The sequence below is a fragment of the Kitasatospora sp. NE20-6 genome, assembly GCF_045862635.1.
In genome coordinates, this window is the sequence record NZ_BPRL01000059.1 from 1 (window position 1) to 57,671 (window position 57,671).

47 protein-coding genes and 1 pseudogene are annotated in these 57,671 nt (G+C 74.2%); 26 read left to right on the forward strand and 22 right to left on the reverse strand.

What is annotated here, in order from left to right; genetic code table 11:
- The first annotated feature begins 389 nt into the window (after positions 1-389).
- Positions 390-1,619: a C40 family peptidase gene (locus SNE206_RS31020; RefSeq protein ID WP_407916864.1), complete on the forward strand. Its 1,230-nt coding sequence runs from the start codon at positions 390-392 to the stop codon at positions 1,617-1,619.
- 110 nt (positions 1,620-1,729) lie between these two features.
- Here the strand turns inward: SNE206_RS31020 and SNE206_RS31025 are convergent, their stop codons facing one another.
- Complete coding sequence (locus SNE206_RS31025) at positions 1,730-2,290, reverse strand: GNAT family N-acetyltransferase (RefSeq protein WP_407916865.1); 561 nt, start codon at positions 2,288-2,290, stop codon at positions 1,730-1,732.
- A 429-nt stretch (positions 2,291-2,719) separates the two neighbouring features.
- Here SNE206_RS31025 and SNE206_RS31030 point away from each other — a divergent pair, with 429 nt between their 5' ends.
- Positions 2,720-3,310, forward strand: coding sequence for a HutD family protein (locus tag SNE206_RS31030; RefSeq protein WP_407916866.1), 591 nt, complete (start codon positions 2,720-2,722; stop codon positions 3,308-3,310).
- Positions 3,311-3,338: 28 nt separating this feature from the next.
- Here the strand turns inward: SNE206_RS31030 and SNE206_RS31035 are convergent, their stop codons facing one another.
- Positions 3,339-3,644: a YkvA family protein gene (locus SNE206_RS31035; RefSeq protein ID WP_407916867.1), complete on the reverse strand. Its 306-nt coding sequence runs from the start codon at positions 3,642-3,644 to the stop codon at positions 3,339-3,341.
- A gap of 340 nt (positions 3,645-3,984) precedes the next feature.
- Here SNE206_RS31035 and SNE206_RS31040 point away from each other — a divergent pair, with 340 nt between their 5' ends.
- Entirely contained in the window at positions 3,985-4,581 is a 597-nt protein-coding gene (locus tag SNE206_RS31040; RefSeq protein WP_407916868.1) for a dihydrofolate reductase family protein, read from the forward strand.
- Positions 4,582-5,088: 507 nt separating this feature from the next.
- Here the strand turns inward: SNE206_RS31040 and SNE206_RS31045 are convergent.
- Positions 5,089-5,292, reverse strand: a complete 204-nt coding sequence (locus SNE206_RS31045; protein WP_187217814.1) for a cold-shock protein — start codon at positions 5,290-5,292, stop codon at positions 5,089-5,091.
- 613 nt (positions 5,293-5,905) lie between these two features.
- On the opposite strand from SNE206_RS31045, the gene SNE206_RS31050 reads away from it, so the two are divergent.
- Entirely contained in the window at positions 5,906-6,667 is a 762-nt protein-coding gene (locus SNE206_RS31050) for a polysaccharide deacetylase family protein (RefSeq protein WP_407916869.1), read from the forward strand.
- 171 nt (positions 6,668-6,838) lie between these two features.
- The gene (locus SNE206_RS31055) at positions 6,839-7,786 is read left to right on the forward strand and encodes an alpha/beta hydrolase (RefSeq protein ID WP_407916870.1); all 948 of its coding nucleotides are present in this window, start codon (positions 6,839-6,841) and stop codon (positions 7,784-7,786) included.
- A 58-nt stretch (positions 7,787-7,844) separates the two neighbouring features.
- On the opposite strand, the gene SNE206_RS31060 is transcribed toward SNE206_RS31055, so the two are convergent.
- The gene (locus SNE206_RS31060; RefSeq protein ID WP_407916871.1) at positions 7,845-9,011 is read right to left on the reverse strand and encodes a PucR family transcriptional regulator; all 1,167 of its coding nucleotides are present in this window, start codon (positions 9,009-9,011) and stop codon (positions 7,845-7,847) included.
- 26 nt (positions 9,012-9,037) lie between these two features.
- Between SNE206_RS31060 and SNE206_RS31065 the strand changes: the two genes are divergently transcribed.
- Positions 9,038-10,435 (forward strand): PHB depolymerase family esterase, encoded by a 1,398-nt coding sequence (locus tag SNE206_RS31065; RefSeq protein ID WP_407916872.1) that lies wholly within the window; start codon positions 9,038-9,040, stop codon positions 10,433-10,435.
- Between the two features lie 289 nt (positions 10,436-10,724).
- On the opposite strand, the pseudogene SNE206_RS31070 reads toward SNE206_RS31065, so the two are convergent.
- A pseudogene (locus SNE206_RS31070) lies at positions 10,725-10,844 on the reverse strand (TetR family transcriptional regulator); the annotation flags it as partial.
- Between the two features lie 89 nt (positions 10,845-10,933).
- On the opposite strand from SNE206_RS31070, the gene SNE206_RS31075 reads away from it, so the two are divergent.
- On the forward strand, positions 10,934-11,317 hold the full coding sequence (locus tag SNE206_RS31075) for a DUF4267 domain-containing protein (RefSeq protein WP_407916873.1): 384 nt from the start codon (positions 10,934-10,936) through the stop codon (positions 11,315-11,317).
- Positions 11,318-11,718: 401 nt separating this feature from the next.
- Here SNE206_RS31075 and SNE206_RS31080 read toward each other — a convergent pair whose 3' ends face one another.
- Entirely contained in the window at positions 11,719-12,636 is a 918-nt protein-coding gene (locus SNE206_RS31080) for a helix-turn-helix domain-containing protein (protein WP_407916874.1), read from the reverse strand.
- A 98-nt stretch (positions 12,637-12,734) separates the two neighbouring features.
- Here SNE206_RS31080 and SNE206_RS31085 point away from each other — a divergent pair, with 98 nt between their 5' ends.
- The 5 genes from SNE206_RS31085 to SNE206_RS31105 all read left to right on the forward strand — a co-directional run bounded on the left by SNE206_RS31085 (position 12,735) and on the right by SNE206_RS31105 (position 17,680).
- Positions 12,735-13,526, forward strand: a complete 792-nt coding sequence (locus SNE206_RS31085) for an NAD(P)H-dependent oxidoreductase (RefSeq protein ID WP_407916875.1) — start codon at positions 12,735-12,737, stop codon at positions 13,524-13,526.
- A 310-nt stretch (positions 13,527-13,836) separates the two neighbouring features.
- The gene (locus tag SNE206_RS31090; protein WP_407916876.1) at positions 13,837-14,121 is read left to right on the forward strand and encodes a phosphopantetheine-binding protein; all 285 of its coding nucleotides are present in this window, start codon (positions 13,837-13,839) and stop codon (positions 14,119-14,121) included.
- A gap of 19 nt (positions 14,122-14,140) precedes the next feature.
- Complete coding sequence (locus SNE206_RS31095) at positions 14,141-15,667, forward strand: tryptophan 7-halogenase (RefSeq protein ID WP_407916877.1); 1,527 nt, start codon at positions 14,141-14,143, stop codon at positions 15,665-15,667.
- Between the two features lie 167 nt (positions 15,668-15,834).
- Complete coding sequence (locus tag SNE206_RS31100; RefSeq protein WP_407916878.1) at positions 15,835-17,451, forward strand: cation:proton antiporter; 1,617 nt, start codon at positions 15,835-15,837, stop codon at positions 17,449-17,451.
- 28 nt (positions 17,452-17,479) lie between these two features.
- Positions 17,480-17,680 carry a DNA-binding protein gene (locus tag SNE206_RS31105; RefSeq protein WP_407916879.1) on the forward strand — a complete coding sequence of 67 codons (201 nt, stop codon included), beginning with the start codon at positions 17,480-17,482 and terminating at the stop codon, positions 17,678-17,680.
- A gap of 120 nt (positions 17,681-17,800) precedes the next feature.
- Here the strand turns inward: SNE206_RS31105 and SNE206_RS31110 are convergent, their stop codons facing one another.
- Entirely contained in the window at positions 17,801-19,216 is a 1,416-nt protein-coding gene (locus SNE206_RS31110) for a lamin tail domain-containing protein (protein WP_407916880.1), read from the reverse strand.
- Positions 19,217-19,842: 626 nt separating this feature from the next.
- Between SNE206_RS31110 and SNE206_RS31115 the strand changes: the two genes are divergently transcribed.
- On the forward strand, positions 19,843-20,562 hold the full coding sequence (locus SNE206_RS31115) for a leucine-rich repeat domain-containing protein (RefSeq protein WP_407916881.1): 720 nt from the start codon (positions 19,843-19,845) through the stop codon (positions 20,560-20,562).
- A gap of 140 nt (positions 20,563-20,702) precedes the next feature.
- On the opposite strand, the gene SNE206_RS31120 is transcribed toward SNE206_RS31115, so the two are convergent.
- The 3 genes from SNE206_RS31120 to SNE206_RS31130 all read right to left on the reverse strand — a co-directional run bounded on the left by SNE206_RS31120 (position 20,703) and on the right by SNE206_RS31130 (position 24,955).
- The gene (locus SNE206_RS31120; RefSeq protein WP_407916882.1) at positions 20,703-21,929 is read right to left on the reverse strand and encodes an acyltransferase family protein; all 1,227 of its coding nucleotides are present in this window, start codon (positions 21,927-21,929) and stop codon (positions 20,703-20,705) included.
- 182 nt (positions 21,930-22,111) lie between these two features.
- Positions 22,112-24,256: a bifunctional polysaccharide deacetylase/glycosyltransferase family 2 protein gene (locus tag SNE206_RS31125; protein ID WP_407916883.1), complete on the reverse strand. Its 2,145-nt coding sequence runs from the start codon at positions 24,254-24,256 to the stop codon at positions 22,112-22,114.
- Between the two features lie 21 nt (positions 24,257-24,277).
- The gene (locus SNE206_RS31130) at positions 24,278-24,955 is read right to left on the reverse strand and encodes a hypothetical protein (protein ID WP_407916884.1); all 678 of its coding nucleotides are present in this window, start codon (positions 24,953-24,955) and stop codon (positions 24,278-24,280) included.
- Positions 24,956-25,975: 1,020 nt separating this feature from the next.
- Between SNE206_RS31130 and SNE206_RS31135 the strand changes: the two genes are divergently transcribed.
- The 4 genes from SNE206_RS31135 (at position 25,976) to SNE206_RS31150 (ending at position 28,841) form a co-directional block, all read left to right on the forward strand.
- Complete coding sequence (locus SNE206_RS31135; RefSeq protein ID WP_407916885.1) at positions 25,976-26,995, forward strand: MDR family NADP-dependent oxidoreductase; 1,020 nt, start codon at positions 25,976-25,978, stop codon at positions 26,993-26,995.
- Positions 26,996-27,068: 73 nt separating this feature from the next.
- Complete coding sequence (locus tag SNE206_RS31140; protein WP_407916886.1) at positions 27,069-27,611, forward strand: MerR family transcriptional regulator; 543 nt, start codon at positions 27,069-27,071, stop codon at positions 27,609-27,611.
- Positions 27,612-27,669: 58 nt separating this feature from the next.
- Entirely contained in the window at positions 27,670-27,870 is a 201-nt protein-coding gene (locus SNE206_RS31145; RefSeq protein WP_407916887.1) for a hypothetical protein, read from the forward strand.
- A gap of 131 nt (positions 27,871-28,001) precedes the next feature.
- Complete coding sequence (locus tag SNE206_RS31150; RefSeq protein ID WP_407916888.1) at positions 28,002-28,841, forward strand: hypothetical protein; 840 nt, start codon at positions 28,002-28,004, stop codon at positions 28,839-28,841.
- 177 nt (positions 28,842-29,018) lie between these two features.
- On the opposite strand, the gene metG is transcribed toward SNE206_RS31150, so the two are convergent.
- Positions 29,019-30,758, reverse strand: a complete 1,740-nt coding sequence (metG, locus tag SNE206_RS31155) for a methionine--tRNA ligase (RefSeq protein ID WP_407916889.1) — start codon at positions 30,756-30,758, stop codon at positions 29,019-29,021.
- A 557-nt stretch (positions 30,759-31,315) separates the two neighbouring features.
- On the opposite strand from metG, the gene SNE206_RS31160 reads away from it, so the two are divergent.
- Complete coding sequence (locus tag SNE206_RS31160) at positions 31,316-32,053, forward strand: SOS response-associated peptidase (protein ID WP_407916890.1); 738 nt, start codon at positions 31,316-31,318, stop codon at positions 32,051-32,053.
- A gap of 59 nt (positions 32,054-32,112) precedes the next feature.
- On the opposite strand, the gene SNE206_RS31165 is transcribed toward SNE206_RS31160, so the two are convergent.
- From SNE206_RS31165 to SNE206_RS31175, 3 genes are all read right to left on the reverse strand, one after another.
- Complete coding sequence (locus tag SNE206_RS31165; protein WP_407916891.1) at positions 32,113-33,024, reverse strand: hypothetical protein; 912 nt, start codon at positions 33,022-33,024, stop codon at positions 32,113-32,115.
- A gap of 197 nt (positions 33,025-33,221) precedes the next feature.
- On the reverse strand, positions 33,222-34,925 hold the full coding sequence (locus tag SNE206_RS31170; RefSeq protein WP_407916892.1) for a glycoside hydrolase family 64 protein: 1,704 nt from the start codon (positions 34,923-34,925) through the stop codon (positions 33,222-33,224).
- Between the two features lie 191 nt (positions 34,926-35,116).
- A complete protein-coding gene (locus tag SNE206_RS31175; protein WP_407916893.1) occupies positions 35,117-36,376 on the reverse strand; it encodes a family 16 glycosylhydrolase in 1,260 nt (419 codons plus the stop codon).
- A gap of 566 nt (positions 36,377-36,942) precedes the next feature.
- On the opposite strand from SNE206_RS31175, the gene SNE206_RS31180 reads away from it, so the two are divergent.
- Positions 36,943-37,314 (forward strand): hypothetical protein, encoded by a 372-nt coding sequence (locus SNE206_RS31180; RefSeq protein ID WP_407916894.1) that lies wholly within the window; start codon positions 36,943-36,945, stop codon positions 37,312-37,314.
- A 161-nt stretch (positions 37,315-37,475) separates the two neighbouring features.
- Here SNE206_RS31180 and SNE206_RS31185 read toward each other — a convergent pair whose 3' ends face one another.
- From SNE206_RS31185 to SNE206_RS31200, 4 genes are all read right to left on the reverse strand, one after another.
- Entirely contained in the window at positions 37,476-38,807 is a 1,332-nt protein-coding gene (locus SNE206_RS31185) for an RNA polymerase sigma factor (protein WP_407916895.1), read from the reverse strand.
- Positions 38,780-39,199, reverse strand: coding sequence for a YciI family protein (locus SNE206_RS31190; protein WP_407916896.1), 420 nt, complete (start codon positions 39,197-39,199; stop codon positions 38,780-38,782). The genes SNE206_RS31185 and SNE206_RS31190 overlap by 28 nt, the downstream gene beginning before the upstream one ends.
- A gap of 197 nt (positions 39,200-39,396) precedes the next feature.
- Positions 39,397-40,524, reverse strand: a complete 1,128-nt coding sequence (locus SNE206_RS31195; protein WP_407916897.1) for a hypothetical protein — start codon at positions 40,522-40,524, stop codon at positions 39,397-39,399.
- Between the two features lie 556 nt (positions 40,525-41,080).
- On the reverse strand, positions 41,081-41,458 hold the full coding sequence (locus SNE206_RS31200; RefSeq protein WP_407916898.1) for a winged helix-turn-helix transcriptional regulator: 378 nt from the start codon (positions 41,456-41,458) through the stop codon (positions 41,081-41,083).
- Between the two features lie 107 nt (positions 41,459-41,565).
- Between SNE206_RS31200 and SNE206_RS31205 the strand changes: the two genes are divergently transcribed.
- Positions 41,566-41,931: a DoxX family protein gene (locus tag SNE206_RS31205; RefSeq protein ID WP_407916899.1), complete on the forward strand. Its 366-nt coding sequence runs from the start codon at positions 41,566-41,568 to the stop codon at positions 41,929-41,931.
- Positions 41,932-42,234: 303 nt separating this feature from the next.
- A complete protein-coding gene (locus tag SNE206_RS31210) occupies positions 42,235-43,461 on the forward strand; it encodes a Ku protein (RefSeq protein WP_407916900.1) in 1,227 nt (408 codons plus the stop codon).
- Positions 43,462-43,493: 32 nt separating this feature from the next.
- On the opposite strand, the gene SNE206_RS31215 is transcribed toward SNE206_RS31210, so the two are convergent.
- The gene (locus SNE206_RS31215; protein ID WP_407916901.1) at positions 43,494-44,291 is read right to left on the reverse strand and encodes an aminoglycoside adenylyltransferase domain-containing protein; all 798 of its coding nucleotides are present in this window, start codon (positions 44,289-44,291) and stop codon (positions 43,494-43,496) included.
- A gap of 41 nt (positions 44,292-44,332) precedes the next feature.
- Positions 44,333-47,251, reverse strand: a complete 2,919-nt coding sequence (locus SNE206_RS31220) for a hypothetical protein (protein ID WP_407916902.1) — start codon at positions 47,249-47,251, stop codon at positions 44,333-44,335.
- Positions 47,252-47,758: 507 nt separating this feature from the next.
- On the opposite strand from SNE206_RS31220, the gene SNE206_RS31225 reads away from it, so the two are divergent.
- The 5 genes from SNE206_RS31225 (at position 47,759) to SNE206_RS31245 (ending at position 54,934) form a co-directional block, all read left to right on the forward strand.
- Positions 47,759-49,927 (forward strand): SpoIIE family protein phosphatase, encoded by a 2,169-nt coding sequence (locus SNE206_RS31225; RefSeq protein ID WP_407916915.1) that lies wholly within the window; start codon positions 47,759-47,761, stop codon positions 49,925-49,927.
- 200 nt (positions 49,928-50,127) lie between these two features.
- Complete coding sequence (locus tag SNE206_RS31230) at positions 50,128-51,606, forward strand: hypothetical protein (RefSeq protein ID WP_407916903.1); 1,479 nt, start codon at positions 50,128-50,130, stop codon at positions 51,604-51,606.
- 251 nt (positions 51,607-51,857) lie between these two features.
- A complete protein-coding gene (locus SNE206_RS31235; RefSeq protein WP_407916916.1) occupies positions 51,858-53,048 on the forward strand; it encodes an AAA family ATPase in 1,191 nt (396 codons plus the stop codon).
- Between the two features lie 23 nt (positions 53,049-53,071).
- On the forward strand, positions 53,072-54,322 hold the full coding sequence (locus tag SNE206_RS31240; RefSeq protein ID WP_407916917.1) for a DUF2201 family putative metallopeptidase: 1,251 nt from the start codon (positions 53,072-53,074) through the stop codon (positions 54,320-54,322).
- Between the two features lie 147 nt (positions 54,323-54,469).
- Positions 54,470-54,934 carry an N-acetyltransferase family protein gene (locus SNE206_RS31245; RefSeq protein ID WP_407916904.1) on the forward strand — a complete coding sequence of 155 codons (465 nt, stop codon included), beginning with the start codon at positions 54,470-54,472 and terminating at the stop codon, positions 54,932-54,934.
- Between the two features lie 67 nt (positions 54,935-55,001).
- Here SNE206_RS31245 and SNE206_RS31250 read toward each other — a convergent pair whose 3' ends face one another.
- Positions 55,002-56,522, reverse strand: a complete 1,521-nt coding sequence (locus SNE206_RS31250) for a sodium:solute symporter family protein (protein WP_407916905.1) — start codon at positions 56,520-56,522, stop codon at positions 55,002-55,004.
- 442 nt (positions 56,523-56,964) lie between these two features.
- Positions 56,965-57,570, reverse strand: coding sequence for a disulfide bond formation protein DsbA (locus SNE206_RS31255; protein ID WP_407916906.1), 606 nt, complete (start codon positions 57,568-57,570; stop codon positions 56,965-56,967).
- Positions 57,571-57,671 lie beyond the last annotated feature (101 nt).

The window sequence follows — 57,671 nt, forward strand, 5'->3', positions numbered from 1 at the left end:
TCGTGATCGACGACACCGCGATCCAGACCAGCTGATCCGGCCCGACGGCCCCCCGGGGGCCTGAAAGCCACCCAGGGCCCGGCGGCACCAGCCGCCGGGCCCCTCGGCGTACCCGCACACGACCGACAGCCGGCGGCCAGCAGCCAGCAGTCGACGGCCGAGCGGGCGGCACGCGGCGGACGGCCCGCACCCGCCGCGCCATGGGGCCGGGCACCCGGTGCCGGGGGCCGACGGTGCGGGTTCCGCACGGGGCCGCGCGGCCCGGGTGCGGCACGGTCGTGATCGCCCCGTCCGGGGCCTATCGGCGGCCCTTGCACGGTGCTTGAATGGCCGCCATCAACTCCCCCTCCCCTCCTGCCTCCTGTGGCAGAGGAGTTAAGGACACCCTCATGACTACGCGCGTCGACCCCTTACCCCGCCGGGCCCTCCCGGCCCTCCGCTACGCCGCACTCCTGGCCGTGCTCGCCTCCCTCGTGGTCTTCTTCGCCGGTGCCGCCCAGCAGCAGGCCCAGGCCGCGCCCGCCTGCGGGGTACTCTCCTCGGGCGCCGCGCCGCAGGCCAACTCCGCTGTCAACGCCGCCTGCAGCCTGATCGGCACGCCCTACTCGTGGGGCGGCGGCCACGGCGGCCAGCCCGGCCCTTCGTACGGCATCTGCGACGCCTCCAACGGGGCCCCGAACGACTGCCACGTGAAGGGGCTCGACTGCTCCGGCATGGTCCGCTACGCGTACTACCTCGCGGTGGGCACGGACGTCATCAACGGCGTGACCACCACGCAGTGGCCGTCCTCGCGGGCGGTCGCCAGGTTCTACCGCGCCGACGGGACGGGCCCGTTGCTCCCCGGAGACCTGGTGTTCTTCGGCAACACGCCGTCCACCATCCACCACGTGGCGATCTACCTCGGCCAGGGGTACATCGCCGAGGCGCCGTACTCCGGCGGCCACGTGCAGGTGTCGGCCCTGTCCTCGCACGGCGACTACTACGGCGCCATCCGCCTGTACGGCCCGGGCGGCGGCTCCACGCCGCCCCCGCCGCCCGCAGGGACGTACTGGGTGGACACGTTCGCGAACGCCCCGGTGTTCGGGTCGCCGACGAGTACGGTGAGCACGGGGACGCTGTACCAGGGCACCAACTACGTGTTCTGCAAGGCGTGGGGGCGTGAGATCCGTAGTGGCAGCAGTTTCAACCACTGGTGGCTGAAGACGGATCCGGATGTCGGTCCGGGGGGTCAGTGGGTGTCGGCGTACTACCTGTCCCGCTGGGGCAACGACGTCGCGAAGGACAACAACGGCACGGTCGTCCCCGACTGCCCGGGCGGCGGTTCGACCCCGCCCCCGCCCAGCACCACCAAGTACTGGGTGGACACGTTCGCGAACGCCCCGGTGTTCGGGTCGCCGACGAGTACGGCGAGCACGGGGACGCTGTACCAGGGCACCAACTACGTGTTTTGCAAGGTGTGGGGGCGTGAGATCCGTAGTGGCAGCAGTTTCAACCACTGGTGGCTGAAGACGGATCCGGATGTCGGTCCGGGGGGTCAGTGGGTGTCGGCGTACTACCTGTCCCGCTGGGGCAACGACGTGGCCAAGGACAACAACGGCACGGTCGTCCCCGACTGCTGACCGCACCCCGGGCGACCCGGCCCCGGCGGACGCCGTCCGGCGGGCCGGGTCGCCCGGGGCACCGCCGCCGGGGTGCCCGGCCTGTCAGGTGTCGGGGTGCCGTACCCGCCCTACCAGCATTCGCCGTCGCGCCAGTCGCAGACGAGTTCGCCGGTGAGGTCGAGCGGCACCTCCTCGGCGGGGCGCAGCGGCAGCGCGAGGATCCAGCCGTCATCGTCCGCGGTCCGCACGATGCCCTCCGGCGTCAGGGCGGCCGTCGGGCCGGGCCAGCGCAGCCAGCCGCGGCTCGTGTAGAAGTCCACGGCCTCCTCGGAGCTGCCGAGCGCCGCGAGGTCGTACGCGCGGCCCGCCATCCGTTCCAGTGCGGTCATCACCGCGGCGCCGTGGCCGCGGCCGCGCGATGCGGCGCGGACGGCCACCCCCTCGACGTAGCCGGTCCGCAGGGCGCGGCCGCCGTGCAGCAGCCGGCGCTGCACGAGCGCCCCGTGGGCGACGAGGTCGGGTCCTTCCCACAGCAGGACGTGCATGCCGCCGAGGCAGTGCTCCCAGTCGGCGTCCGTCATGTCGGGGGCGAAGACCTCGTCCAGCAGGGCGCGAGCCGCGGCGAGCGTGGCGTCGTCGAGGTCGGCGGTGTGCGCGACAACGGTGCGTACCGGCAGGGCCTGGTTCATGGCCGCCACTCTTCCACCGCCGCCATCGCCGCCGCCGCCATCGCCATCGCCGCCGCTACTGCCGTGCGGGCCGGTCGGCGCACCACGGACCTGCCCGGCCACCGGACACCTGATGATGCAGGAACCGGCTTGCAGGGGAAGGGAGCTGACGATCCGACCGGCCCTCCGCCGGGGCCGGGGCCTCCACCGTGATGCCGGGCCGCCACCGGCGCGGCCCGGGCCGACCGGGTGACGAGCGGCGGTCGGATCGACCGCGTCCGGCATCAGCCCGGCGCGCCGGGACATGCCGACGGTGCCGTCCGGGCCGGTGGCGGGGCCGTGTGACAGGATCGGCCGCAGCAAGGACCGGAACGCCCGGGTGGCCCGGGAGGGGCGCCGGAGCGACGGTGCCGGTCGGCGGGTGCCGGTCGGCGGGACGGAGCGGGCGGCATGGCGTGGCAGGTCCTTCGGACGGACGGGCGGCCGGCCGTGCCGTGGCTGAACGGCGGCGGTGTCACCCGCGAGGTCGCGGGCGGTCCGGCCGGGTCGGGGCCCGCCGACTTCGACTGGCGGGTCAGCCTTGCGGACGTCACGCGGGGCGGCCCGTTCTCCGTCTTCCCCGGTGTCGACCGGGTCCTCACCGTCGTCGCGGGGGAGGCGCTGGACCTCGCCGTGGGCGGCACGGCCCCGGTACGGGTGGAGCCGCACCTGCCGTTCGCCTTCCCCGGGGACGCGCCCACCGGGGGAGGGCTGCCGTCCGGCCCCGTCGTCGCCCTCAACGTCATGACGCGCCGGGGCCGCGCGAGCGCCCGGGTCGTGATCACCGGCGGTCCGTGCCCGCTGGAGGTGCCCGACGCCGGCACCCTGGTGGTCGTCTGTCTGGCGGGCACCGTGGCGGTGGGCACCGCGGGCCCGGTCCTCGCCCGCCACGACGCCGCCCTGCGCGAGGACGCCGTGCCCGGTGGCGGAGACCTGCTGCAGGTCCTGGACGGCCTCGCCGCCGTGGTGACGGTTCGCCGGAGCCCGCCCGCCCCGGCGTGAGCGTCCGAACCGGGCGGGCGCCGTCACGTCAGCGACGGCGACGGGAGACCGGTGCGACCGGTGCGGCAGCGGACGCGGCCTTGCCGAGCGAGCGGAGCGCCAGCAGCAGCACCCCGATGTCGTCGAGCAGGATCGGGTCGGGGAGGAGGTCGACGGGCAGTACCACGTAGACCACCGCCGCCCAGAAGCCGAGCCGGGTGGAGAGCGGCACCCCCGACGAGCCCAGCATCCGGCGCGCCCGCACCAGCCGGACGAACAGCCGCACCACCACGACCAGCGTGACGACGACCAGCACCCCGGCCACGCACCACCACACCGCCACGTCGACGTCCATCGACGGCCACCTCCCTCGTCCTGTCCCGGTCCTGTCCCGGCCTGTCCCGGCGCGTGCACCCCGCGAACGTCCGCCGTCTTCCCCGCCCGGGGCATCTCGACGCCCTGCGCGGGCGCGGGACCTGCGCAGGTCCCGCGCGGGGCCGTCCGGGGGAGGGCGGAGAGGGCCCGGTGCGCCGTACGGTGCGGGTGCCGAGTGGCGCGACGGCGGACTGTCGTAGGGGCGTAGCACGATAGGTCCCGCGCCGGACACCGGACGACCAGGGGCGGCGTGACGATCCGTGGGCGGAGCCGTGTGCTTCGGCCCCGCGACCCGTGCACCGATCTGAGGAGCAGTTCCCATGCGCATCGTGATCAGCGAGTTCATCAGCCTGGACGGCGTCGTGCAGGCCCCCGGTGGTCCGGAGGAGGACATCGACGGCGGTTTCGCCCACGGCGGCTGGTCGCACCCGTTCTTCGACCCGGAGACGGTGGGCGGTGCCTTCGACGACGCCCTGAGCAAGGCCGGCGCCCTGCTCTTCGGGCGCCGCACCTGGCAGACGATGGCCGCCGCCTGGCCCGATCGGGCGGGTGACCCGTTCGCCGACCGGATGAACGCGATCCCGAAGTACGTGGTCTCCGGCACGCTGGGCGAGCCGGACCTGGTCTGGGACAACACCACGCTCGTCCCGGGCGGCGACGCGGTCGCCCACCTCCGCGAGCTGCACGCCGCCGAGGGCGGCGACCTGCTGGTGATGGGCAGCCCCACGCTGGCCCGTACGCTTCTCCACGAGGGGCTGGTCGACGAACTCCGGCTCATGATCATGCCGGTGATCCTCGGCGGCGGGAAGTCGATCTTCCCCGAGGACGGCGCACTGCGCCCCCTCGAACTGGTCTCGACGGTCACCAGCAGCACCGGCGTGCACGTCTGCACCTACCGGCCGTCCGCCAAGGGGTAGGCGCCCCACCGGCACTGTGGCCGGAGCCGTGGTCCCGCGATCCGCTCCCCGCGCAGCGTGCGGGGAGCCGGCCACCCTGGCCACCCTGGCCGTCCTGGCCACCCTGACCGTCCGTCCGGCGGTCGAACGTCCGTCCGGCGATCCGGATCGGGCCGCCGACCCGTCGTGGGCGTCAGCTCCGGTCGTTCCTGCGGGGGAGGGGGCGCGCCCCGGACCGGGTGCGCCGTACGGGGCGCGCCGAGCGATCCGTCCGCGCGCCTTCCCGGTGCCCGCCCGCGGCCGTCGTAACGTCGTGGGTGCAGGGCGGCGCACAGCGGCCCGCTCCATGGATGCCCGGCCCGGCCGCCCTACCCCCCTGGCGGCCGGGCCGTGCTGCGTCCCGCCACCGTGCGAACCGACGGAACAGCAGCCCGGGCTGGAGGCCGCCACCACGCCGGGCCGGACGCGGAAAGGCCCCGCGCCGGACCGGACGGTGCCGGTCGGTGCGGGGCCCTCGGCCGTGCGGGGTCAGGACGGGACGATGTTCTCCGCCTGCGGGCCCTTCTGGCCCTGCGTGATGTCGAAGGTGACCTTCTGGCCCTCCTGGAGCTCACGGAAGCCCTGGGCCGCAATGTTGCTGTAGTGGGCGAACACGTCGGGGCCGCCGCCGTCCTGCTCGATGAAACCGAAGCCCTTTTCGGCGTTGAACCACTTCACGGTGCCTGTCGCCACTGCTGTCTCCTAAGGGTGCGCCCGTGCCCACCCTGAGGTGTGCGTCGTGCGGGATCGTCAGCCACGCGGACCGCCGGCGGGGCCGACGGAACACGGCCCCCGTGCATGCTGCTGCGGGCGCCCTTGCGGACCGGCCGCGGCCAGCGTACAGAGCGCGGACCCCGCGACCCGGGACCGCCGCGACACGGCACCGCCACGCCACCCGCACGGCCGTGCTGCGGCGTGTCGGACCCGGCCGGGGTCGCCTCCGCCGGCGGGGATCCGGCCGGGTGCCGACGAGGCGGGTGACCGCACCGGAGCGGCCCCCGTCCGGGGTGATCGTGCGTCCGTCACGGCCATGGCCCGCCGCGTGCCGGGAGGGTGACGGCGGCGGAGGGAAGTCTTCGAGGAGCGCCGGGTCGACGGGCCCCGCGCAGGAGTCGGGCGGGAGCGGTCGTTGTTCCGACACCTGTCGGATGCTCCGCCCCGACGCACCGTGGGACTGTTCTCGCAAGCGCCCGCCGGCCCACGAGGGGGTCCGGCGGGCGCGCCCGGCCCGCCACGACCACCCGCACGACCATCCGTACGACGACCTGCACGACCACCCGCACGACGACCTGCGAGGAGCAGCGCCTTGGCCATCCGTGACACCGCCGACCGGGACGCCGTCCGGCAGCCCCGGCGCTCCCGGCACCTGCGCAGGCTCGGACGCGTGGCGCTGCCCGCGTTGCTCGCCGTCGGCCTCCCGCAGGCCGTCGTGGCAGGAGCCGGACCCGCGCAGGCGGCGCCGCGCCCCGACAGCGCGGTGGTCGACTCCACCCGTCACCGCGGCAACTCGGTGGCCCTGACCTTCGACGACGGCCCGAACCCCACCGACACCCCCGCACTCCTCGCGGTGCTGCGCGAGCACCACGTGAAGGCGGTCTTCTGCCTGTGGGGCGACCACGTCGAGGCGTATCCCGAACTCGTACGGGCGATCGTCGCCGACGGACACGCCCTGTGCAACCACTCGATGCACCACGACGACATGGCGGGCTGGTCGCCGGAGCAGATCCGGGCCGACCTGGAACGCACCTCCGCGGCGATCCGTGCTGCCGCGCCCGGCGCGCCGATCCGCTGGTTCCGCGCGCCCTACGGCAGTTGGGGCGCCGCCCCGGAGGTGGCGGCGGGTCTGGGCATGCAGCCGCTGGGCTGGCGGCTGGCCGTCGGGGACTGGGAGCCGCCGGGCACCGACGAACTCGTCCGCCGCCTGCAGGAGGGCATCACCCCGGGCGCCGTCGTCCTGCTGCACGACGGCGGCGGCGACCGCAGCCAGACGGTCGAGGCCGTCGACCGCGTCATCCCCGTGCTCAGGGCCGCGGGATGGCGCTTCGACCAGCCTGCGCGCCGCGGCTGAGGGCGACGGCCCGTCCGGCGGGCCACCCTGCGCCGTCCGCACCGCCGTTCCCCTGCACCGCCGTTCCCCGCACCGCCGTTCCCTCCCACCGGGCGGGCGCCCGTAACCTCGGTGTCCGGCCGCCCCCACCGGTCCCGCCGTCCCGCTCACGTCAGGAGGGGATGAACCAGCATGCGTCATGCCTTCGATCCCGAACTCGCCGCCGCGCTCGCGATGTCACCCGAGGTCGACATCTCGGACCTTGCTGCCGCGAGGACCGCTCAGGCGGCGGAGCTGGCCGGCACCGTGGAGCGGGCCGACAGCACCGGCGTGACGGTCGGCCTGCTCAGGGTGCCCGGGCCGGACGGCGCCGAGCTGGCGCTGCGCACGTACCGGCCGCTGGACGGCCGCGGGCCGCTGCCCGTGCTCTACACGATGCACGGCGGCGGTTTCGTCCTGGGCTCACCGGACGTCGACCACGACGAGAACCTGGACTTCTGCCGGGAGTTGCAGGCCTTCGTCGTCTCCGTCGACTACCGCCTGGCCCCCGAACACCCCTACCCGGCGGCGCTGGAGGACTGCTGGACGGGCCTGTCCGCCCTGGTGGGGCGGAGCGCCGAGCTGGGGCTCGCCCCCGATCGGATCGCGCTGCGTGGGGACAGCGCCGGCGCGGGTCTGGCCGCCGGGCTGGCGATGCTCGCCCGCGACCGCGGCGGCCCCCGGATCCGCCTCCAGCAGCTCCACAGCCCCGCCCTCGACGACCGGCTGGAGACCCCCAGCGCACGGGAGTTCACCGACACCCCGATCTGGAACCGCCACAGCGCCCGCCTCTCCTGGGAGGCGTACCTCGGCACCGGTGTCCCGGGTGGCGCGGCCGTCGACCGTCTCGCGGCGCCCGGCCGCGCGTCCGCCGCCGACCTCACGGGTCTGCCCCCCGCGCACGTCACGGTGATGCAGTTCGACCCGCTGCGGGACGAGGGCATCGACTACGCCCGCGCGCTGCTCGGAGCCGGCGTGCCCACCGAACTCCACGTGCTGCCCGGTACGTTCCACGGGGCGGGCATGGTGGTGCACGCCGCCGTGGTGCAGCGCGCCCACGCGGAGGCCGTCGCGGTGCTCCGCCGGGCGCTGGGCCGATGAGTGCGGCGGGGGCGGGCCGCCACCACTTACGGTGCGCCCCGCCGCGGACGGCCCGGCATCAGTCGGTGGTGGTGGCGGTAGCGGCGTTAGCGTTGGCCAGCCGCCAGGCGTACAGGGCGAGTTGGGCCCGGAACCGGTCCTGGGGGTCGCGCAGCTGCCAGCCCGTCCCCTCCTCGACGCGGGCCAGCCTGGCCGCCACCGAGCTGTGGTGCAGGTGGAGTTCCGCGGCGGCCTGGCGCAGCGAACCGGTCCGGCAGAACGCGGCGAGGGCGGCGATGCCGGGTGCACCGTCCTCCTCGCGGCCGGCGAGCAGGTCCAGTGCGTGCACGTCCGGCTGGGCGCGCAGCCGCTCCGCCGGGATCTCCGCCAGCAGGGCCACCGGCCCGAGTTCGCCGTGGTCGACGACTGCTTCCGCGGCGGAGCCCGCCACCGCGAACCGCAGCGCGGCCCGGGCCTGCAGCCACGACTCCCGGGCCGCCAGCGGCTCCGCGCGGCCGCCGATCCCGACCCGCGTACCGCGCACCGGGGCCCGGGCGCCGCCCGACTCCCGTCCGCGTTCCTGCAGCACCTCGCGCAGGGCCTCCGCCGGTGCCCGACCCGGCTCCCGCTGCTGGACGAGTGCCGCCCCCACCGGCCCCAGCCGCGCGACCCGGACCGTTCCGACCTGCCGGCTGCGCCCGAACAGCGTGACCGCCTCCACCCCGGCGTCCACGGACGCCCCGCCGGCCACCGCCACCACCCACAGCGGGAGTTCCGGCACGAGTCCCAGCAGCCGCAGTGCCCGTGCCCGGTCGGCCACCGCCTCCCGGCCGGACAGCACCAGCTCGACGAGGGCCGGATCGGCGACGTGCGGCGGCTCCGCGCTCCGGGTGCCACCGCCCAGCACCCGGGCGGCGATGGCCATCCACTCCAGCACCAGGTCGTCCAACGGGCCGGGAGCGCAAGGGCGTTCCAGCCAGACCCGTCCGGACGGGCCGAGGTCGGCCTCACCCGAGACCGGGCCGGGCCGGCCGTCCAGGGCTCTGCCGTCCGGACCGCACCGCACCGGGTCGCCGTCCACGGGCTGCCACCCGGCGGCGCATTCCGCCAGGCCCGCGGTCGACCGCACGAGGGATGCGGCGTCGAGCGCCCCGCTGCCCAGCAGCGCCTCGAAATGGGCGATCACCCGCACGGCCGCAGCCGCATCCGCGTCCAGCGTCGACAACCGCAGCAACAAGCCCTTCACAGCCGCAGTCTAGAAAGGACAGCGACATGCCCGACAGGTACGTGCACCCGAAATCCGGGCGGACCGCCCGGCCCGGCCCCGGCACGCAGGCCGCCAGGTCCGTGCGTTCGCTGATCGCCGTGCTGCTGGCGGCCGTGCTGCCGCTCCTGGCGGCGGTGCTGCTCGCCGCGCCCCCGGCCACGGCGGCCACGCTCACCGAGGTCACCGCCTTCGGTGCCAACCCCAGCAGTCTGCGGATGCACCTCTACGTGCCGGACAGCGTCACCGCCCGGCCCGCCGTCCTGGTGGCGGTCCACTACTGCACCGGGTCGGGGCCGGCGTTCTACTCCGGCACCGAATTCGCCTCGCTGGCCGACCGGTACGGCTTCATCGTGGTGTACCCGTCCGCGACCCGCAGCGGCAACTGCTTCGACGTCTCCTCGCCGCAGGCGCTGAAGCGCGACGGGGGCAGCGACCCCGTCGGCATCCGTTCCATGGTCGGCTACGTGCAGCAGCACTACGCCGTCGACCCGGACCGCATCTTCGTCACCGGCGCCTCCTCCGGCGCCATGATGACGAACGTGCTGCTCGGCGACTACCCGGACGTCTTCAAGGCGGGCGCGGCGTTCATGGGTGTGCCGTTCGGCTGCTTCGCGACCACCGACGGATCCGGCTGGAACAGTGCCTGCGCCAACGGCAGCGTGACGAAGACCCCGCAGCAGTGGGGCGACCTGGTGCGCGCCGCCTACCCGGGCTACACCGGTTCGCGGCCGCGGATGCAGCTCTGGCACGGCACCGAGGACACCACGCTGCGCTACCCGAACTTCGGCGAGGAGGTGAAGCAGTGGACCGACGTGCTGGGCGTCGGCCAGACCCCCGCCCTCACCGACAGCCCGCAGGCCTCCTGGACCCGGACCCGCTACGGCAGCACCGGCGCCCAGGCCGCCGTGGAGGCGATCAGCGTGCAGGGCGTCGGCCACAGCCTGCCGACCAGTGGCATGGCGGCCCGGGCCGTCGCGTTCTTCGGCCTCGACTCCACGACCCCGCCGACGACACCCCCCACCACTCCGCCCACGACCCCGCCCACGACGCCGCCGACCACCCCGCCGACCTCCCCGCCCGCCGGTACGGCCTGCCGGGTGGCGTACACCACCAACGCCTGGAACACCGGTCTGACCGCGGCGATCACCGTCACCAACACGGGTGGCGCGCCGGTGAACGGCTGGTCCCTCGCCTTCACGCTCCCGGCCGGGCAGACGATCACCTCCGGCTGGAACGCCACCTACAGTCCGTCGGCGGGTGCCGTCACCGCACGCAACGCCGCCTACAACGCGGCCATCGCCCCGGGCGGGTCCGTCGGGATCGGCTTCCAGGCGACGCACACCGGGACCACCACCGCCCCGGCCGCCTTCGCCCTCAACGGCACCGCCTGCACCATCGGCTGAGGCCGGCCGCGCGCCGGTGCCCCCCGGGCGTCCCCGCCCACCGGGCACCGGCGTGGGCCGCGGCGGAAGGTGCGGCGGAGGGCGCCCGCACCGCGGCCCCGCGCGCCGGCCGGGTGACGTCCGGCGCGGCGCCACGGGCCGCGCGGCCGGATGGGGCCCGACCCGTCGTACCGTCAGGTCAGGAGTCCGGTGTGCTGCCGCTCCCGTCACCAGCCCGGTCCGGCCGTTCCCCCCGTGACGGCCGGACCGGGCTGTCGTCCGGGGCGGACCGCCCGGCAGCACTCCCGGCGGCCGGCCGACGCGTGGTCACGGCGTCCCAGCCCTCGGTCTCGGCGAGTTCCCTGGCGGCGTCGACGATGAGCCGCCTGCGGTCCGCCCGCTCGCGTTCCCTGCGTGTGTGGATCGGCATGGGCCAGATTCTAGCGACGCTAGACGCATGGTCGACGCTATGTTAGCGTCGCATCAGTTCCTAGCATTGCTAGACAGGGGAGATCGGCCATGCTCACCACCACCGCGTACAGCCTCGCCGTCGTACTGGACCTCTTCGTCGTCCTGATCGGAGTCCGTTTCCTCACCGTGCCGGGGCCCGCCGCAGCCGGGTACGGCGTCCCGGCGCGGCCGGACGGCGACGCCGCCTACCTCACGGTCAAGGGCCTGCGCGACACCACCTTCGGCATTCTCGGACTCGCCCTGCTCGCCTTCGCGGGCGCCGGGGCCGAGGCGTGGTTCATGCTCGCCGTCGCCCTCGTACCCCTCGGGGACACGCTCGTCGTGCTGCGCCACGGCGGCACCCGGGCGGTGGCCTTCGGCATCCACTTCGCCACCGCGGTCGTCGTGCTCATCAGCGCGGGTCTGCTCTTCGCCGTGAGCGCCGGCAGCTGAGATGAGGAGGTGTCGAGGCGGTCGTGCCGGGGAGCCCGCGTCCGTCCCGCAGGTCCGGGCCCCGCAGGTCCGGGCCGCGCCCGTGCCCGGGTGGGAGGATCGACCACGGAGTACGGCGTCGGGCTGCGCTCCGGACTGGGGGAATCGGGGATGGCGCAGGATCTTCCGGAACAGGGCCACGAGGACGTCCGGGCCCACTGCGTACGGCTGACGGACGCTCCGCCGGCGGTGCCGGGTTGGTGGGAGCGGTTCACGCGTTCCTGTCCGGCCTGATGGCCGACCGGAACCCCGCCGACCTCAACCCGCCCGTGCCGCGCGGCTGTGACGGCAAGCGGCCAGGTCCGTTCATCAGCAACAACATTCAGGGCCGAGAATGCTGCTGACGGGCAGTCACCTGTCGTTCAGTGCGGCCCGTCGGCGGCCCCGTCGGCGGCCAGCCGGGCGAGGGCGGCCGCCTCCGCACTGCCGTCCGCGGCGCTGAACACGTGCACCACCAGGCCTGTTTCGCCCGGCGCGGCGGGCACGTGCAGGGTCTCGTAGTCCAGCGTGAGCAGACCCGCGGAGGGGTGCCGCAGCCGCTTGCGCCCCGCCCCGCACACCAGTACCTCGCCGGTCACCCAGATCTGCCGGAACTCCTCGCTGCGGGAGGCCAGTTCGGTGACGAGAGTGGCCAGCGGCGCATCGTCCGGCCAGCGGCCCGCGGCGACCTGCAACTGACCCACCGCCTCCACCGCCCGTTCATGCCAGTCCGGGTGGACGGTGCGGGAGGCCGGGTCGAGGAAGAGGTACCGCGCGTTGTTCCGGTCGCGGAGGCCCGGAACGTCGAGGCCACCGATCAGCTCCGCACCCAGACGGTTCCAGGCGACGACGTCGAGGCGGTGGTCGGTCGCGAAGGCCGGCAGGCCCGCCATGGCGTCCAGCATGCGCTGCAGCAGCGGACCGACCCGCACCTCGGGGGCCGGGCCGCGCCGGGCGGCGGCGAGGGTCGTCAGGTGGTGCCGCTCCGCCGCGCCGAGACCGAGTGCCCCGGCGAGTGCGTCGAGGACCTCGGCGGACGGCTGCGTGGCCCGGCCCTGTTCGAGGCGTACGTAGTAGTCGACGCTGATTCCGGCGAGCTGCGCCAACTCCTCGCGGCGCAGCCCGTGCACACGTCGCCGACGGCCGGCGGCGAGCCCCGCGCGTTCCGGCGCGACCCGTGCCCGACGGGCCCGCAGGAAGCCGCCAAGGGCCCGCCGTGCGTCGCCGATCCCGTCCGCGCCCGTGGTGCTGCGGCTGCCTGCGGTGCCGTCCGTGCGTCCGATCCGATCCGCGCCGTCCATGGGCTCCAGTATGGGTGGTCCCCGCAGTACCAGGACCGGTGTTCCGCCGGTCACCCAGGGTTCTGGCAGGCCGCTGCGTCCTGCACGAGGGTGATGGCATGACCGAATCCCCGTCGCAGCAGAAGAAGATCCTCGTCGTCGGTGCGCACCCCGAACCCCGCTCGCTCAACGCCGCACTGACGGCTTTCGCGGCCGACCGCCTGCATGCCGCCGGACACGCGGTGCAGGTGTCCGACCTCTACGCGATGAAGTGGAAGGCCGTGGTGGACGCCGGTGACTTCCCGCACGAGCCCCCGGGCGGCCGGCTGAGGGTGATGGCGGCATCCGAGCGGGCCACGGTGCGGGGCCGTCTCTCCGCGGACATCGCCGCCGAGCAGGAGAAGGTGCGGTGGGCGGACGCCGTCGTGCTGCAGTTCCCCCTGTGGTGGTTCTCCGTGCCGGCGATTCTCAAGGGCTGGATCGACCGGGTGTTCACCTCCGGGTTCGGCTACGGTCCGGCGCTCCCGCCGCCCTACGGTGAGAGCGCTCTCGGTGGGCGCCGGGCCCTGTTGTCGGTGACGGCCGGCGCCCGGCAGTCGGCGTTCTCCGACCGTGGGGCCCACGGCAGGCTGACGGACGTCCTGCACCCGCTGCAGCACGGCCTGTTCTGGTTCACCGGCATGGCGCCGCTCGACCCGTTCGTGGTGTACGACGCGAACGACCTGCCCGAGGGCAGCTTCGAGGCGGCCACCCGTGCGTACGGGCGGCGGCTCGACCGGCTCTTCACCGACGCGCCCGTGCCGTACCGGTCGCTCGCCGGCGGCGACTACGGCCGCGACATGCGCCTGCTGCCCGGCGTGGAGGCGCCGGGGACGGCCGGGCCCGACCTCCACGTGCGCCCCCGTGGCTGAGTGTCGCCTGCGGCCGCGGCCGCCGTGGGTGCGTCCCCGCCCGGACGGGGCCCGTTCCTCCCTGGGTGGGTCCTGACGGGTTGACAACTCGACGGGCATCACAGTTAGGTAAGCCTTGCCTAATTTTACTGCACGGATCGGGGTGCCCAGCCGGTTCTTCCCGAGTGCGGCAGCCTTCAACCGCACCCGCGTTCGCCCGTGCGCCTCCCCGCCCCGGGCCGGTCCCCGGCCCGGCCGGACGGCGTGGTCGCACGGCGTGGTCCGCACGGCGGGCCGCCCCGCCCCGCCCCGAGAGGAAATACGTCCCCCGATGCCCGAGAACCCTCCGCCGCCCACATCCCTCTCCCCGGACCGCATCCGGCGAGACGTGGCCGACCTGCTCGACGTCGACCCGCTCGAACTCGAGGACGACGAACCGCTGCTCGACCAGGGCATGGACTCGATCCGGCTGATGACGCTGGTCGAACGATGGCGCGCAGACGGCGTCGAGGTGACCTTCGTCGACCTCGCCGAGAAGGCGACCATCAACGGCTGGTCGGACCTGCTCGGCGCCGTCCGGTCCGCCGGACCCGCCACCGGGCCCACCCGCACGTGAACCGGAAGGAACGCGATCTGTGAACACCGCAACCGAACAGCCCCCCGTGCAAGAAGAGTTCGACGTCGTCGTGGTCGGCGGGGGGCCGGGCGGATCGACCGCCGCCACGCTCGTCGCCAAGCACGGCCACCGGGTCCTCCTGCTGGAGAAGGAGACCTTCCCGCGCTACCAGATCGGCGAGTCGCTGCTCCCCGCGACGGTGCACGGCATCTGTCGCCTGCTCGACGTCCAGGAGGACATGGAGCAGGCCGGATTCATGGTCAAGCGCGGCGGAAGCTTCCGCTGGGGCACGAATCCCGTGCCGTGGAACTTCCTCTTCGCCCTCGCCCCCGAACTCTCCGGACCCACGTCCTACGCGTACCAGGTCGAGCGGATGAAGTTCGACGACATCCTGCTCCGCAACGCGGCCCGGCACGGCGTGGACGTCCGGGAGAACGTCGCGGTGCACGAGGTCCTGGAGGACGAGGACCGGGTCCGCGGTGTGCGCTTCACCGGCGCCGACGGGCGGGTGCACGAGGTGAGCGCCCGCTACGTCGTCGACGCGTCCGGCAACAAGACCCGGATCAGCAAGCACGCGGGCGGCGAGCGCGTCTACTCCGAGTTCTTCAAGAACCTCGCGCTGTTCGGCTACTTCGAGGGCGGCAAGCGGCTCCCCGGGCCGGACCGCGGCAACATCCTCTGCGCCGCCTTCGACGAGGGCTGGATCTGGTACATCCCGCTGAGCGAGACGCTCACCAGCGTCGGCGTCGTGATCGGCCAGGGCCGGGCATCGGAGATCCAGGGCACCGCGGAGGACCAGGAGAAGGCCCTGCTCGGCTTCATCGACCGCTGCGACATCGTCCGTGACCACCTCTCCGACGCCACCCGGGTCACCGAGGGCACGTACGGCGAACTGCGGGTCCGCAAGGACTACTCCTACGCCAACACCCGCTTCTGGCGGCCCGGCATGGCCCTCGTCGGTGACGCCGCCTGCTTCATCGACCCGGTGTTCTCCACCGGCGTCCATCTCGCCACCTACGCCGGTCTGCTGGCCGCGCGTTCGATCAACAGCGTTCTCGCCGGGGCGGTTCCGGAGGAGCGCGCCTTCGACGAGTTCGAGGGCCGCTACCGCCGCGAGTACGCGGTCTTCTACGAATTCCTCAGCGCCTTCTACGACATGCAAGGTAGCGAGGAGAACTACTTCTGGAAGGCCAAGAAGGTCACCTCCTTCGACTCCTCGGACCTGGAGGCGTTCGTCACCCTCGTGGGCGGCGTGGCCTCGCGCGAGAAGGCACTGACCGACTCCACCGCCATGGCGGAGCGCTTCTCCGCGTCGTCCAAGGCGCTCGCGGACGCGGTCGCCGCCACCGGCTCGATGCAGACCGCGACCGGCGAGCGGATGAACCACCTGTTCGGGGCGAAGGTGGTCGGCGACGTCATGCAGGAGATGAACGAGATCCAGCGACGCGGCGTGCTCGGTGCCGGGATCAAGGAGAACCCCCTGCTTCCCGGAGGTCTGGTGCCCGGCACCGACGGCCTCTCCTGGGCCGAGCCGGCCGCAGGCTGAGCCCGCTCCGCCCCGCGGTTCGCCCCGGCGCCGGTCCGGGGCGGGGCGGCTCCTGATCACAGTGCAGTGCCCCGCACGGACCGCCGACCGGCCCGTGCGGGGCCGGTGCCGCCCGGTTCCGTTCCGGCGCCGGGCCGGTTCCGTGGACGAAAGGAAGGTGGGGAGCGGTGGGCTTCCCCGCTCTGGGCGAGAGTGCCCAGTGGGCCATGCTGGTGCAGTTGTCGGTGATCGTGGCCGCCGCACACACGGCAGGCGCACTCGCCCGCCGCCTCGGACAACCGGCCGTGATCGGCCAGTTGGCGGCGGGCCTGCTGCTCGGCCCGTCCGTGCTCTCCGGCCTCGTGCCCGCCGTGGGACGCCTGCTCGTCCCGACCGACCCGCTGCTCGGTGCACCTCTCAACGCGCTGGCCTGGCTGGGCGCCGCGCTGCTGCTCCTGCTCACCGGCCTCGACACCGACCTCGGCGTCGCACGGCGGCTCGGCCGCCCGGCGCTGCTGATCGGCGCCGGGGCCGTGCTGGTGCCCTTCGCGGCCGGGACCGGCCTGGCGCTGCTCCTGCCGCCGTCCTTCGCCGGTCCGGCGGGTGACCGCACCGCCTTCGTCCTGCTGGTCGCCGTCTCGCTGAGCATCTCCTCGATCCCCGTCGTCGCCCGCATCCTCGCCGAACTCGGCCATGTCAGAGCCGAGTTCGGGCAGTTGATCCTCACCGTCGCCATGGTCTCCGACGTGGTCGGCTGGCTGGCCCTGGCAGCGATGACCTCGCTCTCCGGCTCGGGAGGCGCCGACACCGGGGCCCTCCTGCGGTCGGTGCTCGGCCTGCTCCTCCTGCTGGGCGCCGTGCTGACGTTCGGTCAGCGTTCGGCCGACGCCGCCCTGGCACGGGTGCACCGGTACGGAGGCGGATCCGCAGGGGCCACCGGCGACCTGCTGGTCGCCGTCGTCCTGATGCTGCTGCTCGCGGTCGCCGCCCAGGCGGCAGGTTCCGACGGGCTCCTCGGCGCCTTCGCGGCCGGGCTCCTGATCGGCCGGTCCCCGCACGCCCCGACCCGCCTGCGCGGCCAGGTGGAGGGCGTCACCCTGGTACTGCTCGCTCCCGTCTTCTTCGCCGTGGCCGGGCTGCGGACCGACCTCGCCGCCCTCCGCACCACCGAGGCACTGCTCTGGGCGGCCGGCTATCTCGCCGTGGCGTTCGGCTGCAAGATCGCCGGAGCGTACGGCGGGGCCAGGCTCGCCCGGCTCCCGCGCCGGCAGGGCCTCGCCGTGGCCGTCGGCCTCAACTGCCGCGGGGCGGTGGAGGTGGTGGTCGCCTCGGTCGGGCTCTCCTCCGGCGTGCTCAGCACGACCGGCTACACGGTGATCGTCCTGATGGCCCTGCTCACGACCGTCGCCACCGGGCCGCTGCTCCGCGTGGTGGCTCCCCGCTCCGATCCGGCGCCGCGCGGGCCTGGCCTGCGCCTGTGCCGGGTGGGACGATCGACCACGGAGTACGGCGTCCGGCCGTGCGCCGGACCGGGGGAGTCGGGGATGGGACAGGATCTGCCGGGGCAGGGCCACGAGGACGGCCGCGCCCACTACGTACGGCCGGCGGACGCGCCGGACGCCCCCAACCCGCCGTTGGCGGTGCCGAGTCGGTGGGAGCGGTTCACGCGGTTCCTGTCCGGGCTGATGGCCGACCGGAACCCCGCGGACCTCAACCCGCCCGTGCCGCACGGCTACGACGGTAAGCGGCCAGGTCCGTTCATCAGCAACAACAACCAGGGCGGCGGTGGAGGCGGCGGCTGCTGACGGGAGACCGGTGAGCGACCATGGCGCCATGACCGGTCAACCGCCGAACGACCTGCCCCGGAACATCGGGGCGCCCGCCACCCGCGCCCTGATCGGGGCCGGGTACACCAGGCTCGACCAGCTCGACGGCGTCGCCGTGGCGGAGCTGGAGAAGCTCCACGGTGTCGGGCCGAAGGCCCTCGAACGGCTGCGAGCGGCCCTCGGGGAACAGGGCCGCTCGCTGACGTGACCCGGCCGGCCGGCCGAGGCAGGTCAGCAGGTCAGCAGGCCACAAGGTCTCCCGGGTCGGTGGTGCGCTGCAGGGCGGGCGGGCTGCCGCACGGTCGCGGCCGGCCGCCCGCCCGCGGCATCAGGTGCAGTTCAGCGTGCCGGCGCGCAGGGCGTGGCCGCCGTCGTTGCCGTCGTCGGACCAGACCACCGGCTTCTGGCCCGCGGTGCACGCCGACTGCGGTGCGACGGCGAAGCCCTCGTTGTTGTAGTCGGGCATCCCGGCCGGGCGGTCGTAGGTGTGGGTGACGGCGAACTTCCCCTGGGCGTTGATGTCCAGGGTGGAGGTGCGTCCGTTGCAGGTGTCGTCGCAGACCGCCCAGAGGTGCCCCGTGGCGGCCTCGAACTCCAGGTCCATGACCGCGGGGAAGCCGCTGGTGATGGTGGCGACCCGGGTGTATCCGCCCGTGCTCAGGTTGAGCGCGTAGGCGTAGACGGTGCCGTTGGCCTCCAGACCGGTGAAGAACAGGCCGCTGCCGTGGCTCGCGTAGGAGGCCGGGGAGTAGGCGGCGCCGGTGTGCTCGTCACGGAACCCGTGCGCGGTCAGGAAGGAGTCCGGGATCCACGAGATGCCCTCCAGGCCGCTGTTGGCGGCGACGGACGGCAGGTCGGACGTGAGGTTCCACTCGGCGGTGGCGTTGAGCGAGGACGCCGACGAGGAGGTGTCGAAGCGGAGGATCTTCGGCATGCTCGTACCGCTGTTGCTGTTGTTGCGCTCGGTGGAGACGAACGTCCCGTCGGGGGTGACGACGACACCCTCCGCGTCCGGGTCGCCGCTGCCGTTCGCGTAGTGCAGCGCCTTGCCCGAGGACCAGCCGCCGGCCGGGTCGGGGGCCCAGGTCGTGCCGCTGGGCACCAGGCGGTAGATCCGGCCCGGGCCGTTGTCGACCGCCCACAGCACGGTCGCGCTCTCGAACGACAGGCCGCTCAGGTTCGTCCCGAACACGTTGCTGCCGTCCGCGACCGTGACCGAGGCGCTGCCGGGCCAGGTCGGGCCGGACGTCCCGCCGCCGCCACCCGTCCCGCCGGGGCAGGCGTTGGCGGTGCCCTTGGTGGGGGCGGTGGTGGTGGTGAAGGCGCCGGTGCCGTCGGCGCAGCGGCCGTAGGTGGTGGTGGCGTGGGCGGTCCAGGTGGAGGAGTCGACCAGGGTGGTGCCGTCGGCGCGGTAGAGGCGGGCCTTGTCGGAGCTGCCGAGGCCGTAGGAGGTCTCGACGTCGAGGGCCCGGAAGGCGCCGGGGGCGAGGGTGGTGCCGGAGGGCACGGTCCAGGTGTGGGAGTCGTTGTCGTCCTTGACGATCCACCCGGAGATGTCGACGGTGGCGGTGCCGGTGTTGACCACCTCGACCCAGTCGCCGGGGCTGCCTCCGCTCGACTCCACCTCGTTGATCCGCACCGTGGACGTGTCCTCCGCCGACGCCGGCACCCCGGACAGGCCGAGGACGAGGACGGACAGGGCGACAGCACTGACGAGGGCTGGTCTGCGCCGGTACGTGGGCAAGGGTGGCCGCCTTCGACTCGGGGGGAAGTGCGCGGGCGAGCAGGACGCCCGCGCTCCGGGAGAGCCTGAGGTACACCGGCGACCGCGGGTTGAACGTGCTGCGAACACCACCGGTACCCCGCAGGACCGGTACCCGCACCCCGCGCCGTGGGCCGAAGCCGGGGCACCGGCCGGCGGCCGGCGGGCAGCGGACAGCCGTCGGATCTCCCAGGAGACCCGACGGCTGTCGTGCCGGCGGCGGGCCGAGCCCGCGGGGCCGCCGCCCGCCCGGTCAGGGGCGGCGGTGCGGCCCGTACGTCAGCGGCAGCTCAGCACTGCGGCCGCTTCCCGTGGTTGGCGGCATGCCCACGACGGGCCTTCTTCTTGCGGCGTCGCTTCGATGACACGTCGTGCCCCTTTCCGAGGTGGTGGTGCAACCGTCCCTCCAACGTCCCACACCTGCGCCCCTTCGGCGCGGTGTCCCACCGCCACCGGACGTGTGCGGACGGTATCCGCGACCCACCCGGGCACCGCGCCCTGCGCCCGGCCGGCGAGGAGGGGCGGGCCGCCTCGGACGTGCCCCGGCCGGACCGGGTACGGTCGGGGGCCGGGACGGGACAGGACGGGACGGCGAGAGGACGACGGCCGTGCAGCACGTGCGGGACCTGTGGCGGCAGCAGCTCGGCCACGTACCGGAGACGGTGTGGAACGAGGCGGAGCTCCGCGTCCTGATCCTCGCCGACAACGGACTCACCGCCCTGCCCGCGGAGATCGGGCGACTGCAACGGCTGACCACGCTCGACCTGGGCCACAACGCACTCACGGAGGTGCCGGAGGAACTGGGCGGGCTGACCGCCCTCCGTGACTGCCTCTACCTGCACGACAACCGCATCGAACGGCTGCCCGACGCCCTGGGCCGCCTCACCCGGCTGCGCTACCTCAACGTCGGCGAGAACGCCCTCACCGCGCTGCCCGACGCGGTGGGCGGGATGGCGGGCCTCGTCGAACTGCGGGCCCAGCACAACCGCCTCACGACGCTCCCCGACACGGTCGGCGGGCTCACCGCCCTGCGCGAACTCTGGCTGCGGGGCAACGTGATCCACCGGCTGCCTGCGTCGCTCGGCCGCCTGGGCGAGCTGCGCCACCTCGACCTGCGGGAGAACGCCCTGACCGACGTGCCCGGCGCCCTGGCCGGACTCCCGCGGCTGCGCCACCTCGACCTGCGGAGCAACCGGCTGGGCGGCCTGCCCGACTGGCTCCTCCGGCTGCCGGCCCTGGAGAAGCTGGACCTGCGGTGGAACGGCATCGACCCCGCGCTCCCCCTGGTCGCCGAACTGGAGCAGCGGGGGTGCGTCGTCCTGGCCTGAACGGGCGGGGCTTGCGGGCGCGGTTCGCGGGTGCGGGGGGCGGGCGCGGTTCGCGGGTGCGGGACGCACGGGTACGAGTGTGCCGCGGCGGACGCCCGTGCGGCGTCCGCCCCGGCAGCGGCGGGGACGGCGGGGACGGCTCAGGGGTTCCGGACGCGCGGTTCGGCGTTCTGCCGCTGGTACGGGAACAGCCGGGGGCGTCGCTTGGCCGCGACATCCTCGATCCAGCCGAAGAGCACGATGCACAGGCCGATCACGGGCCAGGCCAGCAGCATCGCCGTCCACTCGCTGTCGAGCAGCCACGGCACGTTCTCGGCGAGCAGCGGCACGCTCCAGGTGAGGCCGATCAGGCTGATCGCCGCCGTGATCGCCAGGTTGTGCCAGAGGTAGACGGTGACCGCCCGCGAGTTCAGCAGGCTGATCCAGCCGCCCCACCGGCGCAGCCGGGGCGGCCACTCCCGCCACGAGGGGGCGGCGTTGAGCAGCAGCAGGACGAAGCCGAACGACCAGACCGCCTGTCCCAGCGTGCTGTCCTCCAGGGTGGCGGGGCCGCCCATGTCGTTCGTGCCGTTCAGTGTCCACCAGAGCACGACGCCCATGACGAACGGCACCAGCGACGGCAGGAGGTAACGCGGGAACCGCCCGAGCATGCCCTCCTGGTACGCCATGCCCAGCAGCCAGCACGAGCCGTAGATGGCCAGGCCGTCCACGATGCTGTAGAGCTCGGGGCGCAGGTCCACGTAGCCGCGCTCCAGGACGACGCAGAACGCCATCGGGGCGAGGACCACCAGCCAGGAGACCCGCCGGAGCAGCCACAGCATGAGCGGCGACAGCAGGACGAACCACAGGTAGGCGCGCAGGTACCAGAGCGGCCCGGCGGCGTGCTCGCCCCAGGCGGTGTCCAGCAGCCCGTGCACGCCGGGGAGCGGGTAGCCGTACGGCGGGTCGCTCAGCGGCAGGATCCACAGCAGGATCCTGCTCCACCACTCGGTTGCGCCCTGGCCGGAGCCGGACGCCGACCAGCCCTGCAGGATCATCCCCGGCACCGCGACGGCGCCGAGCAGCCACAGCGGCGGGAGGAGGCGCCGCAGCCGCCCGCGGATCACCGAGAGGGCCGGCCGGGACAGCGAGCGGGCCATCAGGGATCCGGCCAGCGCGAACATCACGCCCATCGACGGGAAGACGATCGGCAGCCACGACCAGGCGAACATGTGCAGGAACACCACGCGGACGAGTGCGATCGCCCGCAGCAGGTCGAGGTAGAGATCCCGCCCGGGTTTCGTCCGGTCCGGCGCCGTCGGCGCGACGGCGGGGTCGGACGGCCCGGCGCCGGGCGGTGCGTACCCGGGGAGGGCTGGCGCGGTCATGATGGCCTTTCGGGTGGGCAGTGCGGTGGTGGGACGGCTGCGGCTGTGGTCCACGGCCGGCGCGGGGGCGGGCCGCCGCCGTGGGGTGCGGATACCGTGCGGGTGCGGGTGCGGGTGCGGGTGCGGGTGCGGGGCCGGATGCCGTGCGGTGCGGGTGCGGCCCGCCCGGTGGCCGACGGTGCTCAGACGGTGACGGGGACGTCGACCTCACCGGTGCGCCGGAGCTTCTGCCACCGCAGGCGGCCGCCGGTGAGGGCGGTGATCCACGACTGCAGCAGCACGAGGTACATCAGCTGGCGGTACACCAGCTGCTGGAGCGCCAGCGAGAACAGGTGCCAGGGCTTCTCCCGGTCGAGCCAGAAGGCGTAGCCGGCGCAGACGAACTGGGCGACGAGGACGGTCAGCCAGGCCGCGAAGGTCTTGGGCGCGTCGACGAACAGCAGGCCGTAGACCAGGAAGACGTCGAAGAGCGGGGCCAGCAGCGGCGCCACCACCATGAACAGGGCGACCAGTGGCAGCCCGACCCGGCCGAACCGGCCGGCCGGGCCGGAGGCGACCACGGCACGCCGGTGCTTCCACATCGCCTGCATGGTGCCGTAGCACCAGCGGTAGCGCTGCGACCAGAGCTGGCTCAGGGTGCTGGGGGCTTCCGTCCAGGCCCGGGCGTTCTCCGCGTAGACCACGCGCCAGCCGTCGATGTGCAGGGCCATGGTCAGGTCGGTGTCCTCGGCGAGGGTGTCCTCGCTCATGCCGCCGGCCTGCTCCAGGGCCTCGCGGCGGTAGGCGCCGACCGCTCCGGGGACGGTGGGCATGCAGCCGAGTTCGTCGTACATGCGGCGGTCCAGGTTGAAGCCCATGACGTACTCGACGTGCTGCCAGGCGCCGATGAGGCTGTCCCGGTTGCCGACCTTGGCGTTGCCGGCGACCGCGCCGACCCGGGGGTCGGCGAACGGCTGCACCAGCTCGCGGACGGTCGAGGGCTCGAACACCGTGTCGCCGTCCATCATCACGATCAGGTCGTGCGCGGCGTGCGCGATGCCGGTGTTGAGGGCGGTGGCCTTGCCGGAGTTGGGCTGGCTGATCACCCGCACGCCCGGCAGGGCGAGGTCCTCGACGATCCGGACGGTGTCGTCGGTGGAGCCGTCGTCGATGACGATCACCTCGATCGGGTGCTCGCCGTCGACCAGGGAGCGCAGCGTGTTGGCGATGCACTCCTGCTCGTTGTACGCGGGCACCAGGACGGTGGCCGGCCGGGTGACGGCCGGTCCCCAGGTGAAGGTCCGCCGACGTGTCCTGCGGGCGTGCTTGACGGCGAGGAAGAGCATCAGCGCGAACCGGCCGAACACGAGCGTGCCGACGACGGCGAGCAGCGCGACCAGGACCGGCATGACGTTCACCGCGCCGTGCGCCATCCAGAGGAAGGCCTTGCCCTCCCAGAGCGGGAAGCCCTTCACCTCGGACATCGAGCTCTTGGCGCCGATCGACTCGCTGACCGTGGTGAAGCGGTACCCCTCGGACTGCAATTTGGGCATGAGGATCTTGAGCGCGGCGACGCTCTGCGAGCGGTCGCCGCCGGCGTCGTGCAGCAGCACCACGTGGCCGGCGCCCGGCTTCGCGGGCATGGCGGCCCTGACGATCGCGTCCACCCCGGGGCGCTGCCAGTCCTCGGTGTCCTCGTCGATGAACGCGGTCACGTAGCCCTGGTCGGCGAGCTTCTTGATCACCGGCCAGGTGAGGTCGTCCAGCGCCGAGGCGTCGGAGGAGTACGGCGGCCGGAACAGCGCGCTGTGCATGCCTGCGACGCCGGCGAGGGCCAGCTGGGTCTGGGCCATCTCCCAGGTCGCCCGGCTGTCGGACTGGAGCGTCAGGTCGGGGTGGGTGAAGGTGTGCAGGCCGATCTCGTGGCCGTCGGCGAGGATCCGCCGGATGAGGTCGGGATGCCGGACGACCATCGATCCGGTGACGAAGAAGGTGGCCTTGGCGTGGTACTGGGCGAGCACGTCCAGGATCTGCGGGGTCCACTTCTCGTCCGGACCGTCGTCGAAGGTGAGCGCCATCGTGTGGTCCTGGGCGCGGTAGCTGCGAGGCTCCCCACTGCCGCGGGCGTCGATCACCGGCCCGCCCGTGAGCAGGGCCGGCGGCACGGTGGTCTTGTCGACGGAGACGTTGATCCGGGCGTCGTGGAAGACCTCGTTCGTCACCAGGCCGCGCAGCAGCAGGGTGAGCAGCAGGGAGAGCAGGACGACGACGGGCAGGGCGAACCGCATGGGCGGGACGGCACGGCGGCGCGGCCGCCCGGCCGTCCGCCTGCCTCGGAAACGGGACATGGCAGTGATCCTTGGAAATGCCTAGCGGGACGTGCCGGAGGCGTCGGCGGAGCCGTTCGCCTCGACCGCGTCGGCCGGGAGGGTCGGGGTGCCCGCGGGCGGCTCGGGGTCGGACGCGGTGGCGGGTGCGGAGGCAGGGGAGGAGGCGGTGGCCGTGGTCGGGGAGGAGGCCGACGCGGCGGTGCCGGGACGGGGCTTCGCGGTGACGACGGCAGCGCCGGATGCCCCTGCCGCCCGGCCGGTGGTGGCGGAGGCGCCGGTCGCGGGCCTCCCGGTGGCCACGGAGTGGCTCGCCGCGGGCGAGGCGGTGGGGCGGGCGGGTGTCCGGCTCGCCGCCGGTGCGGCCACGGAGGCGCCGTCGGCCGGGACCTTCCCCGCACCCACCACGGGGGAGGGGATCGGCATGGAGGGGGCGTCACCGTTGGATCCGGCGACGGTGGTGAGCGCGACCCCGGCGAATCCCGCGCACGCCAGCCCGGCGACCCACCCGAGGCGCCGGAGGGCGCGGCCGCGCCGGCCGCTCTGGTCGACGAACACGGCCTTGGCCGTGCCGTCGGACTCGATCAGGACGTGCTCCACCACGGAGACTGTCGGCAGTTCGGGCGCGGCCGGCCCGGACGCCCAGGGCGACCGGAGCCGGATGGTCCTGTCGTGCCGGACGAGCCCGGAGGGCGGCTCGTCGGGTATGCGCGAACGCACGGTGCTCACGGTGAGTCAACTTTCATGGCCGCGTGCCGAGTCGGCGTGCCGTCGTCGCCGACGGGCACCGATCGCGGGCCGAGTTGTGAAGGGTCCTCCCGAGGACCCCCGTGCCTCGGCCGCCGTGCGTGATCGGTGCCTTCGTCGCCACCCACCTGTCGTCCGGTGCTGGAAAGCTATCTCACCCACCTGAGAGAGAAGTGAACGAATTGATAGGAAATGTCCCCATCTGTTCTCGATCGTCACCAAGACGTGACCAAGCAGCCGGAACCTTTTTACCGTCACCTGTCAAGGCTTTCCGTGCATTTTCGGTGGGAGGATCAGGGCCGGGCGACCCTCGGGAAGCCGTCCGGGGCCGCGCACCAGCCCCTCCGTCCGGGCGTCCCGGCTGCGCGGTACGCGTACCATCCGGCGGTGATTCGTCACTCCAGGTAGTCGGTCCGGTGAGCCTCCGGACCCGGACAGGCCCCCTTCGTGCGGCCGCCGCCCACGCGGCGACCGGTGCGGCGACCGATGCGACGGCCCACGCGGTGATCCGTGCGGCGATCCGCGCGATCTGCCACAGGACGAACTGCGCGACGGGCCGCACAGCGAACTGAGCGACGAACTGAGCGACGGGCTGAGCGACGGGCTGCGCAGACGTCCGGGCGGACTTCGCGGCGGACGTCCGGGCGGTGGTGGACATCGGGACGGTGACAGGCATGACGGTCTCCTCCTCGCGATGCCGTCCGGGCTGCTTCCCGGCGGCGGGGCGTACGGACTCATCGTGCGGCCAGGCCGCACCCGCGGCTGCTGCCTGTGGAAAACCCGCTCCGCGCGCCCCGCGCGACCGCCGAACGGGTGATGTACCGCAGGGCGCAGACGCAGCGGGCGCCGTACGTGCGGCACGTCCCGGGCCCATCGCGCAGCCGTACGGGACGGATGCCCGCCGCTCACCCTTGACCCTGACCTGCGGGTGAGGGGTTAGCGTTCCGGCGCTCGCAGCGGGACGGCCGCTGCCCTGCCCGCCCGGAGCCCGCCATGCCGCTGCCCACCACCGCCCGCGAGGTCCGGCTGACCTCGACCCCCGACAGCCTGCCGACCGCCGCGCACTTCACCGTCGCCGAGACCCCGCTCCCGGCACCCGGCCCCGACCGGGTGCTGGTGCGCAACACCCACTTCCTGGTCTTCCCCGGCCTGCGCACGCTGATCGGCGGCGAGGTGGACGGGGTGCCCCTGCCGCCGATCCGCGCCGGCCAGGCACTGTTCGGCCCGGCGCTGGGCGAAGTGCTGGCCGCCCCGGCGGACGGACCGCTGCGCCCGGGCGACCTCGTGACCCACCTGCACGGGTGGCGGGATCACGCGCTGGGCGCCGCCGCGGACTTCACCCCGGTGGACGGCTCCCTGCCGGACCCGGTCGCCCACCTGTCGCCCGCCTCGGCCGGGTACGGCGCCCTGACCCGGTCGGCCGGGCTCCGCCGGGGCGACACCGTGCTGATCACCGGAGCGGCGGGGGCCGTCGGCACGGTGGCCGGGCAGACCGCCCGGCTGCTGGGGGCGTCGCGGGTGATCGGCACCACCGGCTCGCCCGGGAAGGCGAAGCGGCTGGTGGCCGAACTCGGCTACGACGTGGTGCTGGTGCGAGGGGCCGGGCCGATCGCCGACCAGCTGGCGGAGGCGGCCCCCGACGGCATCGACGTCCTGCTGGACACCGTCGGAGGCGAGCAGCTGACGGCGGCCGTCGACGCGGCCCGGCCGGGCGCGCGGTTCGCGCTGGTCGGTGCGCTGTCCGGGCAGATGGCGCCGGGCGGGCGGGGCGGCAGCTCGCCGGCCGTGGTCGACTCCTTCCGGCTGCTCGCCCTGGGCGTCTCGGTCCGCGGCTTCCGCGGGCTGGACCACCCGGACCTGGAGACGGAATGGCGGCACCGGTTCGGTGCCTGGCTGCGCGCGGGCGAGATCTCCTTCCCCCGGACGGTCGTGGCGGGCATCGATCGGGCGCCCGGGGCGTTGACCCGGTTGATCGAGGGCGACGGTTTCGGCGCCATGATCGTCGAGTTGTAGACCGCCGGCCCGTACGGGCGGTGCGGTCGCCGGGTCGAGGCCGTCCGCACGCGGGCGGCAGCGGGGAGGACGCATGCGGATCGGCGACGCGGCGGCGGCCGCGGGCACCACACCCAGGGCCCTGCGCCTCTACGAGCAGCGGGGCCTGCTGCCGCCGCCGGTCCGCACGCCGTCAGGGCAGCGCGTGTACGGGCCGGCGGAGGTCGCCAGGGTCGGGGTGATCCGTCGGCTCCTCGCCCTCGGGCTGACGATCGAGGACCTGCGCAGCCGCGCCCACCGGCTCGACCTGCTCGGGGAGGATCCGCCGGCCGTCTGCGCCACGTCCGGCGGCGGCGGGCCGGAGACGTTCACCCCCGTCGTCGAGCACCGCCTCGCCGTACTGGACACCGAGATCGCCCGGCTCACCCGGCTGCGGGACGACCTCGCCCGGCACACCGCCGCGGACGAGAGCCCGTGCGCCGCCGCGGACGGCCCGTGCGTCACCGCGGACGAGGACCCGTGCGCCGCCGCGGACGGCCCGTGCACGGACGGGGGCGGCAGTCCCGTCCCGTCCCCGGTCGGGATCCGTCCCGTCGCAGGGGCGAGCCGGAACGGCCGGCCCGGCCGACCCGGCTGACGCAGCATCACCCCCGCTGCCGGGTTTGGCGCCTGCGGGATCGGTCACACTGCTGATCATGAGTGCTGACCGCCGCCCGCTGGGGCTCCCCGACTTCTCCGCTCCCGCCGTCGACGCCCCGGTGGCCGGCCGGCGCCCGCTGCCGCCCGTCGACCGCGCGCTGTTCCTCCCGCCGCCGGTCGAGGAGCCGGTGGCCGAGCGACCTGCTCGCCGACCGCTCACCGTCGGTGCGATGGCGTTCCGGGCCCCCGGCGCCTGAGTCCGGACCCGTACCCTCGCCGGCCCCTGCCGGCCTGGCCGCGCAAGCCGGTCGTCCGGGCTGGCAGCCCGCACGGCAGCGCCGGTGTTTCGCTGCCGGAGGTGGCCCGGCCACCGGTCTAGGCTCGGTCCGTGGGGCAGCCCGAGCAGCGCGCCGAGGGCGCAGGACCGTTCACGACCCGCCTTGCCTGGCGTCTGCCCGAAGGCGGTACGGCGGTCTGGGAGTCGCGGCTCGCCCGGCGGCGCGGGGTCATCGCCGTCCACCGGCCGGGAGAGCCGGACGGCCGGCACGCCGTCGCGGACCCGGTGTCGATCAGCAGGCTCCGCAGGCTCAACACCGTCGCGGCCGTCGCCTTCGTGGTCGGCGGGGTGCTGTTCGCGGCCGGGGCGGGGACGGCGCAGTTCGGGTCCGGTGATCCCACGGAGAGCGCCTGGATCTACTTCGCGGGCGGACTCTGCTTCAACACCGGCGGCTACGTCTCGCTGCTGCAGGTGGTGAACGCCCCACGCCACGACGTCGGCACGGGCACGCTCGTCACGCGGCGCTGGCGCTGGTGGAGTTTCGAGCCGATGCGGCTGGACTGGCTGAGCGTCGTCGTGCTCTTCGCCGGCACGCTGGTCTTCGCCGTCGACCTGCTGGACTCCTTCCTGCAGGGCCTGGACGCGCAGCAGGTCAACCGGCTGATCTGGGCGCCGGACATCGTGGGATGCGTGCTGTTCCTGGTCTCCGGGCACCTCGCGTTCCTGGAGCTCTGCCACGGCCGCCGGTGCGTCCACCTGCGCAGCCTCGCGTGGTGGATCGTGGCGGTGAACCAGCTCGGCTCCGTGCTCTTCATGGTCTCGGCGATCGCCGCGTTCACCCGGCCCGGCACCGGAAGCCTCGTCAACACCGGTGTGGCCAACTGGGGCACGCTCGTCGGAGCCCTCTGCTTCTCGCTCGGCGGAGTGCTCCAGCTCTTCGAACGCCCGTAGGACAACGTCCGTAAGGCGGCGGCCCTCACCGCGGGCGCCGCGCCCGCCGCACGTGCGGCAGCGCGGCGCCCGTCCTGCTCCGATCCGTCAGGCCTCGATCCGTCAGGCGCCGACCCGTCCTGCTCCGATCCGTCAGGCCTCGATCCGTCAGGCGCCGACCCGTCCTGCTCCGATCCGTCAGGCGCCGTCGGGGGCACCGCCGAAGCGGGCGGTCCAGGCGGCGAGGTCCTCGTCGGTGATCTTGGCGAACAGTACCGGCGGGACGGTGAAGGGCGTTCCGGCGGGGACGAGGTCCAGGGCCGCGGCCTGCTCCGCGTCCACCCAGCCCGCCGTGCGCGCGGGGTTGTCCTCGGCGAGGGTGAAGGACTGCCGGACGGCCGCGGCGGTCGCCGGGACGAACGGCTCGGAGACGACCGAGTAGAGGTGGATCAGGTTCATCGCCGTGCGCAGCGTGAGCGCGGCCGCCTCGGGGTCGGTCCTGACCTGCAGCCAGGGTGCCTTCTCGTCGAGGTAGGAGTTGCCTGCGCTCCAGAGGGCGCGCAGGCTCTGGGCGGCCTTGCGGAAGTTCAGCGCCTCCAGGTTGCCCTCGAACTCGGCCAGCAGCGCGCTGATCTGCGCGCCGAGGCGCTCCTCCGCCTCGCCCGGCTCGCCGCCCGCGGGCACCTCGTCGCCGAACCGCTTGCGGCTGAACGTCAGCACCCGGTTGACGAAGTTGCCGAGGGTGTCGGCAAGGTCCTTGTTGACGACGGAGGCGAACAGGTCCCAGGTGAAGCTGGAGTCGTCCGACTCGGGCGCGTGCGCCATCAGGAAGTAGCGCCAGTAGTCGGCCGGCAGCAGCTCCAGCGCGACGTCCGTGAAGATGCCCAGCTTCTGGCTCGTGGAGAACTTGCCCCCGTAGTAGGTGAGCCAGTTGAAGGCCTTGACGTAGTCGACCTTCTTCCACGGCCGGCGCGACCCCAGGATCGTCGCGGGGAACATCACCGTGTGGAACGGGACGTTGTCCTTCGCCATGAACTCCGTGTACCGGACGGTGTCGTCGGCCTCGTACCACCAGGACTTCCAGTCGCGGGTCTCACCGGCCGGGGCGGCGTCCGCCCACTCCTTGGTGGCGCCGATGTACTCGATCGGGGCGTCGAACCAGACGTAGAAGACCTTGCCGGCCGCGGCGAGCTCCGGCCAGACGTCGGCCGGCACCGGCACGCCCCACTCCAGGTCGCGGGTGATCGCGCGGTCCTGCAGGCCCTCGGCCAGCCACTTGCGGGCGATCGACGAGGCGAGGACGGGCCAGGAGTCACCGTTGGCGGCGATCCACGCCTCGACCTCGTCGGTCAGCTTCGACTGGAGGAGGAAGAGGTGGGTGGTCTCGCGGACCTCCAGCTCGGAGCTGCCGCTGATCGCCGAGCGCGGCTCCAGCAGATCGGTCGGGTCGAGCACGCGGGTGCAGTTCTCGCACTGGTCGCCGCGGGCCTTGTCGTACGCGCAGTGCGGGCAGGTGCCGACGATGTACCGGTCCGGGAGGAACCGGCCGTCCGTGATCGAGTACACCTGGCGGATCGACCGCTCCTCGATGAAGCCGTTGGCATGCAGCTCGCGGGCGATCTCCTGGGTGATCTCGCGGTTCTGCGGGGAGGAGCTGCGGCCGAAGAAGTCGAAGGAGAGCTGGAAGCCGTCGTACACGGCCTTCTGCCGGTCGTGGGCCTGCGCGCAGAACTCGGCCACCGGAAGCCCCGCCTCCTGGGCGGCCAGCTCGGCGGGGGTGCCGTGCTCGTCGGTGGCGCAGATGAACAGCACCTCGTGGCCGCGCCGGCGCAGATAGCGGGAGTAGACGTCCGCCGGGAGCATCGACCCGACCATGTTGCCCAGGTGCTTGATCCCGTTGATGTAGGGAAGCGCGCTGGTGATCAACTGCCGAGTCATCCTGGGATGCTCCTATGTCTCCGGCGGGCACCGTCGGGCTGCCCGCGGGCGGGTGTCGGTGGCCTGGCAGCCCCTCGACGCCGCCGCAGGGCGTCGTGATCGCCCGTGCCGCGGGAGGAGCGGGCTCCCGGCCGCCGCCATCGTACCGAAGCGGGCCGGACGGTCCGAACGGCTTTCTCCGCCGCTGTCAAGACCGCGGTGCGGCGGCCGACCGTTCCCGCCGCGCCGCGGGGTGACGCACCGTCCGGACGCCCGGCGGCCCGCGGACCGCACGCCCGGGAGCGGCACGTCCGGGGGCGGCATGCCCGGGGGCGGAGCGGGCGACGGCCGCATGCACGCCGGCCGTGTGCGCGGCGGCCGCGTGGGAGACGGGCCGTCGTCGGTGGCGAGGTCTACGATGCCATCGGCCCGGAGCCGCACCGGCACGCCGCTGTCGGCGAGCAGCGAGCGGAGGTGGTTCCGGGCGGAAGATGCTGTCCAGGAGCAGGCCCGCACCGAACCGTCCGATCCGCACGGCGGACCCGGGCAGGGCGGGTCCGGCCGGGAAGGAGCCCGCGATGTGCGGCCGCTACGTGTCCACCACCGGTCCCCAGGACCTCGTCAACCTCTTCGGCGTCACCCGGTGGGATCCCGAGGAGACCCTGGAGCCCGACTACAACGTGGCGCCCACCAAGGACGTCTGGGCCGTCCTGGAACGCCTCGACAAGGACACCGACGTCGTGCAGCGCCGACTGCGGGCGCTGCGCTGGGGCCTCGTCCCGTCCTGGGCGAAGGACCCGTCGGTCGGCTCCCGGATGATCAACGCCCGGGTCGAGACCGTCCACGAGAAGCCCGCCTACCGCAAGGCGTTCACCTCCCGGCGCTGCCTGCTGCCGGCCGACGGCTTCTTCGAATGGATGCCGCTGCCCGCCCTTCCGGGCGGAAAGGCGCGCAAGCAGCCGTACTTCATCGCCCCCGCCGACGGCAGCCTGATGGCCATGGCCGGCCTCTACGAGTTCTGGCGCGACCGGACGCGGCCCGACGACGACCCCGCCGCCTGGCTGACCACCGTCACCATCATCACCACCGAGGCCCGCGACGCCGCCGGCCGCATCCACGACCGCATGCCGCTCGCGATCGACCCGGCCGACGTCGACGCCTGGCTCGACCCCGCCCACACCGACCCCGACGAGCTCCGCACCCTCCTCCACACGCCCGCCGGCGGCGAACTCGTCACCACTCCCGTCTCCACCGCCGTCAACAACGTCGGCAACAACGGCCCGCAGCTCCTCGACCCCGTCCCCGAGCCTGCCTGAGCACCTTCCCGCGCTCCTGCCTTCCCACGCTCCTGCCGCCCCCGCGACCGTCGACCGGTCTACCGGCCGCCGGGCCTGCCGTCCGGCCCGGCGACCCCGCGCCGCGCGGCCTCCACCTGCACCCGGGCCGCCTCCGAACGGCGCTGCGCCGTGTCGCGGTCGCGGCGCACCCGGGCCTCGGCCGTACGGGCGGCCGCCAGCCGGGCCTCGGCCGCACGGAGGGCCTCGGTGGCGAGGTCGACGGCCTGCTGCGCCGCCCCGACCTCCCGGACGCGTTCCGCCTGCTGCCGGGTGAGCCCGACGACCTCACCTTCGGCGGCGTCGAGCCGCTCCTCCGCGACTTCCAGCGCCGCCCTGGCCTCGGCCTCGCCAGCCTGCTCCTGCTCCCGCTCCTGCGGCTGGTGCTTCTTCCGTTCCCGTTCCCCGGAGGCCGCTGCGGCACCGCGCACCGCGTCCCCGGACGGCTCGGACGGCTCGGGCAGGCCGGGCAGGGTGGGCAGGCCGGTGGGCATCTCGTCGAGTGCGGTGATCAGGCGGCCCGCCATGAGCTGCCCCGCGGCCTCCGTGCCGACGGTGGCGGCGCGGAGGGTCTGCTCCACCTCCCGCTGCTGCGCGTCGCCGAGGTGCTCGCCGCGGGCGGCGGCGTCCTGGGCGGCCAGGCCGGTCAGCGTGCCGATGGTCCGGTGGCGCCGGGCGGACAGTTCGCGCAGCCCGGGGCCGTCGTGGCCCTCCTGGGCCGTCCGCAGGTCGTGGCCGAGGTCGACGAGGGCAGCCACCTCCGCCGGGTGGGTGCGGGCGAGGAGGTTGAGGGCGTGCGCGGCCGCCGTCGGCCTGCGCAGGTGCCGGATGCGGTCGGCGAGGTCCCGCTCGCCGGACGTGCGTGCGCGGGCCGCCGCCCGGTCACGTACGGCGGTGAATTCGCCGGCCGGCAGGCCGTACAGCTCGTCCGCGACCTCGTCGAGATCCGTCACGACCTGCACCTTCTTCCCGCTCGCCGTCGGGCCGTGCGTACCGTTCGATCGTCCGCCATCCCCGTGCCGGATGCCAGCCCCGGCGGCCGCGGCCGCGGCCGCGACCGGTGCGGCGCCGGGCCGGGCCGGGGGAGCGGTCCGCCCGCCGTCCGCCGAGCGGGGCTCGGGGACGGCGGGCGGCTGCCGCTCCACAGGTCCTAGGCGAAGGTGAACCAGTTCAGGTTGACGAAGTCGCCCGGCTGTCCGCTGGTGAAGGTCAGGTAGACGTCCTGGGTGCCGGTGACCTTGGCGATGTCCGCGGGGACGGTGCGCCAGGTCTGCCAGCCGCCCGTGGACGCGAGCGCGAAGCTGCCGACCGGCGTGGCCGTGCGGCTCCCGATGCGGACCTCCACCAGGCCGCTGATCCCCGCCGCGGCACCGGAGGCGACGCGGGCGCTGAAGCGCGTCGCACCGGCGGTGCCGAAGTTGACCGCGCTGTACTTCAGCCAGTCGCCGTTGGCCAGCCATCCGACGTCCTGGCCGCCGCCGGTGTCGGAGCAGGATTCGACGGCGCTCCCCGACTGGGCGCCGAACGACTCGGCCTGGATGGTGCCGAAGGCGCTGACGCCGCCCGGCGGGGTGGCCGTCGCCGTCGGGGTGGGGGTCGGGGTGGGGGTGCTGCCTCCGCCGCCGGAGGAACCGCCCACGGTGATCGTGAAGCGGCCGGGGGTGCCGGACTGCACCTTGCCCTCGAAGTCGACGCCGGCCGGGTGGACGTCGTCGTACGGGAAGGCGTAGCCGAGGCCGTCGGGGGTGGTGCCGTGCAGGATGCGGGCGTAGTGGTTGGTGCGGGCGGCGGTGTAGAAGGCGGCGGGGTTCTCGGCGGTGGGCTGGTTCGGGTTGTCGAGCAGGGTGGTGCGGTTGAGTGCGGCGGCGAGCCGGGCGCTGAGGTTGCCCATCTCGTCGTTGCCGGTGGTGAACGGCGCGTCGCTGCAGGAGAAGATCGAGAGGGTGGACGGCTTGGTGAAGCTGCCCACGCCGGGGAAGTCCAGCCGGTCGCCGGAGACCCGGCCGACGACGGTGCCCCAGGTGTACTGGGTGTCGATCCGCAGGTCGGTGGTGCGGTAGCGGTCCCAGACCTTGTTGACGTAGTCGTCGAAGTAGCCGGCGAAGAGCGAGGTGTTGCCGCGGATGGCGAGGTTGGGGCTGAGCACCCGCAGGTCGGAGCCGCCGCTGTTGACGATCAGCCGGCTCCAGTCGCTGCCGTCCGCCGCCGACTGGGCGCGCAGGGCCGAGGCGACCCGGCTCAGGCCGTCGGCGGGCAGGCCGCGGACGGTCTGGGTGCCCTGGGCGGTGTCCAGCCGGAAGGCGATCGGCAGGCACACCATGTCGACGAACGTGATGTTGGCGTAGAGCTGGTCGTTGTTGTACGTGAACTCGCAGAAGTCGTGCCGCACACCGATGTTGGGGTCGGAGGGGTTGCTGACCGACGGGAGGGCCAGGCCGCCGCCTCGGTTGAGCAGGAAGGTGAGCTTCGAACCGACCGAGAAGTAGATGCGGCCGCTGTCGAGGTGCGGCAGGGTGACCGAACGGGCGCCGGCGCCGGAGGCGTTGAGCGCGATGGCGCAGTCCACGCCGAGCGGGGTCTGGTCGTTCGCGGGGGACGGCGGGTGGTAGAGCGAGGTGCCGTCGGCCTGGATGAAGGCCCAGTTACCGCCCGCGGCCGGGTCGCGGCCCAGCACGTAGGCGTAGACGGTGTTGTTGCCGGTGGTGTTGAGCAGGTCCAGCGGGAGGGTCGCCGAGGTGGAGGCGTCGGCGCTGGACTGCAGCCACCAGGCCGCCGCGGGGACGGCGAGGGCCATGCCCGCGGTGGCGGTGAGGAGTTTGCGGCGGCTGATGGGGCGCTGGTGACGGGCCGTCATGAGGGAGCACTTTCTTCCTGGTGGGTCCGCGCCGCGGGGCGCGCGGCACGGGTTTCGGTCGTGCGCGCGGGAGTCGGGGCGGAGACGGGGTGCGGGGGTGCGATGTGGGGGTGCGATGTGTGGGGGCTATGCGTGGGGGTGTGGTGCGCGGGGGTGTGGTGCGTGGGGTGTCGGGCGCGGGCCGGACCGGGTCAGCCGATGGTCCACTTCTGGTTGGCGCCGCCGGAGCAGGTCCAGGTCTGCAGCCGGGTGCCGTCGGCGGAGGAGTTCCCGGTGGCGTCCAGGCACTTGTTCGCGCCGACGTTGGTCAGGTCGTGGGCGGTGGTGTACGTCCACTGCTGGGCCTTGGTGCCGTTGCAGGTGTAGAGCTGCACCTGGGCGCCGTCGGCGGTCGAACCGCCCGCCACGTCGAGGCACTTGCCCAAGGCACGCACCGAGCCGTCGCTGCCGACCGTCCACTGCTGGGCCGGGCCGCCGGTGCAGTTGTGCAGCTGGATCGGGGTGCGGTCAGCGGTGGAGGCGCCCGCCACGTCCACGCACATTCCTCCGATTCCCTTGATCGCGCCGGTGCCGGAGGAGCTGTTCCAGGCCGAGGCGCGCACGTAGTCGACCGTCATGGCCTGCGGGAAGGAGGTGGAGGCGTCCGGGTTGCCGGGCCAGTCACCGCCGACCGCCAGGTTGAGGATGACGAAGAAGGGGTGGTCGAAGACCCACTTGTTGGCGCCGGCGTCTGCCGGGGTGCGGGTCTCGTACGTGGTGCCGTCCACCGACCAGGTGATCGCGTTCGGGCTCCAGTCGACGGCGAAGACGTGGAAGGCGTCGGCGAACGGCGCACCGTTGGGCAGGGAGTATCCGGCGCCCGGTCCGGCGGCGCCGGAGTACCCGGGGCCGTGGATCGTGCCGTGGACGGTGCCCGGCTCCTTGCCGATGTTCTCCATGATGTCGATCTCGCCGCTGGTGGGCCAGCCGACCGTGCCGAGGTCCGAGCCGAGCATCCAGAACGCCGGCCATATGCCCTGGCCGCGCGGGATCTTGATCCGGGCCTCGAAGTGGCCGTAGGCCTGGGTGAAGGTCTGGGCGGTGTTCAGTCGCGCCGAGGTGTACTGGCACGGGCCGTACCAACAGCTCAGGCCCGTGTCGGTGTTCTTGCGGGCGGTGATGACCAGGTTGCCCTGGCCGTCGAGCGCGGCGTTGTTCGTGCTGTTGGTGTAGTACTCCAACTCGTGGTTGCCGAAGCCGGATCCACCGGTCTCCAGGGTCCACTTCGCACGGTCCGGGCCTTGCCCGGCCGCGCCGTTGAACTCGTCCGACCACGTCTGGGCGCCGACGGCGGCGCTGGCCCGCGAGGTGCCGGATCCGCTCGCCGACACCAGGACCGCGGCGACCAGCGCCACCGAGAGAAGAAGGACGAATCCGCCGAGGGACCATCGACGGGCACGATGAGCAGCCATGGGCACGCACCTTGTTGTGGAGGGACGGACGTTGCGCGGGACGCGTTCCGGTTCGCGCCGAGAGCGCTCTCACGTCCAACGGGGTCGTGATCCTACGGAAGGCGCGGCGGCCCGGGCAATGACGGTGCGAATCCGGGAAACCTGCTCTGACCTGCGGTGATCCCGTGCTGGTCCACGGCCTAAGGTGCTCTTAAGGCTGAGCTAAGGAAAAAGTGTCGAGTACATGGCCGGAATGGCCGCCGAAGTGCCCTGCGGACGGACCCGGCTGACGGGCCGTCGGCGGATCCGGTCGCGTCGCCGTCCGTCACGTGGTGCGGAGCGGACGTCCTGACGGCTCGTCATGACGATACCGGTCGCCACCGCCCGGTCGCAGTGCGTGCCCGCAGTGCGTGCCCGCAGAACGTGCCGGCTCCCGGCCGCGGTCGTCGCGGGCGGGTCGTCGCCGGCCGTCGGTCACCTGCCGCCCGCGACGTCTCCCGGAGCCTGTCGCGCAGTCGCCGGGAGACGTCGCGGGCGACAGGGCAGGATGGAGGTAGGGCCTCGGCAAGGGATGGAGGGCGGCGGCGGTGGTGGAGTTCTTCGCACCAGGTGCGGTCTACCGGCATTTTCTCGACGGCCGTCCGTCGGAGCTGGGGGTGTTCGCGGTGGCGTGCGTCGGCCGCGCGCCCGAAGGGTTCGCCGTGCCGCAGGAGGAAGGCGGTGTCGCGTTCGGCTGGCGGCGTGGTGTCGACGCGGAGGGGCGCGGATGGCCGCTGGGTTCGTACGTCACCGCGGACTTCACCGGCTGGCGGGAGGTGCCCGACGCGGAGCTGCCGGGGCTCCTCGGTGACGTGCTGCCCGGCGCGGCGCGGCTCGACCTGCCGCGCCGGGTGTGGAAGCGCGCCGAGCCGGGCGGCCGCGGCCGGTGGCGGCGGAAGTCCTCGCATCCCGGCGCCTGACCCGCCCCGACGCTCGACCCCGCACCCCGGCGCCCGACCCGAACCCTGACGCCCGACCCGCACCCGGTGCGCGGCGACGGCCGCCGAGGCGGATGGTCCCGTGGGCAGGCAACGTCCGGACCGGCCGCCCACCCCCCCCGGCTGCGGGAGGCGGACGGCCGTCAGGCCAGCGCTTCGGCCTTGCGGAGCAGGACGGACCGCTCGCGGACGTTGCGGCACAGCCGGGCGGCGAGCTCCAGCTCGGCCCGCGCCTCGGTGTTCCGGCCGAGCCGCACGAGCAGTTCGCCGCGCACGGTCGGGAGGAGGTGCGATCCCGACAGCCGGCCGGAGGCGGCCAGGTCGTCCACCAGGGACAGCGCCTGCTGCGGTCCGCTCGCCATCGCGACGGCGACGGCCCGGTTGAGCTCGACGACGGGTGACGGGGCGATGCGGCCGAGCGCCTCGTAGAGGAGCACGACGCGCGCCCAGTCGGTCTCCGCCACCGAGGGGGCCGACGCGTGGCAGGCGGCGATCGCCGCCTGCAGGCCGTACGGTCCCAGGCCGCGGCCGGCGGTGGCGGCGCGGCCGAGCGCGGCCAGCCCGCGGCGGATCGCCGACCTGTCCCACAGACGCCGGTCCTGGTCCTCCAGGAGCACCGCCTCGCCGTCGGGCCCGGTGCGGGCGGGGAAGCGCGCGGCCGTGAGCTCGCACAGCGCGAGCAGCCCGTGCACCTCCGGCTCGTCGGGCAGCAGCGCGGCGAGCGTGCGGGCCAGCCGGATCGCCTCGTACGCGAGATCGGTGCGCAGCAGGCGGTCGCCGGCGGTGGCCGTCGAGCCCTCGGTGAAGATCACGTACAGGACGCTGAGGACACCGCCGAGCCGCTCGCGGCGCTCCTCGGCCGGCGGCAGCGCGAACGGCACCGCCGCTGCGGCGATCGTCTTCTTCGCCCGGGTGATCCGGGCCTGGACGGTCGGGACGGGTACGAGGAACGCCCGGGCGATCTCCTCGGTGGACAGGCCGCCGACCGCGCGCAGCGTGAGGGCGGTCCGGGCCTCGGGGGACAGCACAGGGTGGCAGGCCACGAACATCAGCGCGAGGACGTCGTCGTCGACCCGGTCGGGATCCCACGGCAGGTCGTCCGACCGGTGCTGCGGGGTCATCGCACCCGAGCTGGCCTCGCCCTCGGCCAGCACACCGGCGAGCAGGGCGTACCGCTCGTCGAGCGCCGACCGGCGGCGGAAGCTGTCGATGGCGCGCCGCCGTGCCGTGGCGAGCAGCCAGCCCACCGGGTTCGCCGGTGCACCGTCGCGCGACCACGTGACGAGGGCTTCCGCCACCGCCTCCTGGGCGACGTCCTCGGCGAGTTCGAAGCTGCCGGTGTAGCGGGCCAGTGCGCCCACGATCCGTGCGGACTCGATCCGCCAGACGGCTTCGACGGCCCGCCGCGCCGATTCGGTGCTCGGCGGGCCGTCGACGGCCGCGGGCGTCAGATCTGGCCGGTGCGCTCGCGCCACGCCCGCTCCTTGACGATCCACTCGTTGTCCTGCGGGAACTCGTCGATGCTCGGCACGCGGCGGATCTCGCACTTCGTGCCGGCGAAGGCCGGAAGCCGCTTGGCCCACTCGACCGCCTCCTCCTTCGACGCCACGTCGAGCAGGTAGAAGCCGCCGAACAGCTCCTTCGTCTCGCCGTAGGGGCCGTCGGTGACCACCGGGGTCTCGCCGTCGTAGTCGACCACCACGCCCTGCGACGGGTCGTCCAGGCCCTCGGCGGCGACGAGCACGCCCGCCCGGATCAGCTCGTCGTTGAACCGGCCCATGGTTTCGAGCATCTCCTCGAAGGGCGTCTCCATCATCTTCGCCATCGACTCGTCGGTGCCGCGCATGATCAGCATGTACTTCGCCATCGTTGTTCTCCTCGGTGCTGGGGCCGCGTTCCGACCCTCTCTATCCCAGGTCGAACGGGGACGCCACGGATCGACACGGCGGACGGACACGGACCGGATATTTTTTTCGGACCCTTCATGTCACGCCCTTCATGTCACGGTGGCCCGGGCTGGGGGTCGGTGGGTCTGCGGGTCTGCCAGGCTGGGGTCTGCCGGGCTCAGGTCCGGGAGGGCCGGCCGGTCACGGCGGTTTCACCGCCCGGGGTCACGGCGCCGTTCAGCACGACGGCCCCGTCCGCCAGCCGGTCCACGGCGATCCGCCCGTCTCCGCAGTGGGCGTTGAGCCACTGCGCCAGCTGCGCGGACGAGAACGGCCCGGGGAAGCCGGAGACCGTCCACTCGGCAGGGCCGGCGAACGCCGCCTGCTCGACCTTGCGCAGCCAGCGGGCGAGGAAGCGCCGCAGCTGCGCCGGAACGTCCTCGTGGACGGCGGGTTCGAGCAACGGGACGGCCCAGTCGGCGATCCCGGCGGCCGGCCCCCGGGCGGACAGGCCGGGACGGCCGGGGCGGGCGAACCGCAGCACCCCGAGGCCGTCCGCCGACTCCTGCGCGCTCGCGAGGGTGCCGCGCGGCAGCGGCGAGGCGCCCGCCCACATGCCGACGCGCGGCAGCGGCCCGCCGGACCAGTGGACACCGAGCTCGCCCAGCCAGTCGGCGAGTTCCTGCACGCTCGTCACGCTGCGGTCCGCCGGCAGGGCCGTCCGCCCGGCCGGGGACGCGGGCCAGGTGGCCCCGTCGGTGGGTATGTGCAGCCGCAGCCGGTTCGAGGCGTTGCCGGGCCGCTGCCGGGATTCGAGGGTGTCCAGGCACAGCAGGAGCGTGTCCCTGCGGTGCAGGAAGGTCCCGGCCAGCGGAGTCGTGCCGGCGCTCGCGGGCCAGTCGACCCTGGGCGCGGGGTCGGGCAGCACGGGAGACAACTGGCGCATCCAAGCGGTCAGTTCGTCCGGGGTGTGCAGCGGGGCCGCGATCCGGACGCGCCCGCCGACCGGGCCCGCCGGCTCCGCGTGCAGGATGCGCACCCCCTGACCGGACGGGCCCCTGTCCTCCCACGTCAGCGGGGCGATGTGCACGGTCGGCGCGTCGAGCGTCGCCCCGCCGTGGGTGTCGGCGTACAGGCCGTCGAAGCCCTCGGCGGTGAACACCTCGGCCAGCTGCGCCGGGGTGAGGCCGGAGGCGACGACGCGCCCGTAGACCTGGTCGGGCCACCGCAGATCGCCCCACACCCGGTAGCCGTCCGGCTGCGGGCCGACCACCAGCTCCGCCACCCGTTCCAGCCAGTCGGCCATCGGCCCGTCACCACACCGCCACACCAGCGGATCGCGCACTGCTCTGCCCTCCCGGATCCGGCGCCGAGTGTACGGCTCCGCCGCCGCGTGCGGGGCCGTCCGCCGGTGGGCGGAGTGCCGTCGGCGCTGCCCGCCGTCGGCCGCGCAGCAACCGGGCCGGTGGCCGATCCCGCCGGCGGCGCCGACCCGCGGCCGCGTGCGGCCGCGGGCGTGCGGCCGTGGCCTGCGGAGGTACGGCCGGAGACCCGGGCCGACCGGTGCGCGGCGGTCGGCGGCCTCCCCGCGCCGGACCCGTCCGCCACGCGGCCGGGATCGCTCGGCCGTCCGTCCGGGGACCGGCGGCAGGCGCCGCGGGCGAGCCCCTCGGGCTCCCGCGCGCCCGTCCCCGTCCCGCCCGTCCCCGCCGCTGCTCGTTCCCGTTGCTGCCCGTCCCCGCTCCCGCTCCCGCTCGGCGGCGACGGCTCGGGCGGCGGCAGCGGCGGCCCGTCATCCGGCTCCGCGCACCGCAGCACGGCCAGCACGGCCGGCACGCCAGCACGGTCCGCGCGCGTCGGGATCAGCCGGCGCGGTCGCCGTACGCGGCGCGGCTGGCCTCGATCTCCGCGATGTGTTCGATCGCCCAGCCTGCGAGTGCGAGCGCGGGCGGGATGAGGCTCTCCCCGGTGGGGGTCAGCGCGTACTCGACGCGTGGCGGGACCTCCGCGTAGGCCGTCCGGGACACCAGTCCGTCCCGTTCCAGGTTGCGGAGTGTCAGCGTCAGCATCCGCTGGGAGATCCCCGGGATCTGCCGCTGGAGTTCGGTGAAGCGCAGGCGTCCCTGGTCGAGGGTGGCCACGATCAGCAGGGTCCACTTGTCGCAGATCCGGTCGAGCACGGCGCGGATCGTGCCGCCGCCGTCGCCCCGGATCATGCACGTGTGCTCGTACTGCGACATGACAGCTCCCTGTGCCTGGCGCACATGCGTGTGCCTTTTGTAAGCCCCCGGACGGTGACCCATGATGAGGCAACTTACGCCTGGTAACTATCGTGCAAGGGGTCACTGTGGACATCGCCTACTGGATCGTCGCCGCGCTGCTGGCGGTCTTCTACCTCTACGGCGGAGGCAAGAAGGCGGTGCAGAGCCAGGAGCAGCTCCGGCCCATGATGGGGTGGGTCGACCAGATCCCGATGCCGTTCGTCCGGGCCATCGGGGTGCTGGAGATCCTCGGCGCGGTCGGCCTGATCCTGCCGCCGCTCACCGGGATCGCGCCCGGGCTCGCCATAGCCGCGGCGATCGGGCTCGTCCTGATCCAGGTTGGCGGCATCGTGGTCCACGTCTCCCGGGGGGAGACCCGGCAGATCGGACTCAACATCGCCCTGCTGGCGGCCGCCGCCGCGGCTGCCTGGCTGGGGACGACCTGGCTCTGACCGGCCCGACGCCGACATGGGCCGACGCCGACATAGCCTGTCAACGACATGGCCTGTCAACGACATGGTCCGACGGCGACCCGGTCCTCCGGCGACCCGGTCCGCCGGGAGGCTCGTCGGCGGGCCGGGCACGCGCCCCCGGTGGGCGTGCGGTGCGGCGCGGGTGCGGCCAAGCTGACTGTGGGGTCCGTTCCCGCGACGCCGTCGGCCCGTGCCGTCGGCCCGGCAGGGGACCGGGTGCCTGGAGGAGCGTGCCGCGGCACCGCCGCCGGTGCGGTGGTGCGGCGTGGTGAGGAGATTCGGATGGCCAGGCCTATGTGGACCGGAGCCCTGACGTTCGGACTGGTCACCGTGCCGGTCGGGCTGTACACCGCGACGGAGAGCCATGCGGTGCACTTCCACCAGCTGGAGCGCGGCACCTTCGACCGGGTGCGCAACCGGCGGGTCAACGAACGCACGGGCGAGGAGGTCGCCTTCTCCGACATCGTGAAGGGCTACGACACCGGCGACGGCGAGTACGTCGTCATCGAGCCCGAGGAACTGGAGCAGATCTCGCCCGGCCGCTCGCGCACCATCGACGTGTCAGGGTTCGTCGAGCTCTCCCGGATCGACCCGATCTTCTTCGACAAGACGTACTACCTCGGCCCCCAGGGCAAGGAGTACGCCAAGATCTACCAGCTCCTCGCGAAGGCCCTGGAACGCTCCGACCGGGCGGGGCTGGCGATGTTCTCGATGCGGGGCAAGGAGTACCTGACCGCGGTCCGCGCCCAGAACGGCCTGCTGGAGCTCCACACCATGCACTTCGCCGACGAGGTCCGCGACCCCCGCGAGGAGATCGACGACCTGCCCGGCGGGAAGGAGCCCATCAGCGGCCAGGAGCTGCAGACCGCCGAGCAGCTCATCGGCATGCTCGCCGTCGACTGGGATCCCGGCGACTACCACGACACCTTCGAGGAGCAGGTCCACAAGCTCATCGACGACAAGCAGGCCGGCCGCGAGATCGCCACCTCCGCCGGACCCGCCCCCGAGGGCACCAACATCGTCGATCTGATGGACGCCCTGCGGCGCAGCCTGGACAGTGTCCAGGGCATGGCCGAGCTTCCGCCGGCCGACAAGCCCGACGAAGCTGGCAAGGTCGACAAGGCGAACAGGGCGAACAGGGCGAACAGGGCGGGCACATCGGCCGCATCGGGGACGGCCGGGCGGGCGGCGGGCGAGCGGAGCCGTCGCACCCCCAAGGCGGTGGCGGGCAAGAAGTCCACCTCCGCCTCCAGGACGTCCACTTCCAGGACGTCCACCTCCAGGACGTCCACCTCCGAAACCGGCACCTCCGGGACGGCCGCGCCGTTGAAGAAGCGTGCCACCACCGGGCACGCGGCCAAGGAGGACCTCTCCGCCCTGACCAAGGCCGAGCTCTACCGGCGTGCCACCGACCTCGACATCGCCCACCGTTCCACCATGAGCCGCGACGAACTCCAGGCCGCCGTCCGGAAGGCCGCCGGCCACCGCCGGCTGCGCACCGCCTCCTGACAGCCGCCGGGCCCCGGTCGGTAGGGGGTGGCTCAGTGGCGGAGCGACCCGGTGGCGTCGACGCGTTCGCGGACCCAGTCCAGGAAGGCCCGCACGTCGGCGGGGGGCAGCGGGACCGCGGTGCCGCGGGGGCGCTCGAAGCTGGCCAGGGCGGCTTCGACGACGGGCCTGAACCCGGCTTCGGACGCGGCGATCTCGCGTGCCGCGGCCCGTTTGGCCGTCCAGCGGCCGGTGCGGCAGAACACTGCCGAACGGCAGCCGTTGAGTACACGGTTGTCCGCCAGATGGCCCTCGCCGTCGGTGTGCTCGCGGACGGACGCGCGGAGCGCGGCGAGCACGTCGGCATCGGCCGGGGCCGCGATCACCTGCTCCGCCGGTGCGCCGAACAGCGGGCGCCCGGCCTGGCGGGCGATGGAGCGGTCGAGGACGTACCAGAAAGCCGGGGACCGGGCGGGGTCGAAGCTCGCCCGGTTCGGCAGCAGCGGGCCGGTGTTGAGGTCCAGCAGGTAGCCGGCGCCGCCGGAGGGGCGGCCGACGGCGTCCCGGTCGTGGACCACCAGCTCCAGCCCGGTCGCCGGGCAGGGCAGCGCGGGGTGGGCGAGCACCCCGGCCAGCCCGGCCAGGGCGGCCCCGGGCAGGGTCGGCGCCACGACCACCATCACGTCGATGTCGCTGCGCCCGTGCCGGTAGTCGCCGAGGGCGATCGAGCCGACGGTGAGGACGCTCACCAGGTGCGGCCCGCAGACGGTGCGGGTGCGCCGGACGAGTTCGTCGAGGTAGGCGCGGACGTCGGCCGGCAGGGGCGCCGGGCCTTCCGGGGTGCGGTGCATGCGGCCAGTCTCCACCGGGACGCCCGCGCCGTGCCCGGGGGTCAGGGCGTGCAGTTCGTGAGCGGGCGGGTGTCGCCGGCGGGGCGGCCGCAGACGCGTTCGACGAGCGGTGCGCCTCCGGCGACCGGGCGCACCCGGATGAGGTGGATGCCGTGTCCCGGCTGCGGGCCGTCGACGAGGGGGCGGGTGTCCCGGAAGTCGACGGTGCCGACGGCGCGGTTCTTCATCTCGACGGCCCGCAGGCCCGCCATCACCGACCCGACCCCGCCGTGCTGGGAGGCTCCGGCCATGGCGGCGCCCGCCTGCAGGGCGGCCGTCGCGTCGTAGGCGAGGGCGAGCGCCCCGTCGGAGAACACGTCGTCCTCGTACGGGTTGTCGTGGCGGGGCGCGAGCTGCAGGTAGGTGGCGGCCACGACGGCGAGGTCGGAGGTGCGGGCGGTGACCGTGGGGTCGGCGAGGGCCGTGTAGTAGAGGGTGGCCTGTGGGGCCATGGCGGTGCCGCCGGTGCCGAACTGGGCCTTCGTCAGGTCGTCGCCGGTCAGGACGGTGAGCGGATGGCTGCACCCGGCGTCGGCGGCCAGGCGCTTCATCAGCTGGTCGACGTCGTCGGCGCGGCCGGCGAGGTAGACGACGGAGGGCTGGTGGTCGGAGTGGCAGCTGGTCCGGAGGGCCTCCTCGAAGTCGGGGTCGCCGTTGCTGGTCAGCCCGTACTCCAGGGGGCCGCCGGCGACGAGCCGGAACCCGGCGGCGGCGAGCATCTCCGAACCGTACCGGGCCTGTTCCGGGCTGTACCGGTCGTCCCGGCCGGCGCGGCGGGTCAGCACCGCCGCGTACCGCTCGGCGGGCGGCAGGGCGAGCCCGTCCACGACGAGGCGCAGGGCGGCCGCCTCCTCCTGGTCGGTGGCCGCGAGCCCGAAGTAGTTGACGTGCCTCCTGGTCAGGTAGCTGGCCGAGTTGGTGGTGCTGACGACCGCGAGGCCGGCGTGCTGGAGGAGGTCGAGGGTGCTGTCGCTGTCGGCGGTGTCCCGGCCGAGGCCGACCACGCCGACGACGGAGGGGTCGCGCCGGGCGACGGCCACGATGCGTTCGACCATGTCGGTCTGGAAGTACATGTCCTGCCCGCCGTTGGCGACCAGGATCTTGATCTTCACGGGTTCGCCCGCGTTGTTGCGCCGCTGGGCGAGGTGCACCCCGGTGAGTTCCTTGAGGCTGTTGAGGGCCCGCGACTGCTGCCCGGCCGTGGTGGTGAGCGACCCGGCGTAGACGATGGTCACGAAGCGGACGTCGGGAAGGGTGTCGACGCGGGCGTTCTCCCGGCGGATCGAGTCCTCCAGCGTGCGCAGGCCGACGCCGGCGCCGGTGCGGTCGGCGTCCCCGCCGGGGAGCTCCCCGCTGAGCCGCACGCCGTCGTCGTCGCCCGCGAGCGACACCCCGCCGGTGGCGACACCGATGCACTCCCGGGTGCCGCCCGGATCGGTGCGCCACACGGTGTCCGTGTTGGAGCCCGCCAGCCGGGCCTCGCAGTACCGGTCGGACAGCTGGCCGACGCGCAGCACGCCGCCGCACGCGACCAGCACCAGGACCGCGAGGACGGTCCAGCGCGACCAGAGGACCCACCCGGAGCGGCGGACGGCCACCGGGGCCAGCCGGGTGGTCTCGCCGGCGACGAGCTGGAGGCGGGTGAGCCGCACCGGAAGCGTCCAGGCCAGCGCACGCCCGCGGCTCGGCGCCTGGCGCACCCGGAGGTCGCTCACCCAGCTCTCGTACGGGCCGCGGCGGCGCGGGCCGACGGAGTGCACGGTGACCGGAGCCGTACCGGCGCCCTCCAGCCAGGCGGCGACATCGGCGTGCGCCACGCCGGCGAGCACGAGCAGCGGGTCCTGCTCGCTGCGGCGGCTGCGGACGTCGCTGATCGCGCCGAGCACCCGGAGCGCACCGTTGTCGTGCCCGGCCCGCGGCACGAACACGACCGGCGGCACGCGCCGCTTGCGTCCCCGCAGGTCGGGCGCCCACGACCGGTGCGCCCAGCGGAGGTCCTCCAGCAGCGCGAGGGTGCGCAGTTGGAGGTGGAACTGCTGCGCGCGGTCCTTCTCGTCCTCGGGGATCCCGGGCAGCTCGGCGCGGAGGATCTCCCCGGCGACCTCGCGGGCACGGGCCTGGGTGACGTCCCAGGACATCCGGGGCCGCCACAGCGACCAGGCGGCGGCCTGCCGGCCCGACGCGGCGAGGAAGGTGGTCGTGGCGAACCACCGGCTGGCCTGGCCCAGCCAGGAGAGCGGCGCCGTGTTGCGCCGCACCCAGCCGGTGAGGCCGAGGAGCAGCAGCAGGCCGACCACCACCAGGAGGACGACCTGCCAGTGCGCCTGGGTGAGCAGGCTGGTCACGCCGGCGAGGACGAACGCCCCGATGAGGGTGGTCGAGTTGAGCACCGGTGACAGCGCGCGCTGGAACTCGCCGCCCGCGGGCCGCGGTTCGGGCCGCCAGTGCAGGTCGCGCAGGCGGGCGAGGACGGCGTCGGTCAGCTCGTCGTCCGTCCGGGAGCCCGGGTCCGGGTCGGCGGCGACCACGTGCCGGGCCGCCGCCTCGATGGCCGCGACCAGCCGCGACCGCGGGGAGGCGTACGCGCGGTACCAGGACTGCCCGCGGCGGGCCCACGGCCCCTTGGCCAGCCCGTCGAGGATGGCCACGGCGTTGCGGTGCGGGTCGTCGCCCCCGGTGCCCGCCACGACGTGGTAGGGCAGCCCGCCGCCCTCCTGCGCCTCGTGGACGGCGCGCACCACCTCCTCGACCTCGCGGTCGAGGACGGGGTCGTCGTCCTCGGAGTACACCACCACCACCGGCATCGGCAGCCGGGCCCTGCTGAACTGGTCGATCAGATCCCTGACCAGCGCGTCGACCTCGTACCTGGCGGTCGTGCGTACACCGCCGACCGGCGACCCGCCGAGAACCCCCTGTGCCATCGGCCCCCCATAGCCGCCCCCGCGGGCCGCCCGCAGGCACCCCGCCCTGACCTGGAGTCAGACCGCGAGTCTAGACCTCGGGTCCGACACCGCACACGGCTGTGCGGGAAGAGGGTGCCCGGCCGGGTCCGCCCTCACGCGGCCCCGGCGCACCGAGGGTACGTACCGGGTGCGTCCGGGTGTCGTGCAGGTGCCGTACGGGTGCAGCGGCCCGGTGCGCGGACGGCCGGTGCGTGGACGGCCCGGAAGGCCGGGCCGCGGTGGCGTCGGGGGCGCTGCCGGTGACGGAGCGTACCGCCGGACGGGTGAACCGGCCGCCGGACCGGCGGGAGCCCGTGGCGGGCTCCGCCGCCGGGTGCGACGACCGGGGCCCCGCACCGGCCCCGGCCCCGGCCGGCCCACCGGCAGCGGCGGCAGCGGTGGCGGCACGGTGCCGCCCGGGGTTTGCTCGGGGAATCGGGTGGTTCGGTCCGACCCGCCGGAGGGAGTGGTTCCCCCGTGAGTGGCATGAACGGCCTGCCGGGCCCGCCGATCGCCGGCCCGCCCGGGTCGCCGGAGGCGGCGCTGATCGCGCTGTCGCCGGTCGGCCTGCACCTGCTGGACACCCGCCTGCGGCTGGTCCGGGCCAACGCCGCGGGCCGCCTGCTCCGCGACTTCCCCGTCGACCGCATGCTCGGCCGGACCCTGGCCGAGGTGCTGGAAGCCTGCAACGTGACCGGGCCGAAGGCCGTCGAGCGCGCGATGCGACGGGTGCTGGAGACCGGCCGCCCGCTGCCCGGCCTGCACGTCCGGGCGCGCAGCCGCACCCGTCCCCCGCTGCAGGTGACGGTCTCCGCCGCCTGCTTCCGCCTGCAGAGCGCCGACGGCACGGTGCTCGGCCTGGCCGTCTCCCTCACCGACATCACCGCCCGCGTCCGGGCGGAGGCCGGACTGCGCCTGCTGAACCGCGCCGTCACCGGCGTCGGGACGACCCTGGACGTGTTCCGCACCGCCGAGGAGTTCTGCGACGTCGCCGTGCCGGAACTCGCCGACACCGTCGCCGTGGACGTCATCGACCCGGTGCTGCGCGGCGAGGCCCCCGCACCCGACGCCGTGCTCGCGAACGCACCGCTGCGCCGCGCCGGCTTCCGCTCGGTCGCCGACCCCGACCGCCAGGGCGTGCCGATCGTCGGCGAGAGCGGCACCTACCCCTTCGGGACGCCCTACCGGAAGGCGCTCGCGGACCTGGCCCCGGTGCTCGTCGACGACCTCGGCGCGCAGGGTGACTGGCTCGACCCCGCGCGGCGGCGCGACGCCCGGCTGCTCGCCGTCGGCGTCCACTCGATGATGGTGGTGCCGATGCGCGCCCGCGGCGTCGTCCTCGGGCTGGCCTGCTTCTACCGCTGGCGCAACCCCATGCCGTTCGACCGCACCGACCTCGCCCTCGCCGAACAGCTGACCGCCGCCGCCGCGCTCTGCCTGGACAACGCGCGCCTCTACAGCCGTGAACGCTCGGTGGCCCGGATCCTCCAGCACCAGCTGCACCACGCGCCCACCCTCGCCGACGCGGCCGTGGAGACCGCGCACGCCTACCTCCCCGCCGGTGCGGGCGGCGGCTGGTTCGACGTCGTCCCCCTGTCCGGCGCCCGCGTCGCCCTGGCCGTCGGCGACACCTCCGACCGGATCGTCAACGCCGCCGGTGCCATGGGCGAGCTGCGTGCCGCCGTCGCCGCCCTGTCCGACCTCGACATGCCGCCCGACGAGCTCCTCGAACGCCTGCACGACCTCGCGGGCCGGCCCGTGCCCGGCCCGGCCGACCGCGGCGCCGGGCCCCGCCAGAACTGGCCCGCCAGCTGCCTCTACGCGATCTACGACCCGACCACCCGGATCTGCACCGTGGCGTCCGCCGGCCACCCGCCGCCCGTCCTCCTGCACCCGGACGGCGAGGTCGAAGTCCTCGGCCTCGCCCCCGGCCCCCTCCTGGGCCACGGGAACGCCCACTACACGGCGGTCGAGCACACCCTGCCCGAGGGCAGCACCCTCCTCCTGTACAACACCGCGCTCTTCGGCGCCGCCCCCGGCCCGCACCCCCCGGACATCCCCCTCGACCGGCTCCGCGCGGTCACCACCGCGCCCCGCGGACCCCACGCCACCCTGCAGGACACCTGCGACGCCGTCGTCGACGCCCTCGCCCCCGAACAGCCGTTCCAGGACGCCGTCCTGCTCCTCGCCCGCACCCGCGTCCTCGACGCCGCCCACACCGTCGCCTGGACCCTCCCCAACACCCCGCAGGCCGCCGCCGAGGCCCGCCGGTACGCCACCGCCCAGCTCGCCGACTGGGGACTGAGCGACCTCGCCGACGAGACCAGGCTGATCGTCAGCGAACTCGTCACCAACTCCGTCCGCTACGCCCGCGGCCCCATCGAGCTGCGCCTCATCCGCGACCGGGCGCTGATCAGCGAGATCACGGACGACAGCGGTACCGCCCCCCGGCTGCGCCGCGCCGACGACACCGACGAGGGCGGGCGCGGGCTGTTCATCACCGCCCACCTCACCGACCGCTGGGGTGTGCGCCCCCGGGGCCGCGGCAAGACCATCTGGGCCGAACAGGTGCTCCCGGATCCGCCGGGGCCCGAGCCCGAGCCCGAGCCGCCCGAACCGCCCGAGCTGCCCGAACCCGCGGCCCCGTCGGGCTGAGAGCGCTCTCAGCGGCGGGCGGCGGCCGACGCGCCCGCCCGGGGACGCCGCCCGCAGCCCGCAGTCCGCCGGTCGACCGTCCCGGGCGGCACCGCGGCCGAACTGCGTGGCGACCCGGGAGGAGGAGCGCTATGCTCCCCGCCCATGACCACTCACTCCGTTCCCGGAACGGGGGTCCTGTCCGCGCAAGGTGAGTGCTGATGCTCACTCAGACCGCGAACGAGGAAACCCGCCTCTCCTTCTGGCTGCACGTACGCGAATTCGCCGTGCCGCCCTCCATGATCGAGGCTGCCACCGCCCGCCGCCTGGCCGGTGACTGGGCAGCGGCGTGCACCGCCGCGCACATCGATCCCGACGTCGACCTGCGCTCCCTGGCGCGCACCCGCGGCGCCGACCTCGCGGCCCGGATCCGGGCCGACCTCCGCCACCTGGCGCCCGACCTGCTGCGCTGGCACATGCCGCGGATCGCCCCCCGGGGCCTGCTGCGCCCGGGTCTGACGATCACGCTGGCCCGGTACGCCGTCGCGGACCGCGACGGCGGGCGCCCGGTGCACCTCGTGGCCCGGACACCACCGGCCTGGGCGGACGCCGGTCAGCGGATCAGCCTCGCGCTGTGGGACGGCTCCCACCCCGAAGCCTTCGCCCCCGGCCACCCGCACCCGCATCCCGACCCGCGGTTCCGCCTCGACCTGCACCCGCACCTGTGGGACGCCCGCAGGGCCGCCGAGCTGCGGACCCGCTCCGGAGCGGACCGGCCCCCCTCGGACGGCGACCCGGCCACCGCCCCTGCCCTGTCGGCGACCCTGCCGCAGGGGCACGGCTGCGCCGTCGACCGGTGGGCGGCCGAGGCGGCGATCCTGCTCCACGCCGAGAGCCGGCCCGCGGACAGCGCCGCCGCCACCGGCCCGGGCCCGGGCCCGGGTATCGCCACCGCCACCGGCGCGGTGGCCGGCACGGTGGCCGTGCGGCTCGGGGCGCGACGGTGGCTGCACCTGGACGTGGACCCGGGCCCGGACGGCATCCGCCCGGGCCCGGCCGTCCTGCGGAACGCCGCGGCGTCGACCGGCAGGCACGCGCTGTCCGTGCTGCCCGACGCGGCGACATGGGTGCTGCCCGACCTCGAACTCCTCCGCTCCGGCGCCGTCGAGGTCGACCGGCTGCACCCGCTGGTCGCCCCGGCCCTCGTCCCGGGCCATGTGCCGGCCGGACCGTCCGGGGCCCAGGCCGCGGCCGGGCAGTCCCGCCTCGTCGACTGCCGGGGGGCCCGGCACCGGATCGGCCTGGTCGACGGGGTCCTCGTCCCGCTGGACCACGGCCCGGCCGAGATCCGCCGCGAGGAACTGCTCGCCGCACTGACCGGCACACCGTTGCCCTGTCTGCAGGCGATCGACCGGGCGCACCGCAGCCCGGAGAGCCTCCCCGACGTCCGGGAACGCCTGCGCCACGGCGACATCACCGGTGCGCTGGCCGTCGTCGAGGGTCTGCTGGGCGCCGACGCGCGACTGCGCAGCGGCGCCCTGAGGGACGAACTGGAGGCGGCCGCGCAGCGGCGCGTCACGTACGGGCTGTTCAGGGCCGGGCTGTTCAGAGCCGGGCTGACCGGGCCCGGCCAGGCCGCGCCCGACCGCCGCCGTCCGCGGGAGCGCCGCTCCCACCCGCGCCACGTGCGCTTCCACTGACTCCGGGAACCTCCCTTCCCCTGCCGCTCCGCGGCCCACCACGACTCCTGAGGTGATCGACCATGCCCATGGCCATGCCCGCGCACACCCTGCCCACTGCCACCTTGTCCACTGCCGCTCTGCCCGCCCACACCCTGCCCGCCCACACCCTGCCCGCCGCCGCCCTGCCCGCCCTGCCCGCCCCGACCGCCCCGACCGGCACCTGTGCCGACCCGGCCCGGGCCTCCCGGCTCGACGTCGCCGGCGACCTGCTGGCCCTGCTGCGCACCCACACCACCGAACCGCGCCCCGACGTCCAACTGGAGGCCCTGACCCTGGCCGTGGCCGCCGACCTGCCCGTCCTCCTGTGGGGGGAGCCGGGCATCGGCAAGACCGCGGCCCTCACCCAGCTCGCCGAGGCCCTGGAGCTCCCGCTGACCACGGTGATCGCGAGCGTGCACGAGCCGTCCGACTTCTCGGGACTGCCGATCCTGGGCGACGACCCCGCGGAGCAGGGGGTTCCGATGGCCCCGCCGGACTGGGCCGTGCGGCTGGTCCGGGCCGGCCGGGGGCTGCTCTTCCTCGACGAGCTGTCCACCGCGCCGCCGGCCGTCCAGGCCGCCCTGCTCCGCGTCGTCCTGGAACGGCGGATCGGCGCCCTGCAACTGCCCCCCGGCGTAAGGATCGTGGCCGCCGCCAACCCGCGGTCCTCGGCGGCCGACGGGTGGGAGCTGAGCCCGCCGCTGGCCAACCGGTTCGTCCACCTGCAGTGGACGCACGACCACGACGTGGTGGTGCGCGGCCTCGGCGGGACCTGGCCCCGGGCCACGCTGCCGCAGCTCGACCCCGCCGGGCTCCCGGAGGCCGTGGACCTCGCCCGCCGCGCCGTCTGCGGGCTGCTGGCCGCCCGCCCCGCGCTCGTGCACCGGCTGCCCACCACGGAGACCCGCCGGGGCGGCGCCTGGCCGTCACCCCGCAGCTGGGAGATGGCCCTCTGCCTGACCGCCTTCGCGACGGCCGCCGGCGCCTCCCGCGAGGTCCTCTCCGTGCTCGTCCGGGGCGCGGTCGGTGACGGCCCGGGGCTCGAACTGCTGGCCGCCATGGACCGGATGGACCTCCCTGACCCCGAGTCGCTCCTCGCCGACCCGGCGGGGGCCGAGCTGCCCGAGCGCGGCGACCTGCGCCAGGCCGTGCTCGACGGCGTGGTGGCGGCGGTCCGCAACCGTCCGGAGAAGTCCCGCTGGGACGCGGCATGGACCCTCCTCGTGCGGGCGCTGGAGACCGGCGCCCCCGACCTGGTGGTCGTCCCCGCGACCACCCTCGCCGCACTGCGCCGGGAGGACTGGGACGTGCCGGAGGCGATCGAACGGTTCGCCGGGGCGGTGGCGCTCTCCCGGCGGGCCGACCGTACGGCGGACCTGGTGGCGGCCCGGACCGGGTCCGCGACGAAGGTCGGCCGGTGACGCCGGTGACGCCGGTGGTGCAGGTGACGCCGGGCGCCCCGGAGACCACCGGAGCCCTGGACCTCGACAAGCTCTACGCCGCCCGGCTGTACGCCGCCCGGGTGCGGCCCTACATGGCGACGGCGCTGTTCGCGCTGCACACCGTGGAGTCCCGGACGGTGCCGACGATGGCCGTCGACCGGTACTGGCGGTGCTACGTCTCGCCGGCGTTCGTGGCCCGGACACCGGTGGACGAACTCGCCGCGGTGTGGGTCCACGAGGTGTCGCACCTGCTCCGCGACCACCACGGACGCAGCGACCGGGTCGCCCGGGAGCTCGGACTCACCGGGCCGGCCGAACGGCTGCGCATGAACATCGCCGCCGACTGCGAGATCAACGACGACGCCTACGGGGAAGGGCTCGTGAGCCCGGAGGGCGCCGTCCGGCCGGGCAACCTGGGGCTGGGCGACGGGGCGCTCATGGAGGACTACCTCCGGCAGTTCCGGCTCGGGCCGTGGACCCAGGACCTGGCCTGGCTGGACTGCGGCAGCGGCGCCGACGGGCACGAACGCCCGTGGGACCTCGGGCCGGACGGCGCGTACGGCCTCAGCGCCCAGGAACGGGACGCGGTGCGGTTCCGGGTCGCGCAGGGCATCACCGCCCGGCCGGGGAGCACCCCGCAGGGGTGGAAACGGTGGGCCGAGGAGGCGTTCCACCCGCCGCAGCAGTGGCGGGAACTGCTCGGTGCGGCGGTCCGCTCGGCGGTCACCGGCTCCGGCGCGGGTGACGACTACACCTACGGCCGGCCGGCGCGGCGCTCGGCCGGACTGCCCGGCGTGGTGCTGCCGAGCCTCCGGCGCAGACCGCCCCGGGTGAGCGTGGTCGTCGACACCTCCGGTTCGGTCAGCGACACCGAACTCGGCAGCGCGCTCCTGGAGGTCGCCGCGATCTCACGGGCCGTCGGCGGACGGCGCGACCTGGTCACCGTCCTGTCGTGCGACGCGGCCGCCCGGGTCGTGTACCCGCTCTGCCGCGCCGAGGGCATTCCCCTGGTGGGCGGTGGCGGCACGAACCTCCGGACGGGCTTCGCCGCAGCCCTCCGGGCGCAGCACCGACCGGACGTCATCGTCGTGCTGACCGACGGCCAGACGCGCTGGCCGGCCACGCGTCCCCCCTGCCGGACGGTGATCGGCCTGTTCGACCGGCCCGGAAGGAGCCGCGCCCGGGACGAGGACGACCCCGACTACGTGCCGGACACGCCACCCGACTGGGCGCGCGTGGTCACCATCGGCTGAGGCCGTGCGGCCGTGCGGCCGTGCGGCCGATCGTCGCCCGGGCCGCCGCCCGGGAGTCGCCGTCCGGGGGCCGCCGCCCGGGTCCGTGACCGGCGGAACGACCCTCCAGAATGGACCGACACGCCGACCGAACCCGGGAGACCGATCATGACCGCCGAACCCCGTTGGACCGTCCGCCCGGCCGAGAGGGGCGACTTCGCCGTCTGGCGTGAACTCTTCCGCCAGTACGGCGAGTTCTACCGCGTGGAGATCCCGGACGAGCGGTTCGCGCTGGTCTGGTCGTGGATCGGCGATCCGTCGCACGAGGTGAACTGCCTGGTCGTCGCAGGGGCCGACGGCACGCCGGTGGGTCTGGCCCACTACCGGCCGTTCGCCCGGCCGCTGGCCGGCGGGGTGGGCTGTTACCTCGACGACCTCTTCGTGGATCCCGCCGCACGCGGCGGCGGCGCGGTGGACGCCCTGTTCGCCCGGCTGCGCGCGATCGCGGTGGAGCGGGGCTGGAACACCGTCCGCTGGATCACCGCCGACGACAACTACCGGGCCCGCTCCAAGTACGACCAGGTCGCCACCCGCACGCCGTTCCTCACCTACGACATGGCGCCGGAGGCCTGAGCCGTCGTCCGGCCCGCCGCCGGCGGGCACCGGCTGCCCCGTGAACAGCCGGTGCCCGCCGACGGGTTCACTCGGCGACCGGCACCGCCGTGCGTCGCGGCGGTGCCGGCGCGTCGTCGTCGTTGACGGCGGCGAGGACGGCGAGCCGCTCGGGGGTGTCCTCCGGGCGGAGGAAGCCGATCAGGGTGAACAGCACGAGGGAGGTCAGCACCGGAGTCGCGGTCGACACGGACGTCGGCAGGCCCGTGATGCCGTAGTTGGTGAGCCAGAAGGCGAACAGGCCCACCGACCAGGAGGTCAGGGCCGCGGTCGGGCCCGAGCGGCGGAAGAACGGCAGGGTGCCGAGCAGCAGCGGGATCGAGATCGGGCCGATCAGCCCCGCGACCCACTTGATCACCACGGTGATGATGTCGTGGAACGTCGGCGAGTTGACCTGCGTGGCGACCGCCATCGACAGACCGATGAACGCGACGGTGGCGATCCGGGCGGCGAGCAGCCCGGCGCGTACGTTCCAGGCGCGGGCGGCGCGGGAGAACACCGGGATGACGTCGCGGGTGAAGACGGCGGCGATGGCGTTGGCGTCCGAGGAGCACATCGCCATGGTGTGCGAGAAGAACCCCGCGACCACCAGCCCGAGCAGGCCGTGCGGGATCAGCGTCTCGGCGAGCAGCGCGTACGCGTCGGAGGCGTCGGGGCGCTGCGCGTGCACCAGCAGCGGTGCCACCCACATCGGGAAGAACAGCACGGCGGGCCAGACGAGCCAGAGCACCGCCGAGAGGCGGGCGGCCCGCTTGGCCTCGGCGGCACCGGGTGCGGCCATGTAGCGCTGCGCCTGGTTCCACATGCCGCCGTTGTACTCCAGCGACTTGATGAGCAGGAAGGCGAGCAGGAAGCCGGTGGTGTACGGGCCGGCGACGGGATGCGCGTGGCCGGCGGGCAGCTTGTCCCACACCGTCCAGAAGCCGGAGATGCCGCCGATCTTGGCGAGGACGGCGATCAGCATGACCAGCCCGGCGATCAACTGGATGACGAACTGGCCGAGTTCGGTGAGGGCGTCGGCCCAGAGCCCGCCGACCGTGCAGTACAGCGCGGTGACGGCACCGGTGAGGACGATGCCCTCCAGGATGGAGAGGCCGGTGAAGGTGGCCAGCAGGGTGGAGATGGCGGCCCACTTGGCGCCGACGTCGACGACCTTGAGCAGGCCGCCGGACCACGCGATCGCCTGCTGGGTGGGCACGTTGAAGCGTGCGGCGAGGAACTCCAGCGGCGAGGCGACGCGCAGTTTGGAGCGCACCCGGTTGAGCCGGGGCGCGAACAGGGTCGCTCCGGCGCCGACGCCCAGGGCGATCGGGAAGGCCCACGTCCAGTAGGAGGTGGCGCCGTAGCGGTAGGAGATGCCGGCGTAGCCGGTGAAGATGATCGCGCTGTAGCCGGACATGTGGTGCGAGATGCCGGCGAGCCACCAGGGCATCCTGCCGCCGGCGGTGAAGTAGTCCTCGACGGTGCCCACGCGGGCGTGGGACCAGGCGCCGATGGCCACCATCACGAGGAAGTACCCGCCCAGAACCAGCCAGTCCAGGGTGTGCATGTCGTTCGGCCTCCCGGCTCTCCGTCGGCCTGTGGCCGTTGCCGCTGCCGCCCTGCAGTGATTCACATGTATGGACGGCGTTGACCTATGTGAATTGCCGGAAACATAGCCACTCCCCGACCCGGTGTCCACAGTCCTGACAGGATCAGGTCGAACGGTCGGACATGTCCAGCACGGGAGGTGTGCCCCGGCGTCCCGGGAGGCGTGCGGCCCCACGGCGGTTCGCCCGCAGGGGAGTTCACGTATGTGGGGTACGGTCGACGGCCTGCGCGTCCGGCCGGCCGGGGCGGTCCTGGCCGGACGGCCCCGGCCGGCCGGACGCGGTCACCGGCGGACGACAGCGGGGCCGACCCGGGTGGGAGGGCCCGGGGGGGTCGGTATCGGTGATGTCGGTATCGGTGATGTCGGTGTCGGTAGTGGTGTCGGCGAGCGGGGGAGGGGCTCAGGTGAAGTCGAGCGAGCCCGTCCGGGTGCGCTTGAGCTCGAAGAACGTGGGGTGGCCCGCCAGCAGCCGTACGCCGTCGAAGACCCGGACCGCTTCGTCGCCGCGCGGTACGGCCGTCAGCACGGGACCGAAGAAGGCAGTGCCGTCGACGTGGAGGGTGGGTGTGCCGACGTCCTCGCCGACGGGGTCCATGCCCTCGTGGTGGCTCTTGCGCAGGGCGTCGTCGAACTCGGTGCTGTCGGCCGCGGCGGCGAGGTCCTCGGGCAGGCCGACCTCCGCCAGCGCCTCCCGGATGACCTGGTCGTCGGCGGCGCGGCTCTCCGGGTGGAGGCGGGTGCCGAGGGCGGTGTAGAGGTCGCGGAGCACGTGGTCGCCGTGGAGCTGGGCCGCGGCGATGCACACCCGTACCGGGCCCCAGCCCGTGTCGAGGAGCCGCCGGTAGCGCTCGGGGAGGTCCTCCCGGCCCTCGTTGAGCACGGACAGGCTCATGACGCGGAAGTTCAGGTCGAGCTCGCGGTGCCGTTCGACCTCCAGGATCCAGCGGGAGGTGATCCAGGCGAACGGGCAGATCGGATCGAAGTAGAAGTCGACTGTGGTCTTCACCCGGCCGAGGCTAGGGCCCGGAGTGGACCGGTCGACAGGTCCATTTCCGCACCGGATTCCTGGGCCATTTCTGCCCCGCCGGGTGCGGCGCACCGCCTCCA

Coding starts and splice junctions, on each gene's coding strand:
- SNE206_RS31020 (WP_407916864.1), top strand. CDS start 390: ATGACTACGCGCGTCGACCCCTTACCCCGCCGGGCCCTCCCGGCCCTC.
- SNE206_RS31025 (WP_407916865.1), bottom strand. CDS start 2,290: ATGAACCAGGCCCTGCCGGTACGCACCGTTGTCGCGCACACCGCCGAC.
- SNE206_RS31030 (WP_407916866.1), top strand. CDS start 2,720: ATGGCGTGGCAGGTCCTTCGGACGGACGGGCGGCCGGCCGTGCCGTGG.
- SNE206_RS31035 (WP_407916867.1), bottom strand. CDS start 3,644: ATGGACGTCGACGTGGCGGTGTGGTGGTGCGTGGCCGGGGTGCTGGTC.
- SNE206_RS31040 (WP_407916868.1), top strand. CDS start 3,985: ATGCGCATCGTGATCAGCGAGTTCATCAGCCTGGACGGCGTCGTGCAG.
- SNE206_RS31055 (WP_407916870.1), top strand. CDS start 6,839: ATGCGTCATGCCTTCGATCCCGAACTCGCCGCCGCGCTCGCGATGTCA.
- SNE206_RS31065 (WP_407916872.1), top strand. CDS start 9,038: ATGCCCGACAGGTACGTGCACCCGAAATCCGGGCGGACCGCCCGGCCC.
- SNE206_RS31075 (WP_407916873.1), top strand. CDS start 10,934: ATGCTCACCACCACCGCGTACAGCCTCGCCGTCGTACTGGACCTCTTC.
- SNE206_RS31080 (WP_407916874.1), bottom strand. CDS start 12,636: ATGGACGGCGCGGATCGGATCGGACGCACGGACGGCACCGCAGGCAGC.
- SNE206_RS31085 (WP_407916875.1), top strand. CDS start 12,735: ATGACCGAATCCCCGTCGCAGCAGAAGAAGATCCTCGTCGTCGGTGCG.
- SNE206_RS31090 (WP_407916876.1), top strand. CDS start 13,837: ATGCCCGAGAACCCTCCGCCGCCCACATCCCTCTCCCCGGACCGCATC.
- SNE206_RS31105 (WP_407916879.1), top strand. CDS start 17,480: ATGACCGGTCAACCGCCGAACGACCTGCCCCGGAACATCGGGGCGCCC.
- SNE206_RS31120 (WP_407916882.1), bottom strand. CDS start 21,929: ATGACCGCGCCAGCCCTCCCCGGGTACGCACCGCCCGGCGCCGGGCCG.
- SNE206_RS31125 (WP_407916883.1), bottom strand. CDS start 24,256: ATGTCCCGTTTCCGAGGCAGGCGGACGGCCGGGCGGCCGCGCCGCCGT.
- SNE206_RS31135 (WP_407916885.1), top strand. CDS start 25,976: ATGCCGCTGCCCACCACCGCCCGCGAGGTCCGGCTGACCTCGACCCCC.
- SNE206_RS31140 (WP_407916886.1), top strand. CDS start 27,069: ATGCGGATCGGCGACGCGGCGGCGGCCGCGGGCACCACACCCAGGGCC.
- SNE206_RS31145 (WP_407916887.1), top strand. CDS start 27,670: ATGAGTGCTGACCGCCGCCCGCTGGGGCTCCCCGACTTCTCCGCTCCC.
- metG (WP_407916889.1), bottom strand. CDS start 30,758: ATGACTCGGCAGTTGATCACCAGCGCGCTTCCCTACATCAACGGGATC.
- SNE206_RS31160 (WP_407916890.1), top strand. CDS start 31,316: ATGTGCGGCCGCTACGTGTCCACCACCGGTCCCCAGGACCTCGTCAAC.
- SNE206_RS31170 (WP_407916892.1), bottom strand. CDS start 34,925: ATGACGGCCCGTCACCAGCGCCCCATCAGCCGCCGCAAACTCCTCACC.
- SNE206_RS31175 (WP_407916893.1), bottom strand. CDS start 36,376: ATGGCTGCTCATCGTGCCCGTCGATGGTCCCTCGGCGGATTCGTCCTT.
- SNE206_RS31190 (WP_407916896.1), bottom strand. CDS start 39,199: ATGGCGAAGTACATGCTGATCATGCGCGGCACCGACGAGTCGATGGCG.
- SNE206_RS31195 (WP_407916897.1), bottom strand. CDS start 40,524: ATGGCCGACTGGCTGGAACGGGTGGCGGAGCTGGTGGTCGGCCCGCAG.
- SNE206_RS31200 (WP_407916898.1), bottom strand. CDS start 41,458: ATGTCGCAGTACGAGCACACGTGCATGATCCGGGGCGACGGCGGCGGC.
- SNE206_RS31210 (WP_407916900.1), top strand. CDS start 42,235: ATGGCCAGGCCTATGTGGACCGGAGCCCTGACGTTCGGACTGGTCACC.
- SNE206_RS31215 (WP_407916901.1), bottom strand. CDS start 44,291: ATGCACCGCACCCCGGAAGGCCCGGCGCCCCTGCCGGCCGACGTCCGC.
- SNE206_RS31220 (WP_407916902.1), bottom strand. CDS start 47,251: ATGGCACAGGGGGTTCTCGGCGGGTCGCCGGTCGGCGGTGTACGCACG.
- SNE206_RS31225 (WP_407916915.1), top strand. CDS start 47,759: ATGAACGGCCTGCCGGGCCCGCCGATCGCCGGCCCGCCCGGGTCGCCG.
- SNE206_RS31230 (WP_407916903.1), top strand. CDS start 50,128: ATGCTCACTCAGACCGCGAACGAGGAAACCCGCCTCTCCTTCTGGCTG.
- SNE206_RS31245 (WP_407916904.1), top strand. CDS start 54,470: ATGACCGCCGAACCCCGTTGGACCGTCCGCCCGGCCGAGAGGGGCGAC.
- SNE206_RS31250 (WP_407916905.1), bottom strand. CDS start 56,522: ATGCACACCCTGGACTGGCTGGTTCTGGGCGGGTACTTCCTCGTGATG.